The following is a 43,404-nucleotide window of genomic DNA, read 5'->3' as shown; positions in this document are numbered from 1 at the left end:
GGGCGGGCCGCCCCCCCCCCCGGGGGGGGCTTTTCAAACCCAGCGCGGGGCGGGGGGCGTGCGTAAACCCCAATCCAACGCCCCGGGGGGCCAAGGCCCGGGGGGCGCGGAAGCGTCAATCCTGCTTGCCGAGGAATGACGGCCCTTCGCCGATGATCTTCTTGTCTTCCTTGCCGATGATTTCGAGATCGCGCCCCTCATAGGGCAGAGACGACAGGATGCGCCGCATGATCGCCAGCCGCGCGCGCCGCTTGTCATTGGCCCGTACGATGATCCACGGCGCGAATTCCTTGTGGGTGCGCTCGAACATGGTGTCGCGCACCTTGGTGTAGTCGTCCCACTTGGTGATGCCTGCAACGTCGATGGGCGAAAACTTCCAGCTCTTCAGCGGGCTGTAGCGACGGTCATGGAAGCGCTCGAGCTGCGTTTCCCGGCCGATGTTCAGCCAGAATTTGAAGAAGTGGATGCCCTCGTTGGAGATCATCCGCTCGAAATGCGGCGTCTCCTCAAGAAACTGCTCGTGCTGCTGCGGGGTGCAGAAACCCATCACCGGCTCGACACCGGCGCGGTTGTACCAGGAACGGTCGAAGGTGACGAATTCGCCTGAAGTGGGGAAGTGGTCGACATAGCGCTGGTAGTACCATTGCCCAAGCTCGGTCGGGGTCGGCTTGGTCAGCGCCACGTTGCGTGCCGTGCGCGGATTGAGGTACTGGCGCACCACGAAGATAGTGCCGCCCTTGCCTGCAGCATCGCGACCCTCGAACAGCGCCATCACCCGTTTGCCGGTCGACTGCAGCCAGGCTTGCGCCTTGACCAGCTCGATCTGCAGCTTCTCGAGCATCTCGTCATACTCGTCGCTTTTCATCTTCTTGTCGTAGGGATAGCCGCCAGCGGTCAGCTTGTTGTCCTCGACCCAGTCGGGAAGCACGGGATTTTCGATGTCGAACTCCCTCTCCTTGCCGCCGATCCTGATCTTCAGCGGCCCCGCAGTTGGCGCGGCGGGACTTTCTTTGGCTTTTTTCATCAAGACGAACCCTTTCCAGCTTCCGGACTCATGCTATGGGGAGCCACTATAGCGTCGCGCGTCCGTTTGGATGCGCAAAGGACGCTGTAGCACTTTTAATTTGCGCATGATCCTTTCCGAAAATCGATCCCGATTTTCGGGGTCATGCGGCAAGCGGTCTAGTGGAAGTTTTCCGCCACCGTGCGACCGGGTGCGAAGACATGGGGGGCAGGTCCACGAGCGAATGGCTGACCTGGACACAGAGCAGAGAGGCATGACGCAAACCATGGCCGCACGGCTGTGGAATAGCCGCTGGCTGCTTGCGGCCGGCGTCGTTGCGGTTCTCGCTGTTTATGCCTTGGCCGGGATTTCAGCCTATGTCGTCCCCGCGGCGCTGCTGTTGCTGCTTGCAGCGGCAATACTGCCGACCGCCGGCGCGCGCCAATCCACCGGCAGCGGCGCTGCCATCGAGGCCATCGGCCTGCAGCGGCTCTCGGGTGAATATCTGGCCGCCGCCGTCGCCGATCCGCTGATCATCTTCGACCGGACCGCCACCATCGTCCATGCCAACGCCGCCGCCTTCGCCGCCTTCGGCGGCATCGCGCCAGGCATGTCGCTGTCGCTGAAATTCCGGGCGCCGGAGATGCAGACCCTGCTGGACGGCGTACTGTCGGGCGATATCGCCTCCGATGTCGTCGACTACATGGAGAAGCTGCCGGTCGAACGGGCCTACCGGGTGAGTGTGTCCTCGGTCGGTCACGCCACCGATCTCTATGTGCTGGTCTTCAAGGACCAGAGCGAAGCACGCCGGATCGACCGCATGCGCGCCGATTTCATTGCCAATGCCAGCCATGAACTGCGCACGCCGCTCGCCTCAATCGCCGGCTTTATCGAAACGCTGCGCGGGCCAGCCCGCAACGACGCGGCGGCGCGCGACCAGTTTCTGCAGATCATGCAGAGCCAGACCGGTCGCATGGCGCGTCTGATCGACGATTTGTTGTCGCTGTCGCGGCTCGAGATGAAACCCTATCTGAAGCCGGGAACCGAGGTGGATCTGCGGCAGACAGTCGACAGCGTCATCGACTCGCTCGGACCGCTGGCCAGCGAAAACGCCGTCGCCATCGAGCGGCACTACGCCGATGGGCCGCTTCATGTGCCTGGCGATCGCGATGAGCTTTTCCAGGTTTTCGAGAACCTTCTGGAAAACGCCTGCAAATACGGGCAGTCGGGTGGGCGGGTGGTTGTATCCATAGCCCATAGCGATGCCGGATCAGAGCCAGGCATCGACGTGACGATCAGGGACTTTGGCCCTGGCATTCCCGAGGAGCACATTCCGCGCATTACCGAGCGCTTCTACCGCGTCGACGTCGAGACCAGCCGGACCCAGAAGGGTACCGGCCTCGGCCTGTCGATCGTCAAGCATATACTGACGCGCCACAACGCCCGGCTTTCGATCAAGTCCGAAGTCGGCAACGGCGCGGCATTCTCGGTTCATTTGCCGACTCACTGATATCGCCCTAATTCAAAGGGACTGTTTCTTTTTTCTGTCATCCGGCTAGCGTATCAGCGGGGATTCGAGGAAACGACTCAAAATCAAAACACCCCGTGGGAAGGCATTTTGCCATGCAGTCCGTGCACATCGTCAGCGCTTATGACGAGGAGTTGAAATATCTGTCGAAGCGCATCGCCGCGATGGGAGGCCATGCCGAGCGCATGGTCGAGCAGGCGGTTACCGCTCTCGTCAATGCCGACCCAGGCCTTGCCCAGAAGGTCATCCGCGACGATACCGTACTGGACGAGGGCCAGCGCGAAATCGACGACAAGGCCATCATCATCATTGCCAAGCGTCAGCCGATGGCGGCGGATTTGCGCGAGATCGTCGGGACCATTCGCATCTCCGCCGACCTCGAGCGGGTTGGCGATCTCGCCAAGAACGTTGCCAAGCGGGTGGTCGCCGTCACCGATGGACGCCAGCCGACCAGCCTGTTCCGCGGCCTCGAGGCTCTGTCCACCCTGGCGTTGACCCAGTTGAAGGAAGTGCTCGACGTCTACGCGTCTCGCGCGGTGGAGAAAATCGGCTTCGTGCGCGATCGTGACGACCAGATCGACGCCATGTACACATCGCTGTTTCGCGAATTGCTGACCTACATGATGGAAGATCCGCGCAACATCACGCCCTGCACGCATCTGCTGTTTTGTGCCAAGAACATCGAGCGTATCGGTGATCACGCCACCAACATCGCCGAGACCATCTATTACATCGTCACCGGCGATCAGTTGCCGGCTGAGCGGCCCAAGGGTGACAAGACCGACAAAATCAGTCTTTCCGAGACGCAGCCGGTGAAGTGAACGCGCCTCTCGAACCGTCACCCGATTTACGCTAAGCTTTCCGGGCTTTGCCTCTATCCTCGCCCGTGGATTTGCTCCGGGAGGTCGTGATGGAAAATGCTCGGAACCTGACCCCGGCGCCTGGGCCGATATCCGGCATTATCGCTTGCGGCGTCTACACGGCGGGGCGCCGCATCGCCGACATTCCCATCGAGGAAGCCGGCGAATGGGCAAAGAAATCCGGTCATGTCGTCTGGATCGGCCTTTTGGAGCCCGACCGTAACCTGTTGCTGCGCGTCCAGGCGCAGTTTCACCTGCATGAGTTGGCGATCGAGGATGCCGAGCACCCGCACCAGCGGCCGAAGATCGAGCAATATGGCGACGCCTTGTTCATCGTCGCCCGCACGGCGCAGTTGATCGACGGTCGGGTCACTTTCGGCGAGACCCATTTGTTCGTCGGCTCAGGCTACATCGTCAGCGTCAGGCACGGTCCCTCGACGTCCTATGCCGCCGTTCGTCAGCACTGGGAAAGCTGCCCGCATTCGCTGGCCAAGGGCGAGGATTTCGTCCTTTACGCCATTCTCGATTTCATCGTCGACAATTACATGCCGGTGCTCGAGCAGATCGAGGACGAAGTCGAAGCGATCGAGGACAAGGTTCTGCTGAAGCCGATGACCGCTCCCGACATCGAACGGCTCTATATGCTGCGCCGCGATCTCCTGCGCCTGCGCAATGCCGCGCTTCCGCTGGTCGAAGTCTGCCGACGGCTGACCAGCGCCGAGCTGCCGCAGATACATACCGCCATGCACCCGCTGTTCCGCGACGTGACCGACCACATCCGCACCGTCCAGGAGAAGATCGACAGCCTGCGCGAAGTGCTGGCGTTCGCTTTCGAGGCCAGCCTCCTGGTCGGCCAGAGTCAGGAAACGGCGAACACCAAGAAACTCGCCTCATGGGCCGCCATCCTGGCGGTGCCGACGGCGCTCGCCGGCATCTACGGCATGAACTTCGACAGTATGCCGGAACTGAAGATGGAATACGGCTATCCGGTGGTGCTGGGCGCTATCGCGCTCATCTGCACGTTTCTCTACTGGCGGTTCAGGAAGAACGGTTGGCTGTGAGAAGAGAGCGAATAGGGAGTAGCGAATAGCGAACACAAAAACGGCTTGCTTCCTGTGACGGAAGGCAAGCCGTTTCTATTCGCTATTCGCTATTCGCTATTCGCTATTCGCTATTCGCTATTCGCTATTCGCTATTCGCTATTCGCTATTCGCTCAGCGACTCCGCCGCCGCTCCGATGCCGGCTGGAACGCCACGCGGGCGTGATATTTGCAGTAGGGTCCGGTTTCGGCGGCTTCGTTGCCGCAGAAATGGAAGTCCTCTGAAAGCGGGTCACCGTTCGGCCATTTGCAGGTTCGCTCGGTCAGCTCGACCAGCTGCAGATGCCGCGAGATCGGCAGCACGACATTCTCAACCGGGCGGATGTAATGGCGTGCCACGGGTTCGGCGTCGAACTGCGTCTGCAAGGCGGTCGCGCCGATCGATGTCGTGACATGGCGTGCCGTGGTTGCAGCGCGTGATACCGATTTCTGGACGGTCGATCCTTGCGCTGCCTTCTTCTGGCGTGCCGGTGTGGCGGTCGAGCGTCCGCGGCCCGACAGTTTCAGCCGATGCACCTTCCCGATGACCGCGTTGCGGCTGACCCCTCCAAGCTGCGCAGCAATCTGGCTTGCGCTCAGACCCTCCGACCACAGTTTTCTCAAGAGTTCTACCCGCTCGTCAGTCCAGTTCATGAGACCGCGCTCCTCTAAGCGTGCGGCAATCGGAATCCTTCTCCCGACCCGGCAACATTTGCCGGGGCAGACACCACATATATCTGGTGATTAGGTCCGCCGCACGAAATCTAGTTATTTCTCAACTACAACTACTCTATGCGCTGACTCGGTGACAAGAGTCCCAAGTGCAACACGAATCGGTTTTTTCGGTTTTCCCCAACTTGCCCGGTCGCTGATGAGCCGGCGTCCCGTCGGAGGGCTTGCCGCGCGCCACTACGCGACGTTTTCGTTGACTTCATGGCCGAAAAACGGGATAAGCCGCACAGGCCGCCGCTTTGGCGGCTTTTTTGATTTTCCGGTACCGGAGACGCATATAATGAGCGGTTCGGCGCTTTACGAGACCTTTGCTCGCGCACCCCTGGCCTTCGACCACGGGGAAGGCACCTGGCTGGTTACCGACAAGGGCGAGCGATATCTCGATTTCGCCGGCGGCATCGCCGTCAATTCGCTGGGCCACAGCCATCCGCATCTGGTCGCCGCACTCACCGAGCAGGCCGCCAAGCTCTGGCATGTTTCCAACCTCTATGAGATTCCGGGGCAGAGCCGTCTTGGCGAGCGGCTGGCCGACGCCACCTTCGCCGACAAGGTGTTCTTCACCAATTCCGGCGCCGAGGCGCTGGAATGCGCGATCAAGACGGCGCGGCGCTACCATTTCGTCAAAGGAAATCCCGAGCGCTTCCGCGTCATCACCTTTGAGGGCGCCTTCCATGGCCGCACGCTGGCGACCATCGCGGCTGGCGGCCAGTACAAATATCTCGAAGGCTTCGGCCCCAAGGTCGAAGGTTTCGATCAGGTTGGCTTCGACGATATCGACGCCGCCGAAAAGGCGATCACGCCGGAGACGGCCGCGATCCTGATCGAGCCGGTGCAGGGCGAGGGCGGTATCCGCCCGGTGCCGACGCAGTCGCTGAAGCGGCTCAGGCAATTGTGCGAACAGCACGGCCTGCTGTTGATCTACGACGAGGTCCAGTGCGGCATCGGCCGTACCGGCAAGCTGTTCGCGCATGAATGGTCAGGTGTTACGCCAGACATCATGGCGATCGCCAAGGGTATTGGCGGCGGCTTCCCGATGGGCGCCTGCCTTGCCACGGATGAAGCAGCTGTCGGCATGACCGCTGGCGTGCACGGCACCACTTTCGGCGGCAACCCGCTTGCCATGGCGGTCGGCAACGCCGTGCTCGATGTCGTGCTGGAAGACGGTTTCCTCGAAGATGTCCAACGCAAGGCGCTGCTGATGAAGCAGGGGCTGGCGTCGGTCGCCGACGAATTTCCCGAAACCATCGAGGACATCAGGGGTGCCGGGCTGATGCTCGGCCTCAAATGCGCCATGCCCAACACCAAGGTGAACATGGCCTTGCGCGACCAGCACCTGCTGGCGGTTCCGGCCGGCGACAACGTCATTCGCCTGTTGCCGCCGCTCACCGTCACCGACGCCGAGATCCATGAGGCGCTCAACCGCATCCGCGCCGGCGCCAAGGGCCTGGCGGAGGCGATCGCTTCCGCCGCGGCGAAGTAATCCCGGAACCATTGCAGATGTCAGTTCGCCATTTCACCGATCTTTCCACCGTTTCCGAAGGCGATCTGCGCTTGATGCTGGACGATGCGGTGGTGCGAAAGGCGCGCCTCAAGGCCGGCGAGCGCACCAAACCGCTCGAAGGCAAGGTGCTGGCGATGATCTTCGACAAGCCGTCGACGCGCACGCGCGTCTCCTTCGACGTCGGCATGCGGCAGCTCGGCGGCGAGACCATCATGCTGACCGGCACCGAGATGCAGCTCGGCCGCTCCGAGACAATTGCCGACACGGCCAAGGTGCTGTCGCGCTATGTCGATGCGATCATGATCCGCACCACCTCGCATGAGCGCCTGCTGGAATTGACCGAGAACGCCACCGTGCCGGTGATCAACGGATTGACCGACGACACCCATCCCTGCCAGCTGATGGCCGATATCATGACCTTCGAGGAACATCGCGGTCCGGTCGCCGGCAAGACCATCGCCTGGACCGGCGACGGCAACAATGTGCTGCATTCCTTGCTTGAGGCCTCGGCCCGGTTCCGCTTCAACGTCAACGTCGCCGTGCCCGAGGGCAGCGAACCGGCGCAGAAGCATATCGACTGGTCGCGGGCACATGGCGGCAAGCTGCACTTCACCCGCTCGCCCGAGGAAGCCGTCGATCAGGCTGACTGCATCGTCACGGATTGTTGGGTCTCGATGGGTCAGGAGCACCGCGCCCGCGGCCACAACGTGTTCTCGCCCTATCAGGTCAACGCCAAGCTGATGGCCAAGGCCAAGCCGGACGCGCTGTTCATGCATTGCCTGCCGGCGCATCGTGGCGAGGAAGTGACGGACGAGGTCATCGACGGGCCGCATTCGGTGGTCTTCGACGAGGCCGAGAACCGGCTCCATGCCCAGAAGGCCGTGCTTGCCTGGTGTCTCGGCGCTTGAAGTGTCTCGGCACTTGATCCCAGGGAGCTTGATCTGCGGGGGTGTGATGCCTATTTGCGCCGCATCACGCAAATCAAGCGCGTTTCGACGCATGCGCCCCGGAGGGCGGCATGGCCGCGCCCTGGAGCTTTGTCATGTTGGAAACCTATCAAGTGACTGAACATCACCCCAAACTCGGCGAATTTGGCTATGCCGGCGACGATCATGTCGTGCCGTTCGAGGTCGGCCCGCTCGATGTGCGGGGCCGCACCGTCCAACTCGGGCCGATGCTCGACGCCATCCTCGGCCGCCACGATTATCCCGAGCCGGTCGCCCGCCTGCTGGCGGAGGCCTGTGTGCTGACCGTGCTGCTCGGCACCTCGCTGAAGTTCGAGGGCAAGTTCATCCTGCAGACCCGCACCGACGGGCCTGTCGACATGCTGGTCGCGGATTTTTCCACGCCCTCGGCGCTGCGCGCCTATGCGCGTTTTGACGCCGACCGGCTGGAAGCCCTTGTCGCGGCCGGCGAAACTTCCCAGCAGACGCTGCTTGGCAGCGGCGTGCTGGCGCTGACCATCGACCAGGGCGCTCACACGCAGCGCTACCAGGGCATCGTCCAACTCGACGGCGAGACGCTGGAAGATGCGGCACGCACCTATTTTCGCCAGTCGGAACAGATCCCGACCGATCTCAGGCTGTCGGTGGCCAAGCTTTTGACGCCCGGTCCTGGCGGTGCCCGCGAGCAGTGGCGCGCCGGTGGTATCCTGGCGCAGTTCCTGCCGCAGTCGCCGGAGCGCATGCGCGTCCCGGACCTGCCGGGTGGCGATGGCGATCCGCGCGAGGAGATCCACGACCCGGTCGACAATTCCTGGCAGGAGTTGCTGGCGCTGCTCGGCACGATCGAGCCGACCGAACTGATCGACCCGACGATCGGCGCCGAGCGGCTGCTCTACAGGCTGTTCCACGAGCATGGCGTGCGCGTCTTCGGCGGCGTCCCGGTCGCCGACCAGTGCTCGTGCTCCAGGGACAAGATCCGCGGCATCCTCGAGGGTTTTTCCGCGCAGGAGATCAAGGACAGTACAGAGGACGGCGGCATCCACGTCGCCTGCGAATTCTGCTCGAAGCAATATGACTTCGACCCGGCGGAATTCGCGGCTCAGTAGAGAGAAAACCACGCCTCACCGGCCGCGGAGCGGCCGGTGAGGCGAAATCAATTCACCGTCCGCCGCGTCCCCGGCAGGTCCAGCGAAAACGCCGGAATGGCGATGTCGAACGTCTCGCCCCGCTGGTTGCGCATCGTGTAGTGCCCGAGCATGATGCCGGATGGTGTCGAGAGCGGGCAACCGGACGTGTATTGGTAGCTGTCGCCGGGATTGAGTTCGGGCTGGTCGCCGACGACGCCGGGGCCGCGCACTTCCTCGACCCGGCCAGTGCCGTCGGTGATATGCCAATAGCGCGACAGAAGCTGCACGAAGTCGTCCGACTGATTGTCGATCGTTATCTGATAGCCCCAGACATAGCGGTTCTCCGAGGGATCCGAACGGTCCTCCAGATAGAATGGCCTGACCTGCACTTCGATGTTGCGCGTGACGGCGCTATACATAAGCGGCTCCAAAAAACGGTTCCAGCGGAACTTCGGCGCTCTGTGCGGTTAGGTCAACCGACCGAAGCCTCCTCTGGCCGACCTCGCGGGCAGGTGCCGACAAAGAATGTCATTTAAGTGACATATGACAATGATGGTGTGCGCGGACTGGTGATGCGCGACTCGGGCGCTCTGCTGAACTGTTGAAACCGGCCATCTTGCGGACCGGTTTTCCTGGAGTGACCGGATTTCGATGGAACTCACTCTCATAGCCGCCACGCTTTCAACTGTCCTCATCCTCTCGAATCTCGCCAGCATCGTGCTCGCCGCTTCGCGTCTGAAACGGCGCCACACCATTGGGCCGCCGGCCGCCAAGCCGCGGCCGGTGTCGATCGTCGTGCCGTCGCGCGGCGTCGAGCCGTTCACGCAGGAGACGCTGGAACGCGCCTTCTCGCTCGATTGGCCGCGCTACGAGTTGATTTTCTGCGTTACCCATGCCGACGATCCGGTGGTCAAATTGATAAACAGGACGATCGTCCGGTTTCCGAAAGTGCCAGCCCGGCTGCTTATCGGCGACGACCGCATCAGCGCCAATCCGAAACTCAACAATTGCGTCAAGGGCTGGGAAGCGGCGCGGCACGACTGGGTCGTCCTGGCCGATTCCAACGTGCTGATGCCGAGAGACTACGTCCAGCACCTGATGGCTGCCTGGCGGTCCGGCACCGGCCTTGTCTGCTCGACGCCGATCGGCTCCCGGCCTGCCGGCTTCTGGGCCGAGGTCGAATGCGCTTTCCTCAACACGCTGCAGGCGCGCTGGCAATATGCCGGCGAGGCGCTCGGCCTTGGCTTTGCCCAGGGCAAGAGCATGCTCTGGAACAAGCCGATGCTCGACGCCAATGGCGGCATCCGCGCGCTGGCCGCCGAGATAGCCGAGGACGCCGCCGCGACCAAGCTGGTGAACAGCCTCGGCTTGCGCGTCAATCTCGTCGCCGCCCCCTTCGAGCAGCCGCTTGGCCGGCGCTCGTTTGACGAGATCTGGTCGCGTCAGGCCCGTTGGGCGCGCCTGCGCCGCGTCACTTTCCCGCTGTTCTTCGCACCCGAAATCCTGACCGGCGCCTTGGTGCCGCTGGTGCTTGCGCTGATTGCCGCAGCCAGTGCCGGTTTCAGCCTCTGGGCAACCGCCATTGCCGTACTGGCGGCCTTCTACCTTCCGGAGTGCGCCCTGGCCTGGTCCAAGGGCTGGTACCTGTCGCCACGCATGGTCGCCGCGATCATGGCGCGCGACCTGATCCTGCCGGCGATGTGGGGACGCGGCTGGCTCGGCGGCGCCGTCGACTGGCGCGGCAATGCGATGACCATCGGCACCAAGACGGCCGAGCTGGAAGAGACGCCGTCCGGCGCCTGAAGGCGTCAGCTAGGTTTGACCGCTGGAATAATTATCGTATATACGGAAATGTTGCGTTAGGCTCTATTTTTGTGTATACATAATTTATGGGAACGCACCGGCGGCGATGCAGTTCGAGTGGGATGAAAACAAGGCCAGGACGAACAGGGCCAAGCATGGCGTGGATTTTGCGATCGCACCATCCTTCGACTTCGCCAACGCCGCTATCAGGCTCGACGACAGCGAGGACTTTGGCGAGGACCGCCTCGTTGCCATCGGTCTGATCGGAACTGGCGTCCATGTGATGGTTTATGTCGAGCGACGATACGCCATCCGCGTTATTTCGCTGCGCAAGGCCACAAGGCAGGAAATTACGGACTATGTCGAAAACCTCTAAGACGATCGTACGCCGTGAGGCTGCTGCGCCCCAGCTGTCACGTGCTGACGCTTTGGCGTTGGCCAAAAAGGCGCTTGCCGCGATGACCGACGAAGAAGATGCCAAGATCACCGCTGCGGCCGAAGCCGATCCGGATGCGCAGCCAACCGATGCCGTTTCGCGCCGCAAGGTTGGCCGGCCGCCGCTTGCCCGGCCCAAACGTGCCGTACAGCTACGCCTCGACGCCGACGTTCTCGACCGCTTCAAGGCCGCTGGCGATGGCTGGCAGACCCGCATGAACGAAGTGCTGCGCAAGGCGGTCGGCCTGTAATCCTGTGACGACGCTCGCGCGCGCTACCTGGCCTTCAGCGCCTGCGCGATGTCCTCGAGCAGATCGTCGGTGTCCTCCAGCCCAACCGAAAGTCTGAGCGTGCCCGGCCCGATGCCGAGCTCGGCGCGCGCCTCATCGCTCAAATTCTTGTGCGTCGTCGTCGCCGGGTGGGTGATCAGGCTCTTGGCGTCGCCGAGATTGTTGGAGATCAAGACGATGTCGAGCGCGTTCTGCAAGGCGAAGGCCGCCTGCTTGCCGCCCTTGACGTCGAGGCAGATCAGCGTCGAGCCGCCCGCCATCTGCTTCTTGACGATATCGGCCTGCGGATGGTCGGCGCGCCCGGGATAGATGACGCGGGCGATCTCCGGCCGGTCGGCCAGGAAATCCGCGATCCGGCCGGCACTTTCCGTCTGCTGGCGCACACGCAGCGGCAGCGTCTCCAGGCCCTTCAGCAACGTCCAGGCGTTGAACGGCGAAAGGCTTGGGCCGGTATGGCGGAAATAGTCGTGCAGGTTCTCGTCGATCCACTTCTTGTCCGACAGGATCACGCCGCCGAGACAGCGCCCCTGGCCGTCTATGTGCTTGGTCGCCGAATAGACGACGATATGGGCGCCGAGCTGCAAGGGCTTCTGCTGCAGGGGCGTGGCGAAGACATTGTCGACGATCAGCCTTGCGCCGATCGAATTGGCAAGCGAAGCGACAGCGGCGATATCGACCACTTCCAGCGTCGGATTGGTCGGGCTTTCCAGGAAGAACAGCTTGGTGTTCGGCTTGACCGCCTTTTCCCAGTTGGCGATGTCGGTGCCGTCGACCAGCGTCGCCTCGATGCCGTATCTCGGCGCCAGCGTCTCGACCACCCAGCGGCAGGAGCCGAACAGCGCACGTGCCGCCACGATATGGTCGCCGGCCTTGGCGCTGCACAGAAGGGCGGCCGTCACCGCCGCCATGCCCGACGCGGTGGCGCGCGCGTCTTCGGCGCCTTCCAGGGCGCACATGCGTTTTTCGAACATGTCGACGGTCGGATTGGCGTAGCGCGAATAGATGAAGCCCGGTTCCTCACCCTTGAAACGGGCTTCGGCGGCCTGCGCCGTTTCGTAGACATAGCCCTGGGTGAGGTAGATCGCTTCCGACGTTTCGCCGAAACCGGAACGCAGCGTTCCGCTGTGCACGAGTGCCGTCTGAGGCTTCCAGTTGTGCTTCTTGGTGCTCATCGCTTTTCTTCCAGACACAAAAAAACCGGCCGCGAAAGTCGCAACCGGTCCATACGGCCTTGCGGCCCGACGGTCCTTTAGCGACTTGTTTAACGTGGCTGCAAGCCGACCGGCCAAATCACCACGGGATAACGACCCTTTAGACCCGCGCCACGCTTGCGTCAATTGCCGGCTTCATTAAGAGGTTTGTACCAAGCAGGTTCCGCAAAAGTGTTCCACGGTTTTGCGACCAGAACCTGCGACAAGAAAAACGTCTGACCTAGGAGTGGAGCCTTGCGGCAGACAGGCATTCTTCCCGATCAGGACATATCGGCGCTGTTCCAGTCCGGCGCGCTGAAGTCGGCGCGTGCGCTCGACGCCGACCAGATCCAGCCGGCCAGCCTCGATCTCAGGCTCGGCGACAAGGCCTGGCGGGTGCGGGCCTCCTTCCTGCCCGGCCCCGACCACAAGGTCTCGGAAAAGCTCGACCGGCTGCAGCTGCACGAGATCAATCTTGCCGAGGGCGCGGTGCTCGAGACCGGCTGCGTCTACATCGTGCCCTTGCTTGAAAGCCTGGCGCTGCCGGCGGACATTTCGGCCTCGGCCAATCCGAAGAGCTCGACCGGGCGGCTCGACATCTTCACCCGCGTCATGACCGATCGCGGCCACGAGTTCGACAAGATCGCTGCCGGCTATCATGGCCCGCTCTATCTGGAAGTCAGCCCGCGTACCTTCCCGATCGTCGTGCGCACCGGCTCGCGCCTGTCGCAGATCCGCTTCCGCACCGGCAATGCGCTGCTCTCGGAAGCCGAGCTGCACGCCCTGCATCGCGCCGAGATGCTGGTCGCTACCGAGCCGCCGAACATTTCCGGCGGCGGCATCGCGCTGTCGATTGACCTCAACGGCGACCAAAACGGCCTGGTCGGCTACCGCGGCAAGCATCACACCGGCCTCGTCGATGTCGACAAGCGCGCCGCGCAGGAAGTCGTCGACTTCTGGGAGCCGATCCACAAGAGCGGCGCCGGCGAACTGGTGCTCGATCCCGACGAGTTCTACATCCTCGTCAGCCAGGAGGCGGTGCACGTGCCGCCGCTCTACGCCGCCGAGATGACGCCCTTCGATCCGCTGGTCGGAGAGTTCCGCGTCCACTATGCCGGCTTCTTCGATCCGGGCTTTGGCCATTCCGCGTCCGGCGGCACCGGCAGCCGGGCGGTGCTGGAAGTGCGCAGCCACGAAGTGCCGTTCATTCTCGACCATGGCCAGATCGTCGGCCGGCTGGTCTACGAACACATGCTGAAGCGGCCGCAGGCCCTCTACGGCACCGATCTCGGCTCCAACTACCAGGCGCAGGGCCTGAAGCTGTCCAAGCATTTCCGCGCCGCGCGCTGAGCGCCGCCGTCAGGCAAAATACTTGCCTGCGCTGGCTCGCCATGCTTGGCTGCCTTGCTGGTCGTCAAGATGCCGGCGTTCAAGGGGAACCAAGAAAATGCAGATTTCGAAATGGATCATATCGGCAGCAGGCGCTGCCATGCTGGTGGTGGCGGCCGGCTCGCTTTCGCAGGCGCAGGAGAAAATCAAGATCGGCACGGAGGGCGCCTATCCGCCGTTCAACACCATTACGGCTGACGGCAAGGTCGAAGGCTTCGACATCGACATCGCCAATGCACTATGCGCGCAGATGAAGGTCGAGTGCGAGATCGTCACCCAGGACTGGGACGGCATCATTCCCGCTTTGCAGGCGAAGAAATTCGACGCCATCATCGCCTCGATGAGCATCACCGAGGAGCGCAAGAAGCAGGTCGCCTTCACCAACAAATATTATACGACACCGCTCGCTTTGGTGGCGCCGAAGGACAGCGATCTCACCTCGACCGAACCACCGGCACTGGCCGGCAAGACGGTCGGCGCCCAGGCTTCGACCACGCAGGCCGACTACGCCCAGAATGAGTATGGCAAGGCAGGCGCGGAGGCAAAGCTCTATCCGACCCAGGAAGAGGCGATCACCGACCTGACCAACGGTCGTCTCGACGCTGTGATCTCGGACAAGTTCGTCCTGATGGACTGGCTGAAGAAGGCAAGCGACGGCTGCTGCAAGCTGGTCGGCGACGTCAAGGGCACCGAAACGCAGGCCGGCATTGCCGTGCGCCTGGAAGACACGGCCCTGCGCGACAAGCTCAACGCGGCCATCGATGCGATCGTTGCCGACGGCACCTACAAGAAGATCCAGGCCAAGTATTTCGACTTCGATATTTATTGAGGCTGGGCGCTGCAATCTCCCCCCTTGAGGGGGAGATGGCCGGCAGGCCAGAGGGGGTCGCAGTGCGTAGAGCGCCAACGTCGTTTGGTGCCGCAGAAGACGTCGGCACTCCACGCGCGACGACCCCCTCTGTCGCCTTCGGCGACATCTCCCCCTCAAGGGGGGAGATTACCCTTTCTACAGCGCCTTCACAGCCACCTTCACCGGCTTTTCGATCTCCAGCGGATTGCGCAGCGGCAGGCCGAAGTCCCCGGCCTCGATCTCGAACACATCGCCGGCCTCGGTCCTGATGCCGTCGGCGAAAGAGAGCGTGGCCGTGCCGAACATATGCACATGCACGTCGCCCGGCTGGCGGAAGGCCGCGTATTTGAAATGGTGATGTTCGAGATTGGCGATGGTGTGCGACATGTTCGCTTCGCCGGACAGGAACGGCTTTTCCCACAGCACCTCGCTGTCGCGCACGATGCGCGAGGTGCCGCGGATATCGGGCGGCAGGTCGCCGATCAGGATTTCCGGACCGAACGAGGCGTTGCGCAGCTTGGAATGGGCGAGGAACAGATAGTTCACGCGCTCGGTGACGTGGTCGGAAAACTCGTTCGACAGCGTGAAGCCGACGCGGAAAGGTGCGCCGTCGTCGCCGATGACATAGATGCCGGCCACCTCGGGCTCTTCGCCGGCGTCCTTGGCAAAGGCCGGTGACAGAAGTGCGGCACCTGGCGCCACCGCCATCGTGCCGTTGCCTTTGTAGAACCATTCCGGCTGCACGCCGATCTGGCCATTCGCCGGCTTGCCGCCCTCCAGCCCCATGCGAAACATCTTCATGGAATCGGTGAGCTGCTCCTCGCCGTCGGCGCTCAGCTTCTTGTGCATGGAATCGCGCGTCGCGGCGGAGCCGAGATGCGTCAGCCCGGTGCCGGTCAGGTGCAGATGCGCCGGATCAGGGTGATTGATCGGCGACAGCAGCCGCCCCTTCTTGTAAGCGGCCTCGAGATCGACCGTCTCGCCAAGCCCCTTGCGTTCGATCAGCGCGACGAGGCCGACGCCGGTGCGGGCGGCCTCCATCGCCAGCGAATAGACGCTGCGGGCGCCATTGATGATCCGGGTCTTGCCGCCATTGCGGGCGACGACGCGGATGGTCTCGGCGTCGTCGAGGATCTGGGAGATCAGCATGATGAATCCTCTCTCATTTGCCTTGGCAGGACTGCCAAAACGGCAGACCTTACTCAGCGCGGCCGGGACCTCGTCCATGCCACGGTTTAAATTCTCAGTTCGGATTGCGCTCGCGGGCCTGGTCCCTCAGGGACTTCTGTTACCGGCGGGTTGCCGGCAGCGCCGCGATCGTATGCCTCCTGCTTGCCTCGCCTAGAGCAGTTCACCGTTTCACGGAAACGGCGAACCGCTCTAACTCATTGTCTTGGCGCAATTCCAGGCGGAAAACCGTTTCACATTTTCCTGGAATTGCTCTTAAGCCCGTTCAAGCCTTGTTCTTGTTGTAGACGTCGAAGATCACGGCACCGAGCAGCACCAGGCCTTTGACCACCTGCTGCCAGTCGACATTGACGCCCATGATCGACATGCCGTTGTTCATCACGCCCATGATGAAGCCGCCGACCACCGCGCCGATGACCTGACCGACGCCGCCCATCGCCGAGGCGCCGCCGATGAAGACGGCGGCGATGACGTCGAGCTCGCTGCCGAGGCCCGCGGCCGGCACCGCCTGTCCCAGTCGCGCCGCGATGATCAGGCCGCCGAGCGCCGACAGCACGCCCATATTGATGAACACCATCAGCGTCAGCCGCTCGGTGTTGATGCCTGACAGCTGCGCGGCCTTGGAATTGCCGCCCATGGCATAGATACGGCGGCCGATGGTCATGCGCTTGGTGACGAAGACGAACAGCGAGATCAGCACGCCCATGACGAGCAGCACCACCGGTAGGCCCCTGTAGCTGGCGAACTGGTAGACCAGGAACAGCGCCAGCGCGCTGCCGACCAGCGTCTTGACGACGAACAGGGCAAAGGGCTCGGCCTCATAGCCATGGCGTTCGCGCTTGCGGCGCGTCCTCACCCCGAAATAGGCGTAGGCCAGCACAGCGATCAGGCCCAGCACGATCGTCGTCATGTGCAGCGTCAGGCCGCTGCCCATGATGGTCTTGCCGGCCGCGTTCACCGTCGGCGGGATCAGCGTCAGCGGGCCGATGACATCCGGGATGAAGCCGGAGCTGAGCGCCTTGAAGCCATCGGGTAGCGGCCCCACCGAGGATCCGCCGCCCAGCAGGGCCTGGCAGATGCCGCGGAAGATCAGCATGCCGGCCAGCGTGACGATGAAGCTCGGTATTCGGTGATAGGCGATCCAATAGCCTTGCGCCGCACCGATCGCGCCGCCCACGATCAGGCAGATGATCGACACCACCAGCGGATTGCTGAACGGACCGAGCGGCCAGATGACCATCATCATCGCCGCCAGCGCGCCGATGAAGCCAGCGACCGAGCCAACGCTTAGATCGATATGGCCGGAGACGATCACCAGCAGCATGCCCAGCGCCATCACGATGATGAACGAGTTCTGCTGCACCAGGTTGCTAAGATTCACCGGCTTGAACAGCGTTCCGTTCGTGGTGAACTGGAAGAGCACCATGATGGCGATCAGCGCCAGGATCAGGCCGTATTCGCGCAGGTTCGTCGTCAGCGCCGAGACGGCGATGCGTGGGCGCTGCTCTTCGGCGACGTTGCCCTGCGGGGCGGGGGCGCTTTCGGTGCTCATGCTGCTTTTCCTTCTCCACGAACGATGGCGCGCATTATTTTTTCCTGGCTTGCTTCCGCGGCGGGCATTTCGCCCACGATGCGCCCTTCGTTCATGACGTAGATGCGGTCGGTGATGCCAAGCAATTCCGGCATTTCCGACGAGATGACGACGATCGCCTTACCCTCAGCCGCGAGACGGGCGATGATCGTATAGATTTCGTACTTGGCGCCGACATCGATGCCGCGCGTCGGCTCGTCGAGGATCAGCACGTCCGGGTCGGCGAACAGCCATTTCGACAACACCACTTTCTGCTGGTTGCCGCCGGAGAGATTGCCGGTCATCTGATAGACGCTGGAAGCGCGGATATTGGTCTTCTTGCGATAGTCGTTGGCAACGGCGAGCTCGCGCATGTCGTCGATCACGCTGTGGCGCGAGACGCCGCCAAGATTGGCCAGCGTGATGTTGTGCTTGATATGGTCGATGAGGTTGAGACCGTAGGTCTTGCGGTCCTCTGTGACGTAGGCGATACCGTGTTGGACCGCCTTGCTCACCGAGGAAACGTCGACCGGCTTGCCCTTGAGCAGCACCTCGCCGGAGATGCGGCGGCCGTAGGAGCGGCCGAACAGGCTCATGGCGAATTCGGTGCGGCCAGCGCCCATCAGCCCGGCAATGCCCACCACTTCGCCCTTGCGCACGTTGATGTCGATGCCCTTGATCACCTGCCGCTCGGCATGGATCGGGTGATAGACCGACCAGTTCTTCACTTCGAACACGACCTCGCCGATGTCAGGCTCGCGCGGCGGATAGCGGTCGTCGAGTGAGCGGCCGACCATCGAAGTGATGATGCGGTCTTCAGAGATGTCCTTCTTGGCCAGCGTCTCGATGGTGCGCCCGTCACGGATCACCGTCACCTTGTCTGCGACCCGGTTCACCTCGTTGAGCTTGTGCGAGATCAGGATCGAGGTCATGCCCTGCCGCTTGAATTCGAGCAGAAGGTCGAGCAGCGCCTGGCTGTCCTTTTCGCTGAGCGACGCCGTCGGCTCGTCCAGGATCAGGAGCTTGACTTCCTTGCTCAACGCCTTGGCGATCTCGACCAGCTGCTGCTTGCCGACGCCGATATTGGTGATCAGCGTCTTGGGGTCCTCGTTGAGGCCCACCTTCTTCAACAGGGCGCTGGTGCGCGCCTCGTTGGAATTCCAGTCGATGATGCCGTATCTGGCGTGCTCGTTGCCGAGGAAGATGTTTTCGGCGATCGACAGCATCGGCACCAGCGCAAGTTCCTGGTGGATGATGACGATGCCCTTGCGCTCGCTGTCATGGATGCCTTTGAACTGGCATTCCCCGCCGTTAAAGATGATCTGGCCGTCATAGGTTCCTGAGGGATAGACGCCCGACAGCACCTTCATCAGCGTCGACTTGCCGGCGCCGTTCTCGCCGACCACGGCATGAATCTCGCCTTCCTCGACGCTGAGGTTGACGTTCGACAGCGCCTTCACGCCGGGGAACGTCTTGGTGATGTCGCGCATCTCCAAAATCGTCGGGGCCATGGGACAACCGCTCCTTGAGAGGTCGGCAAACATTGCCGGCGAGGTCGGCGACAATACCGGGCTCGCTGGTGAACGAAAAGGGGCCCTGCGTTGCGCAGGACCCCTGACTTTGTAACCGGGTTACTTCAGTTCGTCGGCCTTGATGTAGCCGGAGTCGACGACCAGCGCCTGGTAGTTCGACTTGTCGACCTCATGCGGCGTCAACAGGATCGAGGGGACGACCTTGACGTCGTTGTTGTAGGTCTTTTCATCGAGGCCGTCCGGCTTGCCGCCCGAGAGCACCTTGTCGACGAGCTCGACGGTGGCCTTGGCCAGTTCGCGGGTGTCCTTGAACACGGTCGAGTACTGCTCGCCCGTGATGATCAGCTTGACCGAGGCGGTCTCGGCATCCTGGCCAGTCACGATCGGCCAGGGCTGTGCGTCCGTGCCGTAACCGACGGCGCGCAGCGAGGCTGTGATGCCGCGCGACAGGCCGTCATAGGGCGACAGAACGCCATCGACGCGGCTGCCGTCCGAATAGTTGGCCGACAGCAGATTGTCCATGCGCGCCTGGGCGGTGGCGGCGAGCCAGCGCAGCGTGCCGACCTTGTCCATGCCGGTCTGGCCGGACTTTATCTTGATCGAGCCGTCGTCGATCAGCGGCTGCAGGACGGAGATGGCGCCGTCGTAGAAGAAGAAGGCGTTGTTGTCGTCGGGCGAGCCGCCGAACAGTTCGACGTTCCACGGCTTGGTGTTCGGGAAGCGCTCCTTGAGGCCCTTAACCAGCGAATTCGCCTGGATCACGCCGACGCCGAAATTGTCGAAGGTGGTGTAGTAGTCGACATTGGCGGTCTTCTTGATCAGGCGGTCATAGGCGACGACGACGACGCCCGCGTCAGCGGCCTTCTGCAGAGCATCCGACAGGGTGGTGCCGTCGATCGAAGCAATGATCAGCGCCTTCGGGCCTTTGGTGATTTCGTTTTCCAGCTGGCTGAGCTGGTTGGGGATGTCGTCCTGCGCGTATTGCAGGTCGACGGTGTAGCCGAGAGCCTCGAGCTGGGACTTGACGGCGTCGCCATCATTGATCCAGCGCTGCGAGGTCTTGGTCGGCATCAGCACGCCGACAAGACCCTTGTCGGCTGCGTGCGCCGAGTAGGTCATGGCAGCGATGCCAAGGGCCGCGACGGCGGCCAGTGTCTTGATGATTTTCACTTTAACTCTCCCTGTTTGATGGACGCGGCACCCCGGGGGTCGCGGGCCGCGCAATCGTGCAGAAGCGCCAAGGGCACTGCTGCCGTCATATCGATCTCCGGTATCCTCCCATGGCCCCGAGACGCTGATCCAATCGATACGATTATTCTCGTCAGCGACCGTCACGTCTTGGAACGCGCGGAGGGTGTGGGTCTTTGCCATAACTGTCAAATGCGATCTTTGATGGTTGCTATATCATGGTTGGTATATGTATTGGGACGTGACGGGCTGACTCCAAGGTCGGCCTTACACGAGCAGAAGGCAGGGAAAAGCGATGGCGCGGCCCGGGAATCCGACAACAGCTTCAAATGGTTACAGAGAAGCACGGGGCGATGGCGAAACCCTGCTGCGCAGCGGTCTCAGTCTGCGTCACATGCGCATGATCGTCGCGCTAGACGACCACAGCCGGGTCAGCGCAGCAGCCCAGGTTCTGAACATTTCGCAGCCGGCGGCCTCGCGCATGATCGCAGAGATGGAGGCGGTGCTGGAGGTCAAGCTGTGCGAGAGGCTGCCGCGCGGTATCACCTTGACGCCATACGGCAAGGCTTTGGCCAGGCGGGCGCGCTCGATCCTGCTGGAGATGCGTGAGGTGGACCGCGAGATTTCCGAGCTCAAGGCGGGCAAGGGTGGTTCGGTTTTCCTGGGTGCCGTGACCGCGCCTGCAATCGAGCTGGCGGTGCCGGCAATTCGTGAAATCCGCCGCATCTATCCGCGCATCGAGATCACCATGCAGGTCGAGACCTCCAATGTGCTGGCACGCGAGCTGATCGCCACGCGCCATGACTTCATCATCGCCCGCATCCCGGACGATCTCAATCCGCGGCTGTTCGAGTCGCGCGTCATCGGCGTCGAGAAGGCCTGCCTGATCGTGCGCCGGGGCCATCCGCTCACCAAGGGCGAGGCGGTGCGGCTGGAAGAGACCGCCGCCTATGACTGGGTCTTCCAGTCTGGCGGCTCGCCCTTGCGCCAGGCCATGGAGAGCAACTTCCTCAACCGCAACATCGCTTTGCCGGACCGTATCCTGAACACCAGTTCGCTGCTCCTGACCCTGGTCATGGTCGCGCAATCCGATGCCATCGCACCGGTCTCTGTCCAGGTGGCGAAATTCATCCAGAACCCTGACGGGCTGGCCGGCGCCATCGACGTCGTCCAGACCGAATTCGACATCGAGGTCAGGCCCTACAGCCTGATCACGGTCAGGAATCGCGCACTGTCGCCGGCCGCCAAGATGCTGCACGACTTCATTCTGAGGGAAGTGGGATGATGGCTCGCTCGGGTAAGGTTGTCCGGCGAAAGCACCGCCAGGCCGAGGCTGGCGAAAGCGAGCTGGGAACATTATTTCCCGCCGATGCGTTCATGATCTTGCAAGGGACGATTTCTTCTGGAGGCTGAACATGCGCAGCTTCGAAATCATCGATCTGCTTTGCGTGATCGAGGCCTGCAAGCACGATCGATCGGTCGGGAATTTCGTTTCCATGGCTGAAGGTGTTGAAGAATTGCGGGTGTTGACCGGCGATTTCGTTTCATCGGATGACGTGGCGGCAAACGCCCTCGCAACGGTGGCGCTTGCGCGAGGCTGCTCGGTTGTGTTCGACGAACAGGCAGGCGCTGAAATGGTTCTGACGCCTTAGACTGGAGCGGGTAGAGGGAATCGAACCCTCGCGTTCAGCTTGGGAAGCTGACAAGCTACCATTACATCATACCCGCGTGCGCCCTCGTTACCATGAGGGTTAGCCTTCGGGCAATCGCAAAGCGGTCTGTTCTCACGACGGTCGTGCTGCGGATCACGGCGCGCCCGCGGCCGTGAATTGCCGTTTTGCCTCCGCGACCTCATTGCTGGTGGCGAAGCTTGGCCAGTATTTCGAGATGGCCAGCGTCGCGCCGGCGGAAGAGAAGTGGCCATAGTCGAAGTAGAGAAATTCATTGGTCGTGGCGTCGGCGTATGAACAACCGGCCGAGTCGCACAGATACGTCAGCGGATCTATGAAATCGGCCCCTTTGGTGAACGGCAGAACCCGTGCGTTGATGTCCGGATCCATAGCCATCGGCCAGGATGTGGTTCCGGCATGCTCCCGTCTCACCAAGAAAGCGATCTTCTGGACGTCGGCGATGAATTCCGGAGACTGGCCGACGGTATAGACCTTGACCCCCATCCCGCGAAGCCGATCGATCGTCTTCTGCAGGCCGTCGAAGCCCCTGGCCTGGTAGTCGGTCCATCGGCCGCTCAGGATCACCGCCTGGATGTTGGCGTCGCGAATGATCGACAAGGCCCGTTCGTTGAAGCGGGTGCAGGCGGGCCGAGCATAGGAAAAATAGGTCAGGTCGGGCGGACAGCCGGCATAGGTGTATTGGATGACATTGGCCTGGATTTTCTGGGCGTTGGGCTCAAGTCCCGGAACATAGTGGGCAGCGAAAGAATCGCCCCACAGCAGCACATTGGTGGCAAAGCCCGTTGTACGGGTGCAGTCGGCAAGGTTCCAGTCTTCGATGCGGGTCCCGTTTTCGTTGAAACAGATGCCGTTGCGCCAGTCGCCGACCCGGATACGTTCGGTCGAGAAATCCGGAAACCGTTGCGGGAAACCGTTGCCCAGTACGCCGGCCAAACCACCGGCGCACAGCAGCACGATTGCCGTCGCCGAAAAGGCGAAGATGGGCAGCGGGGCGGTATAGGCTCGTTTGTGGCGGAAGGGTTGCTCGACGTATTTCCAGGAGAATGCCGCCAAGGCGAAACTGGCAACCGTCATCGCGATAATCGTTGGCACACCGACAGTCTTCAGGGAGAGATAATGGACGAAGGAGTTGATTGGCCAGTGGACGAGGTAAAGCGAATAGGAAATGAGGCCGACCCAGACCAGCGGCGCCAACCGAAGCACGCGAGTGGCGACAGGTGCCGGCCTGTCGGCGCTATCCTGGCCAGCATAGATCAGCAGAGCTGTTCCGATGCAGGGGAATAGGGCATTGTAGCCGGGAAACGGATCGCTGTCCGAAATCATCACAAAGCCAAATGCAATGAGGGCAAAGCCGGCGAGGCCGATCAGGTCCGCCGCCAGCCGACTGGCTAGGACCGGAGGCTTCCGCAACATCAGCATGGCGCCCAGCGCCAGCTCCCATATGCGCGTCGGCAAGAGATAGAACCCTGCCGTCGGTGCCAGCGAGGTTGCTATGACTGCCAGGGCAAAGCTGCCGATGGCCATCGGCAGAAGTACCGTCAGCCAGCGCTTCGAGACGTATCGGTAGATCAGATAAAGGAGGATCGGCGCGAAGATATAATACTGCTCTTCCACCGAAAGCGACCATGTGTGCAGGAGCGGCCGCAGTTCGGCGTCGATGGAGAAATAGTTCGTCGTTTTCCAGAAATAGATGTTCGACCAGAAGGTCGAGGCGGCGATCACGCTGAGGCTGAATTCGTGGAGATCCGAAGGCAGAAGGATGAACCAGGCGGCAATGCTCGCGAGCAGGATGACGAAGGTCAGCGCCGGCAGGATGCGCCGTGCGCGGCGCCAGTAGAAGCGGCCGATCGAGAATTGGCCCCGCTCAAGATCATCGAGCAGGCTGCCGCTGATCAGATAGCCCGATATGACGAAGAAGATGTCGACACCGGTGAAGCCGCCGGGAATGGCGGACACGCCGAAATGGAAGAGCACGACAGGCAGCACCGCAACGGCCCGCAGACCGTCGATGTCGCGCCGGTAGTTCATCCGGCCGGCCCGCGCGCGACCACAAGGATCCGTGCGGCCGCACCCGACACGCTCATGCGGCGATGTCGTCGATCGTGCTGAAAATCCCGGCTCGTCGATCTCACAGGCTTACCCTCAGGCAGCAATTTTGCTGCGCTGCAACATGGGTGTCAAGGCATATATTGCTGTCGCGAAATTCGCCAGGAACGCACCGGGATCAGGCGCCGGGCAGATAGATTACCGCGTAGTCGTCCGAATAGGCCCGTTTCCAGCCCAACTGGTCGAAGAAGGGAATGCGGCTGTCGTCGGCCGATAGCAGCGCCCAATCTATTGCGTATTTCTTCAGGCGGGCTTCGAGGAGCGGCTTGCCGTCGCCGCGTCCGGTGTCGTTATCGCTCTTTGTGAAACCGCCGAGGAACAGCTGGTCCGTCCGTCCGTCGATATAGGTCTTGAACCCGTGGAAAATCAGCGTGCCGCCGAAATTGTAGGAATTCAGCACGTTGCCGGATAGGTGATGGCTTTGCGCGAATGCCAGCGCCCCGCTGGCCGATGTCTTCGGACTTGGCGCTACCTGATAGACGCTGCCGAGCACAGCGACCCCGCCAATCAGCAGAACGGCTGCCGTGCCGCAGATGGCGTAGAACCGTCTGGCTAAGAATCTCTCCAGCCCGTCGCGCTTTTCGGCCAGCCATGCGGTGGCTGAAAGCGAGGGATATTGCTGTGCGACCTCTGCCGCCATCACCAGCGGAATCAGCAGGAAGAACAGATACATGAAGCGCACATGGGCGAGATAGACATGCAAGGTGAAGACGACGAACAACGCCTTGGCCCAGCCAATTCGCAATCGGGACACCAATAGCCCGAAAAGCGCCAGCAGCATCACCGCTTCCTGGACGGGACTGTCCGGCGGATTGAACGGTTTCCATTCCATGATCAGCGACACTGCCTCATTGCCATAAGCCACGGCGAGCGTCGCCAGGATGGCCTGGACGCCGTACGGGTGGATCAGGGTGACCAGCGGGCAAAGCAGGCCGAACGCGATCCACTTCGCCAGCAGGGCCGGTTTTGACAGGCCCGTGCGCGCCAGCAGATCGAGACCGGCGAAAGCCGCGATGACGAAGCTCAAGGTGAAGGTGGCGTGCAGGTTCGCCCATAATACGACCAGCACAAGCAGCCACCAGGGCGGCGCCCGTTCTTCCCTTGCCGCACCGAACAGCACCGCCGTCCAGATGACGATGATCGGGAAGGTGAAGACATGCGGACGCGCCGTGAAGATCGGGTTGATCAGGAACACCGCCGCGAAGGCCAGTGTAATCGCCAGGATCGGTTTCAGCCATGCGCTGAGAAACCACCCCATGAGGAAAACCGTCAGGGAGATCGAGGCGATGATCGCGGTGACGACCCCGTTCCAGCCGCCCGCCCGGTAGGCAAGAGCCAGCAGGACCTGCCCCAGCCATTCCTTGGCAATCCAGGGCTGGCCGGCAAACGTGTAGGAGTAAGGATCGACCGTCGGAAATGTCCGGTTTGTCAGGAAATCGAGACCGACTTTCACTTGCCACCAGCTGTCGGGATCCTGCAGGGTGGCGCCTGCCTGGGCAGCCAACGCACCCGCCATCGCCAAGGCCGCGAGCAGGCAGAAGATCAGCCTGTTCCGCTCGTTGTATGTCGCGGCCGCCACACTGGCCTGAGCGTCGTTCATGATGCGCCGCCTCTGATCGGTTCCGGTGACAGTTGGGTTCAAGGTGTTGGACTGGCGGACTGCCGCCGAGGCTTGTCGGCCACCCGAACTGTGCGGTCGGTGCTGTCGTCCCCACGTCCCACAAACACGAAGCGGGCCGAGCCAAGATAGAAAACCACCGAATAGACGCAGATTCCCGCGAGGTGGACCAGCGGGTTTTCGACGATGCCTGCCGAACGGGCGGCGATCACGACGGCCAGATTGATGCTGTAGGCGACCAGAAAGACACCCCCGTAGCGCAGCGCGGTTCCGGGCTGGAAGCCATCGGCTCTGCTGAAGGTCCATTGGCGGTTGAGGAAGAAGCCGAGGACAAGGCCGGCGGCATAACCCGTGGCGTTGGCAAGGATGTCGCCCAGACCGAGCGCAAGCCCGGCCAGGATGACCGCGTATCCCAGCGCCGTGTTCAACAGACCGACGGCGCCAAATCGCAGCATCCTCGGGAAGTCAAACGGCAGGCTTGACCACATGCGCAAAATATTGGGCTCCGACAGGTACCTTGGTGAGGAAGCGCTCGAACGGCCTCAGTCTCGCAAGCATCCGAGGAAAGAAAATCCGGTAGACGATCCTCGTGTTGGCAAGGCCCGCCTCGGCCATGCGCCTGCGCATCTCGCGCGAATTTATCAAAACCGCGTTTTCGTCGAAGGCACAGTTTCTCACCGCGTGCGTGGTCAGCGGGTTCCAGGGATTGTGTTCGAAGACGAAGAAGCTGCCGCCATCGGCCAGCACCCTGCCGATCTCGGCGAACAGCCCGATCTGCAGGTTCTCGGGAATATGGTGGAAGACGCAGGCCGCGAAGGCCAGGTCGAAGCTGCCGTCGGCAAAGGGAATTGTCTTGCCGTCGAAATGCGTGAAGGCGGCCTGGCCGGGAAAGCGCTTGCTGGCGATGTCGAGCGATTCCCGCGAAGGATCGAGCAAGGTGATCTCCGCGTCGGGAAACGCGTTGCGCATATGGCCTAGCGAATTGCCGACGCCGGCGCCGAAATCCAGTATTCGTCGCGGTTCGACACCGGCCCGCCGCAGCGTCGCGGCGACGTCGTCGATCTTGTACCTGGCGAAGAAATCCGGGTTTTCGCCGCTCAGCCTTATGCTTGCGGCATGCTGCTCCTGATATTCCCGCGCAAACCGGTCGAACTCCGCCTCAAGCACGTGCGGCCCTCTTTGCCATCTCCTGCAGGCGATGGACCGGCAATTCGCCGTCCTCCACTGCCTGGCTGCGCGAAACGATCTCGTTGACGAAGTAGAGCGGCCGCCGCTTTGTCTCCATGTACATGCGCCCGAGATACTCGCCGAAGATCCCGAGCACCATAAGCTGGACGCTGCCGAGGATCAGCACGATCGCGGCAAGGCTGGTCCAGCCGGGCAACACGTTTCCGACCGACCATTCGAGCAGCGTGTAGCCGAGCACGACCAGGCCCAGAAGCCCGAACATCATTCCGAGCAGCGAGGCGAACCGCAACGGCACGATGGAGAAGCTGGTCATCGCGTCGACCGCCAGAAGAAGCATTTTCTTCAGCGGATAGTGGGTGGTGCCGGCAAAGCGGCGGTGCCGCTCATAGGGGAAAGCCACCTGTTTCAGCCCGATCCAGCTCACCATGCCGCGAATAAACCTGTAACGCTCTGGCATCGCGTTCAGATGGTCGAGCGCGCGACGGTTCATCAGCCGGAAATCGCCGGTATTGGGGGCTATGTCGACGTCGACCATCCGGCGCAGCAAGCGATAGAACATGGACGCGGAGGCGAGCTTGAACCAGCTTTCGCCATCGCGCGTCAGCCTCTGGCCGTAGACCACATCGAAGCCTTCGTTCATCTTCGTCATCATCGCGCCGAGCAGTTCAGGCGGATCCTGCAGGTCGGCATCGAGAATGAGAATGCGCTGGCCGCGACAGAATTCGAGCCCGGCGCTCAACGCGATCTGGTGGCCGTAATTGCGGGCAAGGTCGATGGCGACGACATGGTCGTCCTTTTCGGCCAGCTGGAGAATGGCCTCGCGCGTGCCGTCGGTCGCGCCATCGATAACAAGGACGATCTCGTAGGAAGGGCCTTGTTCAAGGCATGCGGCCGTTACCCGCCGATGCAGTTCGGCCACGCCATCCAGCTCGTTGTAGCATGGGATGACCACCGACAGCATGACGCCGCGTCGCGCGGTGTTTCTCTCCGTCTCCACCAAAGCCTTGCTCCCGCTATCCGATTGGGAATAGCGGCAATTGGTTAGAAAACAGATAAGCCAGCGGGATCGGTGCGGCAGTAGCCGGCAGTCTGCCATGCGCCTGGGCTCGGCTTGCGGCCACACTATGCTCGGTGTCTCGCTACCCCGCAGAACTCCCGGCTTGAAGCGGACAAGCCAAGTGCGTATGTCTGGCTGACGCCCTCTAGCCTGGGTACCTCAATCTGGAGACGGGCCTTGTCCGCATTGACGCGCTTTCTTGGCGACTCGCCGCTCAAGGTGATCCTGAAACTGCTGGTGGTGTCTTTCCTCGTCGGCCTGGTCATGAACGCCTTCGGCTGGTCGCCGATGGATGTGCTCTACGGCATCCGCAAATTCTTCATGGACCTGTGGAATCTCGGCTTCCACGCCATCGACCGTTTCCTCGGCTATATCCTGCTGGGCGCGGCTATCGTCGTGCCGGCCTTCATCCTGTTGAGGCTCGCCAACTACCGGAAGTAGAGCATGATCCCGAACCGCAGGTCCGCGTCAGCGAACCCTGGCACCCGGTTTTTGGACAAGATCGTACCATCGGGCGTAGCCCGCGGCGACCTCGAACAGGATGGCGTGGCGCGCCGCGAGTGCGGGCACATCAGTTGAATAGCCACCGCCGATGACGCCACACACCGGAACGCCCCGCGTGCGAAAGTGGCTGATCAGCATGTCGTCGCGGGCGCGCAGACCGTCATCCGATAGCGACAGCCTGCCAAGCCGGTCCTCGGCATGGACGTCGACGCCGGCATTGTAGAACACGATGTCCCAATGCGCTCGGGTGGACAGTTCCGGCAGGATGGCGGTGAGCCTCTCAATGTAAGCGGCGTCACCCGTGCCGTCGGGCAGCGCGACATCGAGGTCGGAGGCGATCTTGCGCACGGGGTAGTTGCGGTCGCCATGCATGGAAAAGGTGAGCACGCGCGGATCATCAGCGAGAATATCCGCCGTGCCGTCGCCCTGATGCACGTCGAGATCGACGACCAGGATGTTGCGTGCCGCGCCTTCGGCGAGCAGCACCAATGCGGCCACGGCGACATCGTTGAAGGTGCAGAAGCCCGCGCCTTGCGCGCGCCGCGCATGGTGGCTGCCGCCGGCGGTGTTGCAGGCGATACCGTGGCGCAAGGCCAGCCGCGCCGCCAGCACGGTGCCGCCGGTGGCAAGCTGCGCGCGCAGCGAGACGCGGGGTCCGATCGGAAAACCGATCTCGCGCTCGATCTTCTCGGCCACGCGGCAGTTGACGACTTGGTCGACATAGTCCGCCGCATGGGCAAGCTCCAGCCATGACACCGGTGCCGGTTCGGCGGTGCTGAGCGCGTCGGGGCCGGCGAGGCCACGTGAACGCAACGCCTCCATCAGCAGGGGATATTTGCTCATCGGGAAGCGATGGTTGACGGCGAAGCCGGCGTCGTAGTCGGGATGATGGACGATCTGCAGGGGCATGAACTGGATCCGGCGGCTCGCGCCAGGCCGGGGATTCGGTTGGCCGTCACGGGAAGAGTGATTGCGCGGTGGCTGGAAAATGAGGCACATCGGTAGTTCGATCAAGCCGCAATCAGCAAGGCAGCAATCCTTGGACCAGGGTGCAACCCCAGCCGACGCCAGATCCCCAATCAACCCCGGATCATTTGTCGTCACCAATCGCTCCGTGCTCGCCATCGCCGTGCCGATGACGCTTGCCTATCTGACGACGCCGATGCTCGGCCTGGTCGACACGGCTGTCATCGGCCAGTTCGGCGATGCCGCCTTGCTTGGCGGCCTGGCGGCCGGCGCATTGATCTTCGACGTCGTCTTCACCTCTTTCAATTTCCTGCGCTCGGGCACCACCGGGCTCGTCGCACAGGCGTTTGGGCGCGGCGACGCCCTGGAGGAACAGGCGGTGTTCTGGCGCGCCGTGCTGATCGCGGTTATCGCCGGCATCGTGCTCGCTGCCCTTGCGCCGCTGGTCGCCATCGCCGGGCAAAAGTTCATGGGCGCCGAACCGCGCGTCAGCGAGGCGATGGGCGTCTACATCAGGATCAGGCTGCTCGCGGCGCCGTTCTCGCTGATCAACTACGCCATCCTCGGCTATGTGCTGGGGCGCGGCGAGGGCGGGCTTGGGCTGATGCTGCAATTGGTGCTGAACGGCATCAACATCGCGCTCTGCTTCGTGCTTGGGTTGGAACTTGGCTGGGGTGTCGCCGGCGTTGCCTGGGCGACCGTCACCGGTGAGTTCCTGGCCATGCTGCTCGGCCTGGCGATCGTTATCCGCCGGTTCCGGGCCGCCCCATCCTTGCCGCGCCACCGCCTGCTCGACATGGCCGCCTTCCTGCGCATGATGTCGCTCAACCGCGACATCATGATCCGCTCGTTCTCGCTGCTCGCCGCCTTCGCATTGTTCACCCGCCAGGGCGCGCAGTTCGGCACGGTGACGCTGGCCGCCAACGCCGTGCTGATGAACTTCTTCCTCGTCGCCGGCTATTTCCTCGACGGCTTTGCCACCGCCGCCGAACAGCTGGCGGGCCGTGCCGTCGGCGCACGTGCCGCCGCACCGTTCCGCCAGGCCGTGCGGCTGACGCTGTTTTGGGGTTTCGGACTGGCGGGAGCCGCGACGCTGGTAATGCTGTCTGGTGGCGCCAATCTGGTCGCTCTCGTGACGACATCGGAGGAAGTCCGTTCGGTGGCCGACATCTACCTGCCATGGGCGGCATTCACGGCGCTGAGCGGTGTGCTGGCGTTCCAGATGGATGGCGTCTTCATCGGCGCGACCTGGTCCCGCGACATGCGCAACATGATGCTGCTGTCGTTCCTGGTTTTCGCGGCCGCGCTGCTGACCCTTGCGCCCGCCTTCGGCAACAATGGACTGTGGGCGGCGCTGCACGTCTTCCTGCTGGTGCGAGGCTTCAGCCTGCTGACGATCCTGCGGCTCAGGGTGCGGACGGCCTTTTAGACGGTGCCCTCCGGAAGGCCCTGCGCCGTCCAGGCAGCGAACGGCACCTGTTCGCGATAGGAATTTTTTCTTGACTCGGTGATCTCAGCTATGGTACATTTTTGGCCATGGTGCTGATTTGCGCCAGTGACCCGCCGCACAGGCGGGTTTTTCGTTTGATGCTCCGTCAGCCAATGCGCCGGCGAGGCTCCGAAGCAACCCGTTAAACCGAGTTCGTTGCCCTGCTGTGCGGTCGGATGCACTTGCACTTCCAGTCGATTTCCAACAGACTTGATGCACCAATTGTTCCAGGGCGAGCTTATGCGAAGCTACCTGCCATATGTCTTGGGCGCGGCGTTGGGATTGCTCGCTGCGTTCATTCTCTCCGCGGTTTCTGGCATCGGCGGCACCGCGCAATTGCTTCTCTTCGGCGTGTTGCCTGCCATCGGCGGCGCCATTTGCGAGCGGGCCGTCAGTCGCAATCTACGCTCCTGAGAGCAGGCTCAGAGTTGCCTGGACGCCCAGAAGTCGAGGCGGCTGCCGCGCAACTCGCAAATCGACTTCAGCCGTTCCTTTTCGACGAAACGGACCATTCCGGAAAGGATACGGCCTGGCAGTGAAGGCCCGGCATAAATCATGCCGGTGTAGAGCTGGACCAGATCAGCACCCGCACGGATCTTGTCAAGCGCCGTATCGGCGGAATCGACGCCGCCGACGCCGATGATGGCGCGGTCCGGTCCGAGCAGCTTGCGCATCTTCGCCAGCACGATGGTCGAACGCTCGAACAGCGGCTTTCCGGAGAGCCCGCCGGTCTCGCGCGCGGTGTCGCTACTGCGCAATGGCGGTCGGGAAATGGTGGTGTTGGAGACGATGACGCCGTCCACCTGCTTTTCGGTGACCTCGGCGGCGATGTCCTCCAGCTCTGCCTCGACCAGGTCCGGCGCGATCTTCAGGAACACCGGCGGCTGCGCCGTTGCCGCGGCGCGCGCGGCCATGACACGCGACAAGAGTTCGCCAAGCTGCTCGCGCGCCTGCATGTTGCGCAGGCCCGGCGTGTTGGGCGAGGAGATGTTGACGGTGAGATAGCTGGCGTATTGCGCAAACCGGGCGACACCGCGCTCATAGTCGCCGATGCGGTCGCTGCTGTCCTTGTTGGCTCCGATGTTGACACCGACGATGCCGGAGCGCCCCTTGCGTGCGGCAAGGCGTTTTTCGGCCGCTGCATGGCCTTCATTGTTGAAGCCCAATCGGTTGATCACCGCATCGTCGGCAGTCAGCCGGAAGATACGCGGCTTCGGATTGCCGGCCTGCGGCAACGGCGTGATGGTACCGACCTCGGCGAAACCGAAGCCCAGGCCAAGCAACGCGTCCGGAACCTCGGCGTTCTTGTCATAGCCGGCCGCCATGCCGATCGGATTGGGGAAATCGAGGCCGCAGACGCTGACCTTCAGCCGCGCGTCGAGCGTCGTCCGCGCACCGACCGGCAGGCCGCATCGCAGCGCCGCAATCGACATGCCATGCGCGGTTTCCGGATCGAAGGCGAACAGCAGCTTCTGGCCGAGCCGGTCGAGCACGCTCATTGCCCCTCCAGTGCCGGGAACTGGTGCACACCATCGGCGCCAAGCGGCAGTGGCCGGACCCACAGCACGGCCTTGAGGTCCAGCGGGCCATAAAGATGCGGAAACAGCGCGCCGCCGCGCGAGACCTCGTATCTCAGCGCAGCGCCCAGGCCGGCGCCGTCGATGGCGACCAGCAGAAGGTCCGTCTGGCCGGCAAAGTGCTTTGCCGCCGTTTCCCTGACCTGTGCTGCCGTTGAGAAATGGATGAAGCCATCGGCGACATCGATCGGCGCGCCGGTGAAGCGACCATGCGTTTCGGCCTCGCGCCAAGGCGCTTGCGGGGTTATCTTGTAGATAATCTGAGACATGGTTGCGCTATAGAGCAGTTCCAGGAAAAGTGTGAAACGGTTTTCCCGGGAAAAGCGCATAGCGCTTTCCCTTGGGAATTGCGTCAAAAAGATTCCGAACCAGCCATTCGGGAAAGGCCACGCCAAGGGTCTTCCCCATTTCCGGCGCAAACATGCGATATCTGAGGCCTTGGCCATGGAGGACAACATGCGTCTGCAGCACATCTTGATCCCCGCCGCGCTCGTTTCGCTGGTCGCGGCTTCAGCTTATTCGGAAGAGACCGACCGCTACCGCCTGGAAAAGTCCGATAGCGGCTTTGTCCGTATCGATACGCAGACCGGCGCCATGTCGATCTGCGAGGAACGTTCGGGCCAGCTCGTCTGCAAGATGGCGGCCGACGAACGCGCTGCTTTCCAGGACGAGGTCGACCGCCTGCAAACCTCGATGAAGGCGATGGACGAGCGCGTCACCAAGCTCGAGAATTCGCTCTCCGCCCGCCTCGAATCGAAACTGCCGAGCGAGGAGGATTTCAACAAGACCATGAGCTACATGGAGCGCTTCCTGCGCGGCTTCATGGGCATCGTCAAGGATATGGACAAGGACGACGGCGCTCAGAAGACCTGAGCGCTTCAACCAGGGGAGGCGGCGCGCTGGCTTTGCCGCTTGAAAACAGCGCGCAGCCCCTCATAATCGTCCAATTGAACCCGAAAAGCCAAAAATCATCGGGGATTTGGGGAGGGACATTTGCCGGCAGGCTATTCTTTCGTCATCGCCGACGATCACCCGCTGTTTCGCGGTGCGCTGCGCGAAGCGCTCGCCGGCATCGGCAACGTCGCCGCCATCCATGAAGCCGGCGATTTCGAGAGCGCCAAGGCGCTGGTCGTGGCCAACGAGGACGTCGATCTGGTGCTGCTCGACCTGTCGATGCCGGGCGCCAGCGGCCTGTCCGGCCTGGTCTCGCTGCGTGGCATCCATCCGGCGGTGCCGCTGGTCGTGGTGTCGGCGCATGACGATCCGGCGACCATCAGGCGGGCGCTCGATCTCGGCGCTTCCGGCTTCATCTCCAAGTCGGCCAGCATGGAGGAGATCCGCAGCGCCGTGCAATCGGTGCTTGCCGGCGACATCGCAGCACCAGCCGGCGTCGATCTCGGCATCGAGCGCGATCCCGAAATATCGGACCTCATCAAGCGGCTGCAGGCTCTGACGCCGCAGCAGACACGGGTGCTGGGCATGCTGGCCGAGGGCCTGCTCAACAAGCAGATCGCCTATGAACTCGGTGTATCGGAGGCTACCATCAAGGCGCATGTCTCCGCCATCCTGCAGAAGCTCGGCGTCGACAGCCGCACGCAGGCGGTGATCCTGCTGTCCAAGATCGGCAGCGACCCGCTGCAGCCGGCGGGTTGATCGCCAGGGCGCCTGTTCGATCATTGTAGTGTTCAATCAGAGCACTGAACCTCCGTCCGCCGCACCGGCCGGCCGTTGAAGCTTGCGAAACTGATGGCGGCCATGATCCAGACGCCGATCCCGCCATAGAGCATGACCCAGCCAAAGCCGTTGCGCAGCGCATCCTGGGCGACGGTCCCGGCGAGCCCGGAGATGGGGTTTCCAGCAGCGATAGCTTCGGCGAGAAGACGCAATTGGGCAGCGTCGAGGTCGGGCAGCGCATGCCCCAGATGCGCCAGCACACCGCTGGCCAGGATGAAGCCCATCACCGCGATGTTCAGCGCCAATGAAACCATGCGCGCGGTCATGTCGATGCCGGAGGCCATGCCGGCGCGATCGCTCGAAACGGAACCCGTCGTCGTGTTGGTGACAGGTGTGTTGGTTATTCCCAGACCCATCCCCGCGATCAGGCAGCCGGGCAGCATCGTCAGCCAGTCCGGTTGCGCGGCGGCGCTGCCGAGCTTCATCAGGATGAACCCGACGCCGATGATGACGAGGCCCGCCGGAATGATGATGCCGGGCCGATAACGCAGCGAAAAGCGCTCTGCCAACGGCGGCAGCACAAGCGTCGGCAGCGTGTAGGCAAGCAGGGCAAGGCCGGTGGAGACGGTGTCATAGCCGAGCCCGGCGTGGAACCAGATCGGCAGGTAGATCATGAAAGGCCAATAGCTGAGGTTCATCGCGGCAGAGCCGACGATGGCGCCCGAAAAGGGCCGGATCCGGAAGACCGAGAAATCGAACATCGGCCGCTGGCTGACCTTCTCGGCAATGAGGAAGGCGATGAAGCTCACTATCGAGATACCGAGGATCGCCAGCGCGGCAGGGCTGGAGAAACCCAGATCCGGCCCCTGGATGATGTAGAAAACGAGGCAGAAAACCGACGGCGACAGCGTCAGGATGCCTGCTACGTCGAGCTTGCCCGCCTGTGGATCCTTCGATTCGTGGACGCCCATCAGAGCGAGGGCGAACGCCAGCGCCGCAACCGGCACGTGGACAAGAAACACCCATTGCCAGCTCGAGACCGCGACGATGCCGCCGCCGATGATGGGGCCGAAGCCGAGACCGGTGCCGAAGATGACGCCCCACCAGCCCCATGCGACGGCGCGTTCGCGCCCTTCCCGGAATTCATGCGACAGCACGGCAAGCTGGCAGATCAGCATCGCACCGCCGCTCAGGCCCTGCAGAAACCGGGCGACGATGAGCGTGGAGACGCTTTCGGCGACGCCGCAGATCAGTGATGTCAGGCCGAAGGCGGCGATGGCGACCAGAAAGACACGCTTGCGCCCGTAACGATCGGCGATCGTGCCGACCGCCATCAGCACCGTCGTGACCGCAATCGTATAGGCGTTCATCACCCATTGCAGTTGCTTGAAGTCGGCGTGCAGAACCTGCTCCAGTGTCGGCAGGATCGTGGGAACGCTTGAAATCTCCAGGCCGAACATCAGGCATGCCAGGCAGGCGGCAAACAGAACCACGATGCCTCGGCGGGTCAATACAGTGGGCATGATTCAACCTTTCGAACGTATTTGTCGGCAATCGGCGAATCCATTGCAGCTCGCCCGGCGCGCGTATGGCCCAGGGTAGGCGAGGCTTGATCATATTAGAATTGCATGGTTGGCTATTTCAGAGACAACAAGTGCGGATAGCTGACATGACGCTGGACGTAGACGCTGTGAAAACATTCGTCGCCATCGCCGATCTTCAGAGCTTTACGCGTGCGGCCGAGGCTCTTGGCAGCACGCAAGGGGCAATCAGCGTGAAGCTGAAGCGGCTGGAAGAGCGCGTCGGCCAGAAATTGATCGAGCGCACGCCTCGGCTGGTGCGCTTGTCGGCGCAGGGCGCGGTGTTTCTCCAGCCCGCACGCGACTTCCTCGCGGCACACGATCGCGCCATTGCCAGCCTGTCTTCGGTGCGCCGCCGCTTCACACTGGGCATCGCCACCCATGTCGGAGGCGCGGAAGTCCCGACATTGCTGGCGCGGCTCAATGCGCATGACCCGGCGCTCACCATCGAAGTGCGGCTCGATGATTCGCGCGACCTGCTGGATGCTTTCGATCGCGGTGAGATCGACGCGGCGATCATCCGCCGGGAGGACGACCGGCGCGATGGTGAAGTGCTGGCGCCCGAACATTTCGGCTGGTACGCCGCGCCCGACTTCGTCCACCGGGCCGACGAGCCGCTGCGCCTGGCGGCATCCTCGCCATCCTGCGGTATTCGTAACATCACCACCCGCGCGCTCGACGCTGTCGGAATATCGTGGACGGAGGTGTTCCTCGGCTGCGGCTCTTTCGCCGTTGCCGAAGCCGTCTCGGCCGGCCTCGCAGCCTCGGTATTTTCCTGCCGGCTTGCCCCATCCGGCACCATCGAGGTCAGCCGGAAATTCGGGCTGCCGGCGCTGCCGCCTTCCGAGATCGTGCTGCTTTCGACGCTGACGGACGCCAAGTCCCGCGAGGCGCTGAGGACGCTTGCAATGGCCTTTCGCGAGCATCGTCCGCCTGTGGCGGGCAATGCCGGACGGCCTCGGTTCCGCAGTTCCCAGATGGTCGACGGCCTGGCCTAGAGCAATTCTAGGAAAAGTGTGAAGCGGTTTTCCTTCTAGAATTGCGTTAAAACAAAGAATTAGAGCAGATCGCCGTTCCGTGAAACGGTGAAATGCTCTAGGACTTCCCCTCGGACACCAAGGGCTGAGACCGAGCGCCTTTGATGCTATTCGGCCGCCGGTGCCAGCGGCCTGACCCTGGCCATCATCGAGCGCAGCACCGCTGGTTTGAGCGGTTTGTTGATCACCGCAATCTCGAGCCCGCCGGCGGCCGTGCGCACCTCATTGGAGCGGTCTGCGGTGACCAGCACGGCCGGCAGGGTGTCGCCATGGAGCGCGCGCAGCCTGACGATGATATCGAGACCCGTTTCGCCGTCGAGATGGTAGTCGGCAAGGACGATGTCCGGGCGGTGTGTCACCACGCTTTCCAGATCCTTTGAACCGGACACGGTGTCGACGTTGCAACCCCAGCCTTCGAGCAGGAGCCGCATGCCCTCTAGGATGCGGGCGTCGTTGTCGATGCACAGCACATGCAGTCCGGCCAGCGAAGCCGTCGCGCGGGCAGGAACCCTGGCGTCGATCTCGCGCCGCGGTTCCTGCACGGCCGCGACGGGCAGGATGACGGAGAAGCGCGTGCCCTTGCCAGGGTTGGAAAAGATCCGGATCTCCAGCCGCAGCACCCGGGCGATGCGGTCAACGATGGAGAGGCCGAGACCGAGGCCCTCGGCCTCGCGCGCGCCCTCGTCGAGCCGGGTGAATTCGCGAAAGACGGTGTTCAGCTTGTCGCCGGCGATGCCGATGCCGGTGTCGATCACCTGGATCTCGGCCAAATCGCCGCGCCGTCTGACGCCAACCAGCACGCGGCCGTGGCGCGTGTATTTGATGGCGTTGGAGACGAGATTCTGGATCAGGCGGCGCAGCAGATTGCGGTCCGTCGTCACTGTCAGCGATGACGGCATGATGGTCAGCGCGAGCTTCTTCTCGGCGGCGAGCGGCCGGAAGTCGTTGCCGATCTGGCGCAGCAATCCGTCGAGGTTGAAGGCGGTATCGTCCGGCTTCATCGCGCCGGCGTCGAGGCGGGAGATGTCGAGCACGGCGCCGAGGATGGTCTCGACCGATTCCAGCGAGGATTCGATGTTCACGGCGGCCTTGCCGGCAGGCCCTTTGCCGGCCTTCTCGATCAGCGAGGAGCAATAGAGCCGGGCGGCGTTGAGCGGCTGCAGGATGTCGTGGCCGGCGGCGGCGAGGAAGCGCGTCTTGCCGAGATTGGCCTCCTCGGCCAGCATCTGCGCCTGCGCCAGCTCCTCATTGACCCGGGTCAACTCCTCGTTGACCCGGGTCAACTCGATGGTGCGGGTCTTGACGCGCTGCTCCAGCGATTCATTGGCACGCTTCAGCGCCAGGTCCTGCTCGACGCGCCCGGAAATGTCGGCATAGGTGGCGACGATGCCGCCGTCCGGCATCGGGTTGGAGCGCAGTTCCAGGATGCGGCCCGAGGTTTTCAGTTCCATCTGCCATGGGCTGACGAAACTGGTCAGGCGGTTGAGCATGGCCACACGCTGATCGGCGGGGATGTCGCCGCGTTCGGCGAGATGGCGCAGGATGCGGTCGAGCGAGACGCCGACCTGGCCCATCTCATCGGGCAGGTCGAACAGCGCCCGGTACTGGCGGTTCCAGCAGATCAGGCGGAAATCGCGGTCGAAGACGGTGATGCCCTGTTCCATCTGGTCGAGCGCGATCTGCAACAGGTCGCGGTTGTGCTGCAGCGCCTCGGTGGCGTCGTCGAGCAAGCGGAAGGCATCTCGGGATTCGCGGTCGTGGCGCCGAAACAGCAGCGACAGGATCAGCCGCGCCGAGGAGGAACCGACGGCGCTGGCGAGCAATTGCTCGGAGAAGCGGATGACGTCCATGCTCGCCTGCTCATTGCCGTGCAGCGAGGTTCCGTTGGTCTTTTCGAACGACTGGAAGGAGCGCTCGGTGCGCTCGACGCCGAGATAGCGCCCGATCGTGTCCTTGAGGTCGTTGACGGTGATGGCGGTGCGGAAGCGGCGCAGGCTTGGCATCGGGCCGGCATCGCGCGGCACGAAGATCGACGCCTGGATGCGTTCCAGCGGCACCGATGCGCGCGACAGCGAACCGAGCACGAAGAACACCGCGTTGAGCGACAGGCTCCACAGCACGCCGTGGTTCAGCGGTTCGGCGACGGTGCCGAACAATGCCTGCGGCCGCAGCGCCTCGAAGCCGAACAGCCCATGCACGATGATGCCGGTATCAGGGGCGGCAAGCGATGGAAACAGCAGCGTGTAGCCCCAGACGAGGATGCCGGCGACCATGCCAAGTGCCGCACCCCGGCCATTGGCGCCGCGCCAGATCAGCCCGCCGATCAGCGCCGGCGCGAACTGGGCGATGGCCGCGAACGACATCAGGCCGATCGACGACAGCCGCGCGCTGTCAGTGCTCTCGCGGTAGTAGAGGAAGGCGATGAACAAGAGGATGAAGATCGCCCCGCGCCGCACATTGAGGATGAGCGTCGACCAGTCCTCGGTCTCGGAGGTCGAGGTCTTGAGCAGGCGGCGCACGAACAGCGGAATGACGAGGTCGTTGGAGATCATGATCGACAGCGCCACACTTTCGACGATCACCATCGCCGTCGCCGCCGACAGGCCGCCGATGAAAGCCGCCATCGCCAGCACATCATGGCCGCTGAACAGGGGCAGCGACAGCACGTAGAGATCGCTGCTGGTTCCGGTGCCGACCAGCGAAAGGCCGGCGAAGGCGATCGGCAGCACGAACAGGTTGATCGCCACGAGGTAGAGCGGGAACACCCATGTCGCGGTGCGCAGTTCGGCCTCGCCGCGGTTCTCGACGATGGTGACGTAGAACTGCCGCGGCAGCATGATGATGGCAAAACCGCTGAGGCACGTCAGCACCAGCCAGGTGGCGAGCGAAGTGTTGTAGCTCATCGCCTGGCGGACCTGCGCGTTCTCGGCGAGCTTGTCGAACATGTCGCCCGGGCCGCCGAAGATCAGGAAGGTGACCATCAGGCCGATCGCCAGGAAGGCGGCGAGCTTGACCACGGTTTCGACCGCCACCGCCAGCACCAGCCCGTCCTGGTGTTCGGTGGCGTCGGCGTGACGGGTTCCAAACAGCACCGCAAACAGCGCCAGGAGCATGGCGACGACCAACGAGATGTCGCTGACGAAGGGATCGAACGAAGGCGGCGATCCCGTATAGTGCTCGACCATCAGGCTGACCGAACCGGAGATCGCCTTCAACTGCAGCGCGATATAGGGCACCGCACCAATGGTGGCGATCAGCGTGGCGATCGCCGCGACGGTGAAACTCTTGCCGTAGCGCGCGCCGAGGAAATCCGCGATCGAGGTGATCTTCTCGGTCTTGGCCAGCCGCACGATGCGGTTGAGCAGTGGGAAGCCGAACACGAAGACGAGCACCGGGCCCGTATAGATGCCGAGGAATTCGAGGCCGCGTTCGGAAGAGAGACCGACCGAGCCGAAGAAAGTCCAGGATGTGCAGTAGATAGCGAGGCTGAGTGCGTAGATGAAAGGCCGCCCCCGGCTCGGCTCGGAGATGGCCGAGCGGCGGTCGCCGAGGCTGGCGATGGCAAACAGCAGCGTCACATAGGCGACCGCGATGATGACGATGAACAAGCCCTGCACGCTTGGACTTTCCTCCTCTGCCGTCTTTCTATCCGGCTTGCCCGGACGCAATCACAGCTTGGCGTCCGAGTCCATTGCGGCTTTGGCGGCATAACCGGGGCTGCGTCATGGGGGCCAGCCCCAATCCAGTCATGTGTAGAAAGCCAATTGATCGAGTGTGAGCAGAGCGTGGAGCGCCCGCACTTGGGTGTAGCTATCAGCATCCGCCTCGCCGTGGCCGACAGCGTGGCGCGAACTTGCCTTCCCTGTTCGCGCCACCGGATCGAACTCCGCGAATGTATGGGACTTCAGGTAACGGGCAAACGCTGACGGAAAGAGCAGCGTGTCCGGCTGGCCCGCCTTTTTCTCCGCCGACTGCACCGCGAATTCGAGAAGCTTCTTGATCCGCGCTCCCTTGCCGTGAGCTTTGCGATAAGCTGCGCCAAGAATGCCTTCGATTTCGGTCAGAACGATTTTCAGGACGGCGACAGAGTCACCCGACGCGAAATTGTTCAGCGCAGACCGGAGCAGCCGTTCCTTGCCTGCGAAATGCGGCTTGGCCATCCACCGCGCGAACATGGTCTCTACCCGCTTCGCATCAAACGCCGTGAGCAACTTCGCCTCAACGTCGTCAAGTTCGAAACCAGCTTCACAATTGTTCGCGAGTTCACGAAACTCCCGGCCGAGAATCTCGACAAAGGGAAACCATCCCGCCTCGATAAGTCGCGCGAAAACATTTTCGTCGGCGATGGCGTCGTAAAGATCGCGATACTTGAGCCGGCGATGCAGCGTCCCGAGGTCCCTCTCCATGTGTTCGATTGCGAGATCGCCATTCGGATTGAAGTCGAAAAAGAGCGCAAACCGCCAGCCTTCTCTGAAGATGCAGACGACCCGATCCTCCTTCCCGATCTCAACCAGCGGGAACGACATTGCCGTGACGTCCGCAATATCGCTCTCGAAAACTACGGTACCGGCGCCCATCGAGCGCTTGGCCAGAATTTTGAGTGAAACAGCCGCCGCGTCGAGCCACAGATCGCCGGTGTTGTCAGGATGAATCACCAACAGAATGAAGCTCGGCCTCGTCAGGCTGGTATGGTGCCCGGCCTGCGCGGAGCGATGCTCGATATGGGCGCTCAGTCCTTCTACGATGCGATGGAAAAATCTGTCGTCCGATGTGAGGCAGAGCCGCGTCCAGACCTTGATCGTCTGGCCGTCGCGCGCTGCTTCGGCGCTCACGCCGTTGAGCATCAAATCGGTCAGCTTGATCGCTGTGCCCAGGTTTCCCACGAGCACGCCAGGCCCCGGCTTGTCGGCGATGGGTTCGGAAGATTCGGTCATGCCAAATCCTATCATATTGCTGGCCGGCGATAGCAATCAGCGCAATGATGCTCCTCTGCCGCGCCTAGCTGTGATATTGCATCGGAGATGCCAAGCTTCCTTTACTTCGGCTACGGATCAAACATGCTGACCGCACGCCTCAAGGCGCGGTGCAAAAGCACGGTGCCCGTGTGTGTTGCCTTCGCCGAAGGCCATCGCCTTACGTTTTCGAAGCCTAGCTTCGACGGATCTGGCAAAGGGCACTTGGTCCCTGCGAGAAAGAGGATCAGGCAGCCGGGCGTGCTTTTCGAAATTGCCGTGCATGAACGCGGCGATCTGGATGAGGCAGAGGGACTCGGAAATGGCTACTACAGAAACGATGGGTTTCCAGTGCGGCGGCGTGATACCAAAGAGATCGTGGACTCTACCGTATACCTGGCGGAGAAGCCCGATATCACGCTGATTCCCTATAACTGGTATCTCGCTCTTATCGTCGCCGGAGCGCGCGAGCACCGGTTCGACCGCCGGCGGATGCGGCAACTGCTCGCGTTTGAATGCCAGCCCCACGTCAATCGGCCATGGGGCGGAAAGCCCGATGCTTTGAAGCTACTCCAGGCGGAGGGCGTAGATGATGATCTTGCAGTATATTTCGGAACGCAGATCGATTTGGCGCATCCGCTCCTGCCACGACGCAGAGCTGCATAGGACGGTTCTCAGGCCGGCGCGTCGGTGTCGATGTCGTTATGGTGAAGATCGCCGCTGGGCGCCGTGGAAGATGCGGCCGACAATGATCTCCTCCGAACCCATACGATAGAGGATGATGTGCTTGCCATGGACGAACTGATGGGTCCTGCCTTCATAGAGCCTGCCCATATTCGGGTAATCGCCGAGCAATTCAAACACCGCGTCGAGTTCACGCAGATACTTTTCGGCCTGAGTGTGGCCGAAGTTTTCGAAGGTGTGTCGGTAAATGTCTTTCAGATCGCGTTCGGCGCGATGCGTTATCCTATGACGCATGCGGGAATTCGGCACGCGCTTCCCGAATAATGTCGTCGATAGACTTGTCGCTGACGGGGCTCTCAAAACCTTCGTCGATGGCCGCCTGAATCGCTTTCCGCTTCTCATCAGGCGAAAGCGCGTCGAACCAAGCGCGCTGCTCCTTTGTCGGAGCCGCCCACGGGTAAACGTCAATGCTGATGGTTTCGAGCATGTTCATGAGAATATTATAGGCGAAAACGCCTATGATTGCCAGAAATTCAACGCTGCTCCTGCCGAACCGTGGGTCTCGAACAACTGAACCGGGGTCGGTCTTGGCGAGCAACCTAGCCGGCTCCCGGTAAGGAGAAACCGGTTGCTTTCTCCTTTTTGCCGATGTTGCGTCAGGAGGTTTTTGTTATGTTGTCTCAGGTCGATGTCGCAAGGACGGAAACGGCAGCTCGGCCAGTCACGACAAGGAGGGTCGAATGCTGAAAGAATTCCAGGAATTTATTTCCAAGGGTAATGTGATGGACCTTGCGGTCGGCGTCATCATCGGCGCGGCCTTCGGCAAGATCGTCGATTCCCTTGTCAACGACATCATCATGCCGATCGTCGGTGCGATTTTCGGCGGATTGGACTTCAACAATTATTTCTTCGGATTGTCCTCAGCCGTCAATGCGACCTCGCTGGCCGATGCCAAGAAGCAGGGCGCGGTCTTTGCCTATGGCAGCTTCATCACCGTGGCGCTGAACTTCCTCATCCTCGCTTTCATCATCTTCCTGATGGTCAAGGCGGTGAACAACATGCGCAAGCGGCT

42 protein-coding genes, 1 tRNA gene and 1 riboswitch (1 of these 44 running past the window's edge) are annotated in these 43,404 nt (G+C 62.4%); of the genes, 21 read left to right on the top strand and 22 right to left on the bottom strand.

The window, feature by feature from the left end; translation table 11 throughout:
* Positions 1-115: 115 nt before the first annotated feature.
* Entirely contained in the window at positions 116-1,024 is a 909-nt protein-coding gene (gene ppk2, locus NKJ67_RS15625) for a polyphosphate kinase 2 (protein ID WP_127267149.1), read from the bottom strand.
* Between the two features lie 223 nt (positions 1,025-1,247).
* On the opposite strand from ppk2, the gene NKJ67_RS15620 reads away from it, so the two are divergent.
* The 3 genes from NKJ67_RS15620 to NKJ67_RS15610 all read left to right on the top strand — a co-directional run bounded on the left by NKJ67_RS15620 (position 1,248) and on the right by NKJ67_RS15610 (position 4,452).
* On the top strand, positions 1,248-2,513 hold the full coding sequence (locus NKJ67_RS15620; RefSeq protein ID WP_127267148.1) for an ATP-binding protein: 1,266 nt from the start codon (positions 1,248-1,250) through the stop codon (positions 2,511-2,513).
* A gap of 113 nt (positions 2,514-2,626) precedes the next feature.
* The gene (gene phoU, locus NKJ67_RS15615; protein WP_127319336.1) at positions 2,627-3,352 is read left to right on the top strand and encodes a phosphate signaling complex protein PhoU; all 726 of its coding nucleotides are present in this window, start codon (positions 2,627-2,629) and stop codon (positions 3,350-3,352) included.
* A gap of 89 nt (positions 3,353-3,441) precedes the next feature.
* Positions 3,442-4,452: a magnesium and cobalt transport protein CorA gene (locus tag NKJ67_RS15610; RefSeq protein WP_127327671.1), complete on the top strand. Its 1,011-nt coding sequence runs from the start codon at positions 3,442-3,444 to the stop codon at positions 4,450-4,452.
* A gap of 153 nt (positions 4,453-4,605) precedes the next feature.
* Here NKJ67_RS15610 and NKJ67_RS15605 read toward each other — a convergent pair whose 3' ends face one another.
* Positions 4,606-5,124 carry a GcrA family cell cycle regulator gene (locus tag NKJ67_RS15605; protein ID WP_127267146.1) on the bottom strand — a complete coding sequence of 173 codons (519 nt, stop codon included), beginning with the start codon at positions 5,122-5,124 and terminating at the stop codon, positions 4,606-4,608.
* Positions 5,125-5,482: 358 nt separating this feature from the next.
* Here NKJ67_RS15605 and NKJ67_RS15600 point away from each other — a divergent pair, with 358 nt between their 5' ends.
* The 3 genes from NKJ67_RS15600 to NKJ67_RS15590 all read left to right on the top strand — a co-directional run bounded on the left by NKJ67_RS15600 (position 5,483) and on the right by NKJ67_RS15590 (position 8,753).
* Complete coding sequence (locus NKJ67_RS15600; RefSeq protein ID WP_352581867.1) at positions 5,483-6,682, top strand: aspartate aminotransferase family protein; 1,200 nt, start codon at positions 5,483-5,485, stop codon at positions 6,680-6,682.
* Between the two features lie 17 nt (positions 6,683-6,699).
* Positions 6,700-7,611 carry an ornithine carbamoyltransferase gene (gene argF, locus NKJ67_RS15595; protein WP_256745963.1) on the top strand — a complete coding sequence of 304 codons (912 nt, stop codon included), beginning with the start codon at positions 6,700-6,702 and terminating at the stop codon, positions 7,609-7,611.
* Between the two features lie 110 nt (positions 7,612-7,721).
* Positions 7,722-8,753: an Hsp33 family molecular chaperone gene (locus tag NKJ67_RS15590; protein ID WP_256745964.1), complete on the top strand. Its 1,032-nt coding sequence runs from the start codon at positions 7,722-7,724 to the stop codon at positions 8,751-8,753.
* Between the two features lie 47 nt (positions 8,754-8,800).
* On the opposite strand, the gene apaG is transcribed toward NKJ67_RS15590, so the two are convergent.
* On the bottom strand, positions 8,801-9,193 hold the full coding sequence (apaG, locus tag NKJ67_RS15585; protein ID WP_352581866.1) for a Co2+/Mg2+ efflux facilitator ApaG/CorD: 393 nt from the start codon (positions 9,191-9,193) through the stop codon (positions 8,801-8,803).
* Between the two features lie 232 nt (positions 9,194-9,425).
* On the opposite strand from apaG, the gene NKJ67_RS15580 reads away from it, so the two are divergent.
* From NKJ67_RS15580 to NKJ67_RS15570, 3 genes are all read left to right on the top strand, one after another.
* A complete protein-coding gene (locus NKJ67_RS15580) occupies positions 9,426-10,577 on the top strand; it encodes a ceramide glucosyltransferase (protein ID WP_352581865.1) in 1,152 nt (383 codons plus the stop codon).
* Between the two features lie 106 nt (positions 10,578-10,683).
* Positions 10,684-10,953, top strand: a complete 270-nt coding sequence (locus NKJ67_RS15575; protein WP_127399269.1) for a BrnT family toxin — start codon at positions 10,684-10,686, stop codon at positions 10,951-10,953.
* Positions 10,954-11,035: 82 nt separating this feature from the next.
* Positions 11,036-11,263 carry a BrnA antitoxin family protein gene (locus NKJ67_RS15570; RefSeq protein WP_127272043.1) on the top strand — a complete coding sequence of 76 codons (228 nt, stop codon included), beginning with the start codon at positions 11,036-11,038 and terminating at the stop codon, positions 11,261-11,263.
* A 23-nt stretch (positions 11,264-11,286) separates the two neighbouring features.
* On the opposite strand, the gene NKJ67_RS15565 is transcribed toward NKJ67_RS15570, so the two are convergent.
* Positions 11,287-12,474 (bottom strand): O-succinylhomoserine sulfhydrylase, encoded by a 1,188-nt coding sequence (locus NKJ67_RS15565; protein WP_352581864.1) that lies wholly within the window; start codon positions 12,472-12,474, stop codon positions 11,287-11,289.
* A 57-nt stretch (positions 12,475-12,531) separates the two neighbouring features.
* A riboswitch (SAM riboswitch) is annotated at positions 12,532-12,609 on the bottom strand.
* Between the two features lie 138 nt (positions 12,610-12,747).
* Here NKJ67_RS15565 and NKJ67_RS15560 point away from each other — a divergent pair.
* Positions 12,748-13,842: a 2'-deoxycytidine 5'-triphosphate deaminase gene (locus NKJ67_RS15560; protein WP_352581863.1), complete on the top strand. Its 1,095-nt coding sequence runs from the start codon at positions 12,748-12,750 to the stop codon at positions 13,840-13,842.
* 97 nt (positions 13,843-13,939) lie between these two features.
* Positions 13,940-14,710: an ABC transporter substrate-binding protein gene (locus tag NKJ67_RS15555; protein ID WP_292336177.1), complete on the top strand. Its 771-nt coding sequence runs from the start codon at positions 13,940-13,942 to the stop codon at positions 14,708-14,710.
* Between the two features lie 177 nt (positions 14,711-14,887).
* Here NKJ67_RS15555 and araD1 read toward each other — a convergent pair whose 3' ends face one another.
* From araD1 to chvE, 4 genes are all read right to left on the bottom strand, one after another.
* Positions 14,888-15,880, bottom strand: coding sequence for an AraD1 family protein (gene araD1 / locus NKJ67_RS15550; RefSeq protein ID WP_127266707.1), 993 nt, complete (start codon positions 15,878-15,880; stop codon positions 14,888-14,890).
* 304 nt (positions 15,881-16,184) lie between these two features.
* The gene (gene mmsB / locus NKJ67_RS15545; RefSeq protein ID WP_352581862.1) at positions 16,185-17,471 is read right to left on the bottom strand and encodes a multiple monosaccharide ABC transporter permease; all 1,287 of its coding nucleotides are present in this window, start codon (positions 17,469-17,471) and stop codon (positions 16,185-16,187) included.
* The gene (mmsA, locus tag NKJ67_RS15540; protein ID WP_352581861.1) at positions 17,468-19,000 is read right to left on the bottom strand and encodes a multiple monosaccharide ABC transporter ATP-binding protein; all 1,533 of its coding nucleotides are present in this window, start codon (positions 18,998-19,000) and stop codon (positions 17,468-17,470) included. The genes mmsB and mmsA overlap by 4 nt, the downstream gene beginning before the upstream one ends.
* 120 nt (positions 19,001-19,120) lie before the next feature.
* Positions 19,121-20,191: a multiple monosaccharide ABC transporter substrate-binding protein gene (gene chvE / locus NKJ67_RS15535; protein WP_127266709.1), complete on the bottom strand. Its 1,071-nt coding sequence runs from the start codon at positions 20,189-20,191 to the stop codon at positions 19,121-19,123.
* A 313-nt stretch (positions 20,192-20,504) separates the two neighbouring features.
* On the opposite strand from chvE, the gene NKJ67_RS15530 reads away from it, so the two are divergent.
* Together NKJ67_RS15530 and NKJ67_RS15525 are read left to right on the top strand one after the other, a co-directional pair.
* Positions 20,505-21,494, top strand: coding sequence for a LysR family transcriptional regulator (locus tag NKJ67_RS15530; protein WP_127266710.1), 990 nt, complete (start codon positions 20,505-20,507; stop codon positions 21,492-21,494).
* Positions 21,495-21,624: 130 nt separating this feature from the next.
* Positions 21,625-21,861, top strand: a complete 237-nt coding sequence (locus NKJ67_RS15525) for a hypothetical protein (RefSeq protein ID WP_127266711.1) — start codon at positions 21,625-21,627, stop codon at positions 21,859-21,861.
* Positions 21,862-21,863: 2 nt separating this feature from the next.
* Here NKJ67_RS15525 and NKJ67_RS15520 read toward each other — a convergent pair.
* The 6 genes from NKJ67_RS15520 to NKJ67_RS15495 form a co-directional block, all read right to left on the bottom strand.
* A tRNA-Gly gene (locus NKJ67_RS15520) sits at positions 21,864-21,937 on the bottom strand.
* A 77-nt stretch (positions 21,938-22,014) separates the two neighbouring features.
* A complete protein-coding gene (locus NKJ67_RS15515) occupies positions 22,015-23,928 on the bottom strand; it encodes an acyltransferase family protein (protein WP_352581860.1) in 1,914 nt (637 codons plus the stop codon).
* A 196-nt stretch (positions 23,929-24,124) separates the two neighbouring features.
* A complete protein-coding gene (locus tag NKJ67_RS15510; protein WP_352581859.1) occupies positions 24,125-25,606 on the bottom strand; it encodes a hypothetical protein in 1,482 nt (493 codons plus the stop codon).
* A 38-nt stretch (positions 25,607-25,644) separates the two neighbouring features.
* The gene (locus NKJ67_RS15505) at positions 25,645-26,079 is read right to left on the bottom strand and encodes a GtrA family protein (protein WP_281062076.1); all 435 of its coding nucleotides are present in this window, start codon (positions 26,077-26,079) and stop codon (positions 25,645-25,647) included.
* Positions 26,080-26,089: 10 nt separating this feature from the next.
* A complete protein-coding gene (locus tag NKJ67_RS15500) occupies positions 26,090-26,791 on the bottom strand; it encodes a class I SAM-dependent methyltransferase (protein ID WP_256745972.1) in 702 nt (233 codons plus the stop codon).
* Positions 26,784-27,773 carry a glycosyltransferase family 2 protein gene (locus NKJ67_RS15495; protein ID WP_185929007.1) on the bottom strand — a complete coding sequence of 330 codons (990 nt, stop codon included), beginning with the start codon at positions 27,771-27,773 and terminating at the stop codon, positions 26,784-26,786. The genes NKJ67_RS15500 and NKJ67_RS15495 overlap by 8 nt, the downstream gene beginning before the upstream one ends.
* A gap of 273 nt (positions 27,774-28,046) precedes the next feature.
* On the opposite strand from NKJ67_RS15495, the gene NKJ67_RS15490 reads away from it, so the two are divergent.
* A complete protein-coding gene (locus NKJ67_RS15490; protein WP_013533620.1) occupies positions 28,047-28,310 on the top strand; it encodes a DUF6460 domain-containing protein in 264 nt (87 codons plus the stop codon).
* A gap of 27 nt (positions 28,311-28,337) precedes the next feature.
* On the opposite strand, the gene NKJ67_RS15485 is transcribed toward NKJ67_RS15490, so the two are convergent.
* Positions 28,338-29,282, bottom strand: a complete 945-nt coding sequence (locus NKJ67_RS15485; protein ID WP_352581858.1) for a histone deacetylase family protein — start codon at positions 29,280-29,282, stop codon at positions 28,338-28,340.
* 130 nt (positions 29,283-29,412) lie between these two features.
* On the opposite strand from NKJ67_RS15485, the gene NKJ67_RS15480 reads away from it, so the two are divergent.
* A complete protein-coding gene (locus NKJ67_RS15480) occupies positions 29,413-30,768 on the top strand; it encodes an MATE family efflux transporter (RefSeq protein ID WP_352581857.1) in 1,356 nt (451 codons plus the stop codon).
* A gap of 300 nt (positions 30,769-31,068) precedes the next feature.
* The gene (locus tag NKJ67_RS15475) at positions 31,069-31,242 is read left to right on the top strand and encodes a hypothetical protein (protein ID WP_164748943.1); all 174 of its coding nucleotides are present in this window, start codon (positions 31,069-31,071) and stop codon (positions 31,240-31,242) included.
* Between the two features lie 8 nt (positions 31,243-31,250).
* Here NKJ67_RS15475 and NKJ67_RS15470 read toward each other — a convergent pair whose 3' ends face one another.
* Both NKJ67_RS15470 and NKJ67_RS15465 read right to left on the bottom strand, forming a co-directional pair.
* Positions 31,251-32,327: a quinone-dependent dihydroorotate dehydrogenase gene (locus tag NKJ67_RS15470; RefSeq protein ID WP_256745975.1), complete on the bottom strand. Its 1,077-nt coding sequence runs from the start codon at positions 32,325-32,327 to the stop codon at positions 31,251-31,253.
* Entirely contained in the window at positions 32,324-32,674 is a 351-nt protein-coding gene (locus NKJ67_RS15465; RefSeq protein ID WP_063173552.1) for a DUF952 domain-containing protein, read from the bottom strand. Before NKJ67_RS15465 ends, NKJ67_RS15470 begins: the two co-directional genes overlap by 4 nt.
* Positions 32,675-32,861: 187 nt before the next feature.
* Here NKJ67_RS15465 and NKJ67_RS15460 point away from each other — a divergent pair, with 187 nt between their 5' ends.
* Positions 32,862-33,278, top strand: a complete 417-nt coding sequence (locus NKJ67_RS15460) for a hypothetical protein (protein ID WP_127266720.1) — start codon at positions 32,862-32,864, stop codon at positions 33,276-33,278.
* A gap of 120 nt (positions 33,279-33,398) precedes the next feature.
* Positions 33,399-34,058 carry a response regulator transcription factor gene (locus NKJ67_RS15455; RefSeq protein ID WP_023813893.1) on the top strand — a complete coding sequence of 220 codons (660 nt, stop codon included), beginning with the start codon at positions 33,399-33,401 and terminating at the stop codon, positions 34,056-34,058.
* A 32-nt stretch (positions 34,059-34,090) separates the two neighbouring features.
* On the opposite strand, the gene NKJ67_RS15450 is transcribed toward NKJ67_RS15455, so the two are convergent.
* On the bottom strand, positions 34,091-35,602 hold the full coding sequence (locus NKJ67_RS15450; protein WP_256745976.1) for an MFS transporter: 1,512 nt from the start codon (positions 35,600-35,602) through the stop codon (positions 34,091-34,093).
* A gap of 146 nt (positions 35,603-35,748) precedes the next feature.
* Between NKJ67_RS15450 and NKJ67_RS15445 the strand changes: the two genes are divergently transcribed.
* Entirely contained in the window at positions 35,749-36,657 is a 909-nt protein-coding gene (locus NKJ67_RS15445) for a LysR family transcriptional regulator (RefSeq protein WP_164748869.1), read from the top strand.
* A 146-nt stretch (positions 36,658-36,803) separates the two neighbouring features.
* Here the strand turns inward: NKJ67_RS15445 and NKJ67_RS15440 are convergent, their stop codons facing one another.
* Together NKJ67_RS15440 and NKJ67_RS15435 are read right to left on the bottom strand one after the other, a co-directional pair.
* Entirely contained in the window at positions 36,804-40,313 is a 3,510-nt protein-coding gene (locus tag NKJ67_RS15440; RefSeq protein ID WP_352581856.1) for a PAS domain-containing hybrid sensor histidine kinase/response regulator, read from the bottom strand.
* Positions 40,314-40,442: 129 nt separating this feature from the next.
* Entirely contained in the window at positions 40,443-41,630 is a 1,188-nt protein-coding gene (locus NKJ67_RS15435; RefSeq protein ID WP_352581855.1) for a hypothetical protein, read from the bottom strand.
* 87 nt (positions 41,631-41,717) lie between these two features.
* Between NKJ67_RS15435 and NKJ67_RS15430 the strand changes: the two genes are divergently transcribed.
* The gene (locus NKJ67_RS15430) at positions 41,718-42,314 is read left to right on the top strand and encodes a gamma-glutamylcyclotransferase family protein (protein WP_352581854.1); all 597 of its coding nucleotides are present in this window, start codon (positions 41,718-41,720) and stop codon (positions 42,312-42,314) included.
* Between the two features lie 36 nt (positions 42,315-42,350).
* Here the strand turns inward: NKJ67_RS15430 and NKJ67_RS15425 are convergent, their stop codons facing one another.
* Positions 42,351-42,626: a type II toxin-antitoxin system RelE/ParE family toxin gene (locus NKJ67_RS15425; RefSeq protein ID WP_127321224.1), complete on the bottom strand. Its 276-nt coding sequence runs from the start codon at positions 42,624-42,626 to the stop codon at positions 42,351-42,353.
* Positions 42,616-42,930, bottom strand: coding sequence for a hypothetical protein (locus tag NKJ67_RS15420; RefSeq protein WP_352581853.1), 315 nt, complete (start codon positions 42,928-42,930; stop codon positions 42,616-42,618). Before NKJ67_RS15420 ends, NKJ67_RS15425 begins: the two co-directional genes overlap by 11 nt.
* Positions 42,931-43,072: 142 nt before the next feature.
* Here NKJ67_RS15420 and mscL point away from each other — a divergent pair, with 142 nt between their 5' ends.
* Positions 43,073-43,404, top strand: partial view of a large conductance mechanosensitive channel protein MscL gene (gene mscL / locus NKJ67_RS15415; RefSeq protein ID WP_027038576.1) — the 5' portion only. 91 nt of this gene lie beyond the right edge of the window; 332 of the gene's 423 nt are visible here — the first part of the coding sequence; it begins with the start codon at positions 43,073-43,075; its stop codon lies off the right edge, out of view.

Origin of the sequence: Mesorhizobium sp. M0088 (assembly GCF_040322895.1) — a bacterium.
Classification (GTDB): domain Bacteria; phylum Pseudomonadota; class Alphaproteobacteria; order Rhizobiales; family Rhizobiaceae; genus Mesorhizobium.
This window is presented reverse-complemented; position numbering and strand designations above follow the sequence as displayed.

What these genes read in the sequence shown, in the direction of transcription:
- ppk2 (WP_127267149.1), bottom strand. Translation starts at nt 1,024, where the DNA reads ATGAAAAAAGCCAAAGAAAGTCCCGCCGCGCCAACTGCGGGGCCGCTG.
- NKJ67_RS15620 (WP_127267148.1), top strand. Translation starts at nt 1,248, where the DNA reads ATGGCTGACCTGGACACAGAGCAGAGAGGCATGACGCAAACCATGGCC.
- phoU (WP_127319336.1), top strand. Translation starts at nt 2,627, where the DNA reads ATGCAGTCCGTGCACATCGTCAGCGCTTATGACGAGGAGTTGAAATAT.
- NKJ67_RS15610 (WP_127327671.1), top strand. Translation starts at nt 3,442, where the DNA reads ATGGAAAATGCTCGGAACCTGACCCCGGCGCCTGGGCCGATATCCGGC.
- NKJ67_RS15605 (WP_127267146.1), bottom strand. Translation starts at nt 5,124, where the DNA reads ATGAACTGGACTGACGAGCGGGTAGAACTCTTGAGAAAACTGTGGTCG.
- NKJ67_RS15600 (WP_352581867.1), top strand. Translation starts at nt 5,483, where the DNA reads ATGAGCGGTTCGGCGCTTTACGAGACCTTTGCTCGCGCACCCCTGGCC.
- argF (WP_256745963.1), top strand. Translation starts at nt 6,700, where the DNA reads ATGTCAGTTCGCCATTTCACCGATCTTTCCACCGTTTCCGAAGGCGAT.
- NKJ67_RS15590 (WP_256745964.1), top strand. Translation starts at nt 7,722, where the DNA reads ATGGCCGCGCCCTGGAGCTTTGTCATGTTGGAAACCTATCAAGTGACT.
- apaG (WP_352581866.1), bottom strand. Translation starts at nt 9,193, where the DNA reads ATGTATAGCGCCGTCACGCGCAACATCGAAGTGCAGGTCAGGCCATTC.
- NKJ67_RS15580 (WP_352581865.1), top strand. Translation starts at nt 9,426, where the DNA reads ATGGAACTCACTCTCATAGCCGCCACGCTTTCAACTGTCCTCATCCTC.
- NKJ67_RS15575 (WP_127399269.1), top strand. Translation starts at nt 10,684, where the DNA reads ATGCAGTTCGAGTGGGATGAAAACAAGGCCAGGACGAACAGGGCCAAG.
- NKJ67_RS15570 (WP_127272043.1), top strand. Translation starts at nt 11,036, where the DNA reads ATGACCGACGAAGAAGATGCCAAGATCACCGCTGCGGCCGAAGCCGAT.
- NKJ67_RS15565 (WP_352581864.1), bottom strand. Translation starts at nt 12,474, where the DNA reads ATGAGCACCAAGAAGCACAACTGGAAGCCTCAGACGGCACTCGTGCAC.
- NKJ67_RS15555 (WP_292336177.1), top strand. Translation starts at nt 13,940, where the DNA reads ATGCAGATTTCGAAATGGATCATATCGGCAGCAGGCGCTGCCATGCTG.
- araD1 (WP_127266707.1), bottom strand. Translation starts at nt 15,880, where the DNA reads ATGCTGATCTCCCAGATCCTCGACGACGCCGAGACCATCCGCGTCGTC.
- mmsB (WP_352581862.1), bottom strand. Translation starts at nt 17,471, where the DNA reads ATGAGCACCGAAAGCGCCCCCGCCCCGCAGGGCAACGTCGCCGAAGAG.
- mmsA (WP_352581861.1), bottom strand. Translation starts at nt 19,000, where the DNA reads ATGGCCCCGACGATTTTGGAGATGCGCGACATCACCAAGACGTTCCCC.
- NKJ67_RS15530 (WP_127266710.1), top strand. Translation starts at nt 20,505, where the DNA reads ATGGCGCGGCCCGGGAATCCGACAACAGCTTCAAATGGTTACAGAGAA.
- NKJ67_RS15525 (WP_127266711.1), top strand. Translation starts at nt 21,625, where the DNA reads ATGCGCAGCTTCGAAATCATCGATCTGCTTTGCGTGATCGAGGCCTGC.
- NKJ67_RS15515 (WP_352581860.1), bottom strand. Translation starts at nt 23,928, where the DNA reads ATGAACTACCGGCGCGACATCGACGGTCTGCGGGCCGTTGCGGTGCTG.
- NKJ67_RS15510 (WP_352581859.1), bottom strand. Translation starts at nt 25,606, where the DNA reads ATGAACGACGCTCAGGCCAGTGTGGCGGCCGCGACATACAACGAGCGG.
- NKJ67_RS15505 (WP_281062076.1), bottom strand. Translation starts at nt 26,079, where the DNA reads ATGCTGCGATTTGGCGCCGTCGGTCTGTTGAACACGGCGCTGGGATAC.
- NKJ67_RS15495 (WP_185929007.1), bottom strand. Translation starts at nt 27,773, where the DNA reads ATGCTGTCGGTGGTCATCCCATGCTACAACGAGCTGGATGGCGTGGCC.
- NKJ67_RS15485 (WP_352581858.1), bottom strand. Translation starts at nt 29,282, where the DNA reads ATGCCCCTGCAGATCGTCCATCATCCCGACTACGACGCCGGCTTCGCC.
- NKJ67_RS15475 (WP_164748943.1), top strand. Translation starts at nt 31,069, where the DNA reads ATGCGAAGCTACCTGCCATATGTCTTGGGCGCGGCGTTGGGATTGCTC.
- NKJ67_RS15470 (WP_256745975.1), bottom strand. Translation starts at nt 32,327, where the DNA reads ATGAGCGTGCTCGACCGGCTCGGCCAGAAGCTGCTGTTCGCCTTCGAT.
- NKJ67_RS15465 (WP_063173552.1), bottom strand. Translation starts at nt 32,674, where the DNA reads ATGTCTCAGATTATCTACAAGATAACCCCGCAAGCGCCTTGGCGCGAG.
- NKJ67_RS15460 (WP_127266720.1), top strand. Translation starts at nt 32,862, where the DNA reads ATGCGTCTGCAGCACATCTTGATCCCCGCCGCGCTCGTTTCGCTGGTC.
- NKJ67_RS15450 (WP_256745976.1), bottom strand. Translation starts at nt 35,602, where the DNA reads ATGCCCACTGTATTGACCCGCCGAGGCATCGTGGTTCTGTTTGCCGCC.
- NKJ67_RS15445 (WP_164748869.1), top strand. Translation starts at nt 35,749, where the DNA reads ATGACGCTGGACGTAGACGCTGTGAAAACATTCGTCGCCATCGCCGAT.
- NKJ67_RS15435 (WP_352581855.1), bottom strand. Translation starts at nt 41,630, where the DNA reads ATGACCGAATCTTCCGAACCCATCGCCGACAAGCCGGGGCCTGGCGTG.
- NKJ67_RS15430 (WP_352581854.1), top strand. Translation starts at nt 41,718, where the DNA reads ATGCCAAGCTTCCTTTACTTCGGCTACGGATCAAACATGCTGACCGCA.
- NKJ67_RS15425 (WP_127321224.1), bottom strand. Translation starts at nt 42,626, where the DNA reads ATGCGTCATAGGATAACGCATCGCGCCGAACGCGATCTGAAAGACATT.